Here is a 57,486-nt window from a genome sequence, read left to right as displayed (position 1 = left end):
TTTTGTAAAAGATGTTTCCGGAATCACAAGCAGAAGCCAAGGATTTCAAAATCAATATCAGTTTGTAAATGAAATAGGTAGCTACCAAACTAAAGGTATCGATTTACTGGTGAATAAACAGTTTGATAGTTTCAGTGCGTGGTTGAGCTACTCCTTTAGCACTAATGACTATAAATTTGAAAATCTCAACAATGGAAATTCTTTTCCGAACAATGTAGATGTTAGGCACGCAGCAACTTTAGCTGCAACTTATAATTACAAAGCTTTCAAAATGGCACTCGGACTCAATTATCGTTCTGGAAGACCGACGACATTGCCTTTGGAAAATCAATCATCAGGTTCGTCATTTATAGAATATGACACGCCAAACGATCAACGAATTTCGGAATATATTAGAACAGATTTTTCGGCTATTTATCAATTTCAGATTGGTAAAAAGACGAAAGCTACCGTAGGCGCATCTGTTTGGAACATTCTCAATCGGAAAAACATTCTAAATAGTTATTTCATTTTGAATGATGATGACACTATTTCCAAAATTGAAAATAGGTCCTTGGGAATTACCCCAAATATCAGTTTTCGGTTGTGGTTTTAACTTTTATGAATGATTATATTTTTTAATTTTAGAATACCTAAAAAAACGCCAAATGAAAATTCCCGAAAACCATCAAACGGTTATGCCTTATTTGATCTTGAAAAATGCTTCCAAATTTATCGATTTTGCTCAAACTGTGTTTGGCGCAACCATTACCCATAAAACCTATCGTGTCGAAGAGAACTCCATTTTGGCTCATTGCGAATTACAAATTGGTGATTCTACTATTATGTTTGCTGATGCTACTGATAATTTTGAACCTCAAAATGCCAATCTATTCATTTATGTAGATGATGCAGATAAGCGATTCAAAATGGCGCTTGATAATGGCGCAACAATCTTGATGGAATTGAGTAATCAAGATTATGGCAGAACTTGTGGCGTCACTGATCCATTTGGGAATGTTTGGTGGATTACATCATTGCCTAAATAGCTTTAAGAAATGGATTTAGAAACATTGAAATATCCAATTGGTAAGTTTCATTTTCAAGAAGCTATCGATGAATCAAAAATTAAAGAATGGATTTCTGATATTGAGCAGATGCCAAAAGCCATAGAAGATTTGGTCAGGAATTTATCTGTAGAAGAATTGAACTTACCCTATCGTCCTGATGGATGGAAAATCAAGCAAGTGGTGCATCATTTAGCTGATAGCCATATGAATGCTTTCATCAGGTTTAAATTAACCTTAACTGAAGATTCACCAATCATAAAACCTTACCAAGAGGCAAAATGGGCTGAACTTGAAGATGGCACTTCTAATGAGGTCAGTGATTCGCTTCAATTATTAAAAGCTTTACATTCAAAATGGGCAACGCTATTGAAAACAATGAATGAAGATGATTTCAAACGAGTTTACGTTCATCCTGAACACAACAAACGCTTTCAACTGACAGAAGCACTCGCAATGTACTCTTGGCATTGCAACCATCATTTAGAGCACATTAAGCAAGCATTACATTTTAGAGGCAATTTTTAAAAAGAAAAGACCATCGAGCGATGGCCTTTTCAGAATTAATTTGGGTTAAAGCTATTAATCCAATATCAATTTATGGGAAGATGACCCGTTTTCTGTATTGATATTTACGATGTACAATCCTGATGCCATTCCGCTAATATCCATATTATTGACACCATTGCCAATTGATAATTTCTGTACCAGTTTTCCTGTCATAGAAACTATCTGAACATCTACATTTCCAACAACATTGTCGTTTATCACAATATTAAATTGTCCTCTTGTTGGATTTGGATATATTTTCAATACCGAAGCAGTTTGATTGAATTCATCAATTGATAATGCCACTTGAGATTCGTAAGCTCCAATATCGCGAGATGCTCCAAAAACAGGTTGCCCTATTTGGTCATCGAAGTTATCTCCTGGGTCTCCAGCGTCAAAAGCAGGTGAACCATCAAGCAATTGATGTGTCAAGGTTGTTCCACCATTATCCTGCAACGGCCCAACTACTGGGTCCACGCCCTCTAAATCATTCGCTTGCGGTGCAAACACATTCAAATCATCTGAACCAATTAAATTGTAGTCGTTTGAAGTCAAATTTCCTGAAACGTCAGTTCCTGAACCAGCAGTATTTAATGCTACAATCGAATTTTTAAGCGATACATTATTAACCGCATCAATTCCACCTCCAGTTGCTGCTGTATTTTGCGCAACAGTAACAGCATTTAAATCTAAACTTGCACCATTGTTCGTCAAACCTCCACCTGAAACAGTAGCTGTATTTCCAGAAATGGTACTTGTCATTACAGTCGTAATAGAACCTGTATTATTGTAAACTCCACCACCTTCTGCTGCAGAATTATTATCTATAGTGGAATTAGAAACCATCATAGTCGTACCATTTTGATTCCAAAGACCACCGCCTTCATTTCCAGCCGAATTTCCAGTGATTGTGCTTCCAACAAAATTAATTGTCCCAGACATTCCAGTAACGTGGAATCCACCACCATTACCCGGTGCTGGCGTTCCAGCTGTTCCATTCACATCGTTATTCGACATAACAGAATTCATAAAATCAAGTGTACCGTCAATCAATTCAATTGCTCCACCAGCTCTGTTTGCTGAATTGGAATCGAATGTTGAATTCGATACAGTTACCGCACCAGCAGTACTCAACAATCCTCCTCCAGAAGCGGATGCACCAGAAGCTACATTATTGGATACCACAGTTCCATTAGTGACATTCAAAGTTCCACCATTATTAAATATACCAGCACCACCATCATCTGCCGCAGCTCCAGTTGCAGTGTTTGCATCTACAGTAACAGCATCCAATGTCATAATTCCAGAACCATTCCAAAGTCCACCACCTTCTCGAGCAGCATCATTCATAGTTACTAGACCTCCTGTAATATTAGAATCGCCAGGGCCCGTAATATGCAAGCCTCCACCATTCCCTGGTGCAGCGCCAGTACTGTTTCCTGATAATGTCACATTGGTCAAGGTCAAAAGACCACCCATTGCTGAATTATCTTCAATACCACCACCAGCTCTTACTGCGGTGTTTCCAATTAATTCAGAATCCATTACAGTCAAACTTCCTAAATCATTCAATATACCACCACCAGAACCAGCAGCTCCAGTAGCATCATTATTCGTAATTACCGTTCCGTTTTGAACAACTAATGTTCCACCAGCGTTGAAAATTCCGCCACCGCCTTCGTTGGCCATTGCACCATTTGCTGTATTTCCATTAATGGTAACACCATCAACGGTCATAGTACCTGTACCATTCCAGAGACCACCGCCTTCTAATGAAGCAGTGTTTCCGTTAACGGTTCCACCACTAATCATAGAGTCATCACTACCTGTAATGTGCAAACCACCACCATTTCCTGGTGAAGCTGCTGTACTGTTACCATTCAAAGTGACATTAGTTAAGGTGTTCATTCCGCCACCAGAGGCAACTTCTATACCACCACCTGCTCTGATTGAAGTATTGTTGCTGATTTCAGAATCTGAAACAGTTAAACTTCCCATATCGTTTAGAATTCCACCACCAGAACCAGCAGCTCCAGTAGCATCATTATTCGTGATTACCGTTCCGTTTTGAACTATCACTGCTCCACCAGCGTTGAAAATTCCGCCACCACCTTCATTGGCCGCAGCTCCATTTGCTGTGTTGTCATCAATAGTAGTCGCATCAACAGTCATAGTTCCTGTACCATTCCATAATCCTCCTCCTTCAGAAGCTGCAGTATTCATACTAACTGTGCCTCCAATGACATCGACGGTTCCACTGCCACTTACGTGAAGTCCACCACCATTACCTGGAGCTCCTGCACCAGTCACAACACCAGTATCATTCGAATTAAGCATTACATTGGTCAAAGTGACCGAACCTGTTCCATTGGTTTCAATACCACCACCTGCTCTATTCGATTGGTTATCCATAATCGTAGTTCCATTTGCCATCAGCACACCAGATGCATTCAAGATGCCTCCACCAGTAGATTGAGCGCCATCAGCAATGTTGTTTATTACTGAAGTAGTTCCAGAAATGTTGACAGTACCACCTTCATTATAAATTCCGCCACCACCAGCAGCTCCTGGAACCATTGTATCATTACCTGAAGCAGTATTACCATCGACTGTATGATTCATAATTGTCATTACACCAGAACCATTCCAAAGACCACCACCTTCGTTGGCGGCAATATTATCGTTTGTAGTACCTCCAGTAATATTTGTCGTTGCTGAACCCGTCACGTGCAGACCACCACCAGAACCCGGAGAGGCTACTGCTGGTGCAACTCCTGCATTGTTAGAATCCAATGTTGCATCAACCAAATTTAAAGTACCTCCAGCCAATTCAATACCTCCACCAGCTCTATTGGCGCGGTTATCAACTATAGAAGCGCCTGTAACTGTCACAGTACCCCCAATACTTAAGATACCTCCACCAGAACCAGCTGAGCCATCAGCAATATTATTACTTACGGTTGTACCAGCTTCAACATCTAACGTTCCGCCATTGTTGAAGATACCCCCACCACCATCATCTGCACCGGCGCCACTTGCAATATTTCCGTCAATTGTTGTACCAGTTACTGTCATTGTTCCCAATCCGTTCCATAGTCCACCACCTTCACGTGATGCTGTATTTCCGCTAACCGTACCTCCAAATATTGTAGAATTGGCAGCTCCTGTAATATGCAAACCGCCACCATTTCCTGGAGAAGAGCTGGTAATGTTAAAATCTAATGTAACATTAGAAAGACTCAAAGAACCTTCTATAAGCTCAATGCCACCTCCTGCTCGCATAGAATTGTTGTAAGCTACCCAAGTATCATCTACGGTTACGTTTCCACTTGTACTAAATATACCACCTCCAGAACCAGCGGTGCCATCTGCGATATTATAAATTATTGCGCTATTTTGAATCATTAATGTTCCTCCATTATTGAAAACACCCCCTCCGCCATCATCTGCTGCAGAACCACTTGAAATATTTTCGCCTACTGTCATAAAATCCAATGTCATCGTTCCTAAATTGTTCCATAGACCACCCCCTTCTTGGGCTGCATAATTTTCTGAAACATTACTATTGGAAATATTTAAATTGGTAGTACCCGACAAATGTATACCCCCTCCGTTGCCAGGATTTGCCATGGAACCCAATCCAATATCAACCCCTGCTGAATTCTCAGTCAAGGTAATTCCTGATAAAGTTAATGTGCCATTTGAAGCATCTTCAATTGCTCCACCAGCTCTACTTGCATAGTTACCAGAAATTGTTAAACCTGAAGCAACATTCAATGTACCTCCTGTACTGTTGAAAATTGCACCTCCACGACCACCAGGTGTGGCAGCCATTGCTATATTTCCTGTTAACATAGTAGTTGCATCAACATTCAGAATTCCTCCGTTATTGAACAATCCACCACCACCAGTGATGTCTCCATTGGCTGTGTTACCAGTAATTGTTGTTCCATTTATAGACATTGTTCCAACGCTATTCCAAAGTCCGCCACCTTCAAAAGCAACATTGTTTGAAACCGTTCCTCCATTATAGACTACATTTCCAGCTCCTGTAATATGTAATCCACCACCATTTCCAGGTGCTGGGCCAAATACAGTATTTCCATCCAAAGTAAGGTTATTGAAAGTGTATGTTTCGCCTGATGCAGAAGCAATTTCTATTCCTCCACCAGCTCTCATAGCAGTATTTCCAGAAATAGTCAACCCATCAACATTTAGAGTTCCTGGTGACAGGTTAAAAATACCTCCACCAGAACCCAATGTTCCAGTTGCTGTATTATTCGTGATTGATGTTCCGTTTTGAACTATCAGCGTTCCCCCATTGTTGAAAATGCCGCCTCCACCATCATCAGCTGCAGGACCTTGCGCATCATTATTATCAATCATCATATTATTCACAGTCATTGTGCCACTTCCGTTCCAAAGTCCTCCTCCTTCTCGTGCTGCCAAATTTCCATTGGCAGAGCCTCCGGTAATCAAAGCATCTCCTGCACCAGTAATATGAAGCCCTCCACCATTCCCTGGAGCAGCAGTTGCCGGCGAAACACCAGTATTATTATTGTCAAGATTGACATTATTTAATGTGATGCCTAAACCTACGCCAGAATTATCCTCAATTCCGCCACCTGCGCGATTCGAAATATTTGATGTTATGGCACTGTTGTTTACAATCAACACACCTCCAACATCATTATAAATTCCACCACCAGAACCTGAAGCTCCATTGGCCACATTATTATTGATAGATGAATTGTTGATGGTAACAGCAGCATTCGCAATATAAATAGCACCTCCATTGGCCTCAAGACCATTGGTCAAAGTCAAATTATTGAGAATTACTGGTCCAGAGGAAATATTAAAAATTCTGCCGCTAGCATTTCCATTGATTGTGACAGCACCAGTAACCGTTAATTGTTTATTTATAAGTAGTTCACCCATCGTTAAGGTGATTGAAGTGACAGAACCATCAAAAGTTATGGTCCCACCTGCCGGAGTATCGGCAATTTCTTGTCTTAAAGTTCCATCGGAACCATCATCAGCAGAACTTGTAACCAGTTGAGCAAATGAATTTGTAGAGGTAAAAATTGCAAGATGTAATGCAATTAATAGAGTAATTTGTTTTTTCATAAAAAGTGTTTTTAGTTAAACAATATGTCCGAATGGGGAAAGACATCGACACTTACGAAAAACCTTCAATAGCGGTTTTATGAAAAAATTAACTTTAACAAAGTATTAACAATTTTAATTGATTATTTTTTAAAAACCAGCAACTGTTTTTAAACATATGTAATTATATAAAGCAATGAGGTAATGATAACGAAATTGACACTTACATCCTATCAGGAACATCAATACCCATAAGTCTAAATGCGTTCTTAATGATATTGGCAACTGTGGCTGAAAGACGAACTCTAAACTTCTTCTCGCTTTCAGTGTCTGCACCGAGAATCGATACATTCTGATAAAATGAATTAAATTCTTTCACCAAATCATATGTATAGTTAGCAATCAAAGCAGGACTGTAACTATCAGCTGCATTCTGAACAATCTCTGGAAATTGTAGAATCATTTTTAATAATTCCTTTTCCTTTTCGTGCAATGAAAAATTGTTTGCAATTGAATTTTCAGAAAAATTGATATCTGCCTTACGAAGAATGGATTGAATACGTGCATACGTATATTGAATGAATGGACCTGTATTGCCTTGAAAATCTATTGATTCTTTTGGGTCGAACAAAATTCTCTTTCTTGGGTCAACTTTTAAGATGTAATATTTTAAGGCGCCAAGACCGATGGTTTTGTACAAGTCTTGTTTTTCAGCTTCAGAATATCCTTCCAATTTCCCTAATTCTTGAGAAATTTGACCAGCCGTCTTTGCCATTTCATCAATCAAATCATCGGCATCCACGACTGTTCCTTCTCGACTTTTCATTTTTCCGGAAGGTAAATCCACCATACCGTAACTTAAATGGTATAAATTTTTTGCCCACTCAAAACCTAACTTCTGAATAATGAGAAACAAGACCTTGAAATGGTATTCTTGTTCGTTACCAACTGTGTAAACCATACCTCCGACATCAGGAAAATCCTTGGCTCGTTGTATCGCTGTTCCTATATCTTGAGTCATATAAACTGCTGTTCCGTCTGAACGAAGTACAATTTTTTCATCCAATCCATCTTCGGTCAAATCGCACCACACCGAACCATCTTCTTTTTTGTAAAATACACCCTTTTTTAAACCTTCAGCTACAAATTCTTTACCCAAAAGGTATGTTTCACTTTCATAATAAAGTTTGTCAAAATCAACTCCAAGATTTTTGTAAGTTTCATCAAAACCTTCGTAAACCCAACCATTCATTTGCTCCCACAAGGCAACAGTTTCTTTATCGCCTGCCTCCCATTTTTGAAGCATTTGTTGAGCTTCCTGCATCAAATTAGTTTCCTTTTTCAATTTTGACTTCAACTCTGAAAACGATTTTTCAAAATCACTAATCTTAACAAGCTCGTGAATTGATTTTTTAGCTTTTACATTTTTCATCGAAGTATATTCGTCAAATTGAGCTTTCAAATCATTAACTTCAGTGCTCATACGAGTCTGAAGGTGTTTATATATAAGAAAGTCATTATCAAATATATCTTCTAAAATTACTGTCACTTCTTCATTATTCTTTCTCTCAAAGATCACATAATAATTCCCAACCAATTTATCGCCTTTAATGCCAGCTGATTGAGGAGTTTCACCATTACCAAATCGCTCATAAGCCAACATACTTTTACAAATATGGATGCCTCTGTCATTAATGATTTGTGTTTTGTAAACCTTTTTACCAGAGGCTTTCAAGATTTCAGCCACACTGTAACCCAATAAGTTATTTCGAATATGACCTAGGTGAAGTGGTTTATTGGTATTGGGAGACGAATATTCAACCATTACTGCTTTTTCATTAGCAGTCGGAGTTTTCAAGCCATAGGAACTATCATTTTTTAAGGATTCAAATTGCTTTAGATAATATGAATCTGCAATTTCAATATTCAAAAATCCTTTGATGACATTGAAACTTTTGACCTCATCAACATTTTCTATCAAGTAGTTACCAATTTGCTCACCAATAGTAACCGGATTTCCTTTGAGAACCTTCAGCAATGGAAACACCACCAAGGTCAAATCACCAGTAAATTCCCTACGTGTAGCTTGAAACTCGAAAGATTCAACATCTACATTAAATATAGATTTTACAGCTTTTTTGAAATGCTTTGATAACGCGTTCTCTAGGTTCATTTTAAGAAATTTATTAAGGTTGCAAAGATAAGTTTTTTATCATAAGTTTGAGACAGCATTTTTATTGAAATTCCTCTTGAAATATGAAAAATTTAGTCCTTATATTTTCACTTTTAACATTAATTTTTAGCTGTAGCAATTCTGATAATTCTTCAGATGACACCCAACCACAACCAGATCCTCAACCAGATGCTACCTTCTATAAAGGGATGGATCTATCATTTCAATCTGAATTGGAAGACTATGGCGTGGTTTATAAAGACAGTAACGGAAATCAAGTTGAGTTGTTGGATTACGTGGCGAACAATGGCACTAATTTAGTAAGGTTAAAGTTGTGGCATACGCCTCAAAACGGACAAAATGGTCTTGCCGATGTAAAAGCTTATGCGCAACGTATCAAGGCAAAAAATATGGATTTTCTCCTTGATTTTCACTACAGCGATTATTGGGCCGATCCAGGGACTCAAACACCACCATTTGCTTGGCAAGGAATGACCCTCGAACAGATACAGGTTGCAATCTATACCTATACAAAAGATGTAGTGCAACAAATGAAAAACCAAAATACCTTGCCGAAAATTATTCAGATTGGCAATGAGACGGACAGTGGGTTTTTATGGGATTATGGTCGTGTTTGGGACGCTTTTGATAATAATTGGCCAAATTATGCTGAATTGGTTAGTGAAGCAAGCAGAGCAATTAGAGAAGTAGATACTGATGATAGCATAAAAATTATGCTGCACCATTCCAGTGTTGAGAATGCTGTTTACTTCTTTACGGAGCTTCAGCCATTCAATATTGACTTTGATGTGATTGGACTTTCTTATTATCCTCAATTTCAAACTCATAATCTGAACTTGGTTAAATCAAAAATCAACACTTTGGCCTCAACCTTCAATAAAGAAATATTGATGGTTGAAGTGGCCTATCCATTTACGCTTCAGTGGGATGACAATAGCACTAACTACATAGGAGATAGCAGTCAAATTCTTTCAGAATTCCCTGCCACACCACAGGGACAAAAAGATTATTTTGAATGGCTCGTTGATGCCATCAAAGATATTCCAAATGATAAGGGAATTGGTTTTTGCTATTGGGCACCAGATTGGGTGGCTTTTTCTGGAAACGAAGCAACTTCAACAAACGGCAGTGCGTGGGAAAACCAATGTATGTTTGATTTTGAGCACAAGGCGTTGCCAGTTTTTGATGTTTTCAGGGCCGACTGATGTTAACTTGATTTTCTTCCACCCAGAAACCCTAATACCAATGCCGCCAAACCAAGACCAATGGTAATATAGGCATCATTGTTGTCTTGTGCCTCAAATTCGGCTACGCCGATATCCACCGAAGCTTCAGGAACTATCACTTTGTAAACTCCGTAAGCAATCAACACAACTCCCACAACCATCAAAATAGTTTTAATTGTTTTGTTCATATATTTTAAATTTAGTTAGTATCTAATATGAATATAATGAAATATTCTTCAAGATTTTAGAATAAATCACAATACGCTGATTATTAATATTTTAACCCAGAACTTACTACTGAATTGCATTTCATCGACAAAAGCGTCGTTTTTCTATGATTTAGGTCATTCATCGAGAGTTTTTTTAACCATTAAAAACGGTTGTTCACTTCGTCTAAAATATTGGCATTAAAACCCAAAAATTAGATTAATAAAGGACTTTTAACCATTTTTGAAAAGCTATTAATCAAAGTCCCAAATGTTGATGATACCTATTGAATTTACATTCACTGTAGTGTTATTGTATTTTGTGTATTCATTTTTCCTCTCCCTCAAGGCAAGATTTCGTCACATTGGCATTGCAATTTTTAAAACGAATTTCCTCGGATGAAACAGTTAATTGTTTTAGCTGCTTTTTTTTCTGTGCTTATTGGTTATACTCAAACCAATGAGATAGATAGTCTCATCCTAAATTTAGCCTACCAAAAACAAGATTCAACCAAAGTAGACACGTCGCTATATCTGATTCAGGCTCTCTACGAAGCTAATGAGCCGAAAAAGGCAATGCAGTTTATTGAAGAAACGGAACGTCTTGCCAAATCTCTTAATTACACCAAAGGATTGGCCGAAGTTAATTATTACAAAGCGCGAATATATTCTGATAAAAACGACTATTATAACGCCATCGACAACTACACAAAATCAAAACAGTTTTATCAGAAAATCAATGATACTTTAGGCATTGCCAAAATCAACAATAGTATCGGGTTGATGGAAATAAGTCGCGGTAACTACACTGCAGGTTTGGAACATTCTTTATCAGCCATAAAAATATTTGAAGAGAAAAACTTGCGAAAAGATTTGAGCCTTGCTTATAATAATTTGGCAGAGGCATATTACAATACGCAACAAGTTGATAAGGCTCTCGAATTCAACTTTAAAGCATTGAATGTTAGAGAACAGTTGCGTGATAGTTCTGGAATGAAAACTTCCAATAAAAATATTGCAATGCTATATGCTATGCGTAAAGAGCACAGAAAAGCGATCGAGTATTATGAAACAGTTTTAAGTTTATTGAATCCGGAGAAAGACAAGGCGTTAAGAGGAGAGATTTTGCCAAAAATTGGCGATCAATATTTGAATTTTAAAGAATACGATAAGGCTGCAGAATACCTGATTGAAGGACTTACTTATAATCGATCCATTAAAAACAACGAAGGCATCTTAAGAGCATTGAATTCTGTAGGAAACCTTAATCTTCAACAGAACAAAACCAAAATAGCAGAATCGCAAATTCTTGAAGCGAGGGAGTTGGCAACATCATCTTCAGATAAATATGAAGTTTTGAAAAATCTGAAGTTGTTAGTAAGTCTTGATTCTACAAGAAATAAATATCAAAGTGCCTTTAAATGGCAGCGAGAATATTATTCATTAAAAGATGAGCTTGAGAAGCAAAACCAACCGAAACTGCCTGTAAATACTGACGCTATTTCGACTAGCGAAATTTTCAATGATGGAGTAAATAATGACCTAAATAACTCGAATGTTGCAAATTCCGAAGGTGGGATTGAATTAAAGAGACTTAAAGTCATTTCGTATATTCTGATTGCTGCCTTTCTGATAGTTTCAACCATTTTACTACTTATTTATTTGAAGCGTAAAAACACAATCAAATATACTGAAGAGCTCGAGGCCAAGAATGAACAGATTCAGAAACAAAATGAAGCTATTTTGGCGCAAACACAACATCTTGAAGAAATCAACAAATCGAAAGATCGACTGTTTTCAATTGTGTCGCACGATTTGAAAGATTCTATTTCTTCGATCAAAGGTTTTCTGGATTTGTTGAAGGAAGATAGCATCTCAAAGGAAGAATTCAACGAATTGATTCCTGAATTGAGTGAGAATGCCAATAACGCATCACTGCTCCTTTACAATCTCTTGAATTGGTCTAAATCTCAAATGCAGAATTTGGAGCCAAATCCTGAACTTTTCAATATTCAAGAGGTTTTCAGCAATAAATTATCCTTGGTGGAACCTAAAATTGAGCAAAAACGGATTGTTTTGATTGACGAGTCGCAACGTGATTTTGTCTTTGCTGATAAAAGTATGATAGAAATCGTAATTCAAAACTTGATTACCAATGCGGTAAAATTTAGTAGAGTTGGTGATATCATTACGATTTCAAACAAAGATCAAAATGGAAAATCCTTGATTTGTGTTGAAGATACTGGTGTTGGGATGTCTAAAGATGTACTCAACAAATTGTTTAAGGGCAACAACTTTACCACAGTAGGAACCAAAAATGAAAAAGGTACTGGTTTAGGCCTTACCATTTGTAAAGAATTGGTAGAACTAAATAAAGGTAGAATTTGGGTAGAAAGCACACAAAACGTAGGCAGTAAATTCTATGTGGAATTACCCAAAGCCGAACCAGCGACGTAACTATTTTTTTGGCAAAAATACTTCTGCCATCATACAACGTGCACTTCCACCTCCACAGGTTTCAATAGTTTCCAATGAACTTGATAATATCCAACAGTGCTTTTCTATTTGAGCAATTTGAGTTTTAGTCAAACTGTCGTGAGCAGCTTTGCTCATTACTAAAAAACGCTCGTCATTTTTTCCTCTAACCTGAAGCATATTCCCAGCAAATTGATGCATTTGCGATTCAGTAATCGAAATGATTTCTTTGCCATCTTTTTTCAAATGTTCAGTAACATTTTTTCGCTCCTTTTTGTCATCAATCGTATCTAGACAAATAACCGCAAAGTTCTCGGCAAGGCACATCATTACATTGGTGTGGTATATTGGCAATCGTTCTCCATCTACAGTTTGATTTGCCGTAAATACTATTGGAAAATAATCAAAATCCTCACAGAATTCTATAAATAACTCCTCATCCGCTCTAGGAGATAACGCGCAATAAGCCTTTCGATTTACACGGTCTAGCAACAAGCTACCAGTGCCTTCAAGAAAAAAACCTTCGTCTTCTGCACTAGTATAATCTACGATGTTTTCGATCAAAAACCCCTCTCTCTCAAGTCTTTCGAGTAGTTCTTCCCTTCTTTCCTTTCTTCTGTTTTCGGCGAACATTGGATAAAGTGCAACATCGCCATTCTCGTGAAAACTCACCCAATTGTTAGGGAAAATAGAATCTGGAGTATCCATCAATTTATCATCATTTTCAACAATAACGTTCACTCCAACCGCTTGTAATTTTTCTACAAAAGCGTCAAATTCAGCTTGAGCTTTCGCATTGATTTCAGTGTTTTTGATATCCAAATCCTCCTGAAAATAATTGTTTACAGCTGTTTGTTCGTTCATACGGAAAGCCACAGGACGAATCATTAAAATGGTATTTGTTGTTTGATGCATATGACTAGGGATTATTGACTGCAAAATTAGTTTAAATTGATTAAGTTTATATGCAAATATTTCAAAATGCAAAAACTTGTACTTTTCCTGTTGATTCCTTCATTCTATCTTGTTCAAGGTCAAAAAGCCAAGAACGATTTTTTGACAGTTTTTGAAAAAAGCAACGGACTCGAAACTGCTACGTACGAGCAAACAATCAGCTATTATCAAACCTTGGCTGACAATTTTCCGGAAGTTTCCATACAATCCATTGGTGAAACCGATTCGGGCGAACCATTACATATCATCACCTTAAATTCAGACAAGATTTTTGATTTTGAGATGATAAAAAAGGAGAAGCGCATTTTACTCATCAATAATGGTATTCATCCAGGAGAATCTGATGGTATAGACGCTACAATGATGCTTTACCGAGATATTGTTCAAGGCAAAATTGTAACACCAAAAAACGTTGTGTTGGTGACTATTCCTATTTATAATATTGGTGGAAGTTTAAATAGAAACTCAACAACCAGAACCAATCAAAATGGACCTAAAGAATATGGTTTTAGAGGTAATGCCAGAAATTATGACCTCAACAGAGATTTCATAAAATGTGACACTAAAAATGCACAGACCTTCGCAAAGATTTTTCATATGGTTCAGCCAGATGTTTTTATCGACAATCACGTGAGCAATGGTGCCGATTATCAATATGTTTTGACACATTTATTTACGCAACATAATAAACTTGGTGGAGATTTGGGCAATTACCTACACACTGAAATGATGCCAAATCTGGAACAAAAATTGGCTTCAAAACAATGGGACATCACTCCATATGTCAATGTATTTAATCAAGTTCCTGACAATGGTTTTAGTCAGTTTTTTGATACGCCTCGTTACTCAACAGGTTATACAGCGCTTTGGAATGTTTTGGGAATGATGATAGAAACCCATATGCTAAAGCCCTATAAACAGCGTGTTGAAGGCACTTATGAATTGATGAAAAGTATGGTTGAAATAGTTGAAAGAGATTCTGAAAAAATCAGAAAGTTAAGGGAATCGTCATTTAAAAACTTCAAAGGCAAAAAAACATACACAATCGACTGGGAACTGGACACAACCAAAACATCAACCTTGACTTTCAACGGCTTTGAAGGAACTATGATAAGGAGCGAGGTTACGGGACAAAACCGTTTAAAATACGATCGCAACAAACCATTTTCAAAAGATGTCATTTATCAAAATCATTTCAAACCTAAAGTAGAAGTTGTAATTCCCAAGGCTTACGTCATTCCAAAAGAATGGTGGAATGTCATCGAATTATTAAAAATAAATAATGTTGAAATGATACAATTCCAGAAAGACACAACACTAGAAGTTGAAACCTATCGAATTGCATCCTATCAAACGAGAAATCAAGCTTACGAAGGTCATTATCAACATTACAACACTCAAATCACTGCTTCAACAGGTAAATTGACATTTCAACAAGGAGATTACTACATTAAAACAGATCAAAAAGCCATAAGGTATTTACTTGAGACTTTAGAACCACAAGCACCTGATTCGTTTTTCAATTGGAATTTTTTTGATACGATTTTACAGCAAAAAGAAGGTTTCTCTCCTTATGTTTGGGAAGATATGGCTGAACAACTTCTCGTAGAAAATCAATCGTTGAAAAATGAGTTTGAACGGAAGAAAAAGGATGAACCAGGGTTTGCCAATAATTGGTATGCTCAACTAGACTGGTTGCATAAACAGAGTCCAAATTATGAATTGGCACATATGCTCTATCCTATATATAAATTGAATGATTGAAAAGTATAACATTAAAGTAATGTTTAGCCTGAAGTTCAATAAAACAAAATATATTATATATTTAGACCTATTTCTATAAACAAAAAACTCTATGAAAGCTGTTTTATATCTCATATGCCTCTGTAGTTTGATTTTCTCTTGCGATTCCAGTAATTCAACGGACGACACTCCAACCCCTACGGCACCAATGATTGTCACAACACAAGTTAGTTCAATAACCCACAATAGTGCAAATTCTGGTGGAAATACACTAATGGATAATGGAAGTCAAATAACGGCAAAAGGAGTTTGCTGGAGCATAGAGCCAAATATACCAACTATTGATGATGATCATACAACAGATGGCTCTGGGACACCTCCATTTATGAGTGTAATTACTGGCCTAGAGTCTAATACAAGTTATTTTGTAAGAGCATATGCCATTAATGATGTAGGCATCAGCTATGGAGAAAAGTTACTTTTTACTACATCCAATGAACCTGGCACACCATCTTGTAATCCAACACCAAACAGTATCATTTTTGAAGGAGCGGAACAAAATTTTACAACTGTGGCTGGTTCAACAGATATTTTATATGGTGAATACAGTATAATAGGCACAAATACCGAGTCTACCCTTAGAATTGAGTTTAAAGAATCACCGATGACAGGTGTTTATACCAGTGTAGAGGTCGGCTCGCTTATTTTCAACGGAAACTGCGTAATTTTAGGTACATTCGGAGATGCTGGCGGTCAGGATTATGTATCGTTTGCCAATGAAACAGTATATGTGACAAAAAATGGAGAGAATCAATATTCCGTTACCTTCTGCGATGTAGTTTTGCACTCTCAGGATTCAGATTTGACATTCTCATCTGATGCTAATTTGACTTCGCAATAATATTAATAAGTTTACACTAGGATTTTAATGTTTGCATAGGAATTTTCCATGGCTTTCAATGTTTGTTTTGGATTGAGCCATTCAACTTTGGTAATTCCTTCGTTTTCTTGAGGTTCCAATTTGCCTTCATAATTGGATGTCATTTCAAACCAATGAGTAATTTTTATTTTATGCCGTCCATTGCGCTTGAAAATATGATATGTAGTATCCAATGGTCTTACAATTTTTAATCCTTTTACTTTTGTTTCCTCTTCTACCTCTCTAATTGAGGTTTCCTCGATACTTTCCTTTCCTTCTACCTTACCCTTCGGTAAATCCCATTTATCGTTTCGATATATAAAAAGTATCTCTCCTTTTGTATTAAGTACTTTACCTCCACCGGCAACAACATTTGGCAATTTTTTCAAAAATTTCTTTAGAAGTTTAGATTCATTTTTGCCTATGAGTCTAACACCTGCAACCGAAGAGGTATTCAGTTCTTTAATGACTTTTCCGATATGTACCGAATCTAGAAGGTAATTCTTGAAATTAGTCTCAAAACCAATTTCCGAGGTAAGTATGATGGGCTTATCATTGACAAAAATTGTAGTCATCTCGTGGCTAACATTCTTCTTTGATTGGTAAAAATATCAATTTTTGATTTATGACAACGGCTTTGAAAAATAATTTTATGTGAAATTTTAAAAAACAGATTTCTTATTTTTGATTAGTTTTGCAACATGATTTTTGATAAAGCTACCGCTAAACAAACCGCTAAACTTTTATTGCAGATTAATGCGATAAAACTACAACCCAATGATCCTTTTACTTGGGCTTCTGGATGGAAATCGCCAATCTATTGCGACAATCGTATCGTGTTATCCTACCCTCCTATTCGGAACTATATTAGAGAGACTCTCGCCAAACAAATTGAGACTATGTATGGCAAACCAGATGTCATTGCAGGCGTGGCAACAGGTGCAATCGGCATAGGGATTTTAGTAGCCGAGTATCTTGGACTTCCTTTTATCTATGTGCGACCAGAAGCAAAAGGACATGGCCGCCAAAACCAGATAGAAGGATATATAGAAAGTGGACAGAGTGTTGTAGTAGTGGAAGATTTGATAAGCACAGGCAAAAGTAGTTTAAACGCCGTAAGAGCTCTTAAAGACTCGGGTGTAAATGTGAAGGGCATGGTTGCCATATTTTCTTATGGTTTTGATGTTGCAGTCAATAATTTTGACAACAATAAAGTGACCTTAAACACATTAAGCAATTATGAAAGTCTTCTGGAAGAAGCACTGGACACTAATTACATCAATAAAAAAGAACAGGACATTTTAGCAACTTGGAATGCCAATCCTGGTGAATGGAATGCAAATTGATAGTTCTTTTTAAATTTTTAAAATATATTCCTGACATGAAATTAGAATCCCCAAAACAAATTATAGATAAATCACCAAAACAAGTGTATGACTTTCTCAATGACTTAAAAAATTTTGAGAAAATCATGCCCGAAAACATGAGTAAATTTGAATTATTAGGTGAAAATGGGTTTATATTCGCTTTGTCGGGTATGCCAGATGTTGCACTTCAAAAGAAAGAAAGTTCAGTACCTAATAAATTGATTTTGGAGGCAGCAGGCGGAAAACTTGATTTTAACCTTTTTGTCGATATTGTTAAAGAAACTGAAAATTCGAGCCGCGTTCAATTTTTGTTCAATGGCGATTTCAATGCTATGATTGCAATGATGGTTAAAGGACCCATCAGCAAACTGATTGAAACTTGGGCAAAAAATCTTCAGAAAATAATTTAATAAATTAAGGAAATTTCTTTAAGGTCAAATTCTAGTTCCTCATCTTTTTCCGTTTGAAGCTTTAAATTCCCCGAATCGGAAATCCCCAAAATAATGCCTGTAAAAAATTCTCCATGCATATTCATAAAGGTTGAAGGCTTACCTTTTCTAAATAATTGATTTTCATATTCTTGTTTAAGCTTTTTAAGATAACCATTCTCCAATTTCTGAAAATAAATATGTAGCTGTTTTAAGATTTCGTTTAACACTTCATCTAAATCAAGTACTTTTCCAGAAATCAAAAGAAGTGACGAAGCATTTGGCAAACCTTCAAACTCTGTTTGGTTGACATTCAAACCAAGACCTATGACAGATGCCTGTAATTGATTCTGCTTAATGACATTTTCAATCAATATACCGGCAATTTTTTTGTTTTCTGACAAAATGTCGTTAGGCCATTTTATCTTTAATCTTCTTATTTGAAACATCTCTAAAGCCTTAAATACAGCAAGAGAAACAGATATACTAATGTAAAAACTATGTTCTATTTTTAAGAATGAAACATCCTTGAAGACACTAACAGTAAGGTTTTTGCCTTCTTGAGATGCCCAGTTTGTTCCCATCTGACCTCTGCCATCCGTTTGGTGATCTGCCGTGACAATAGTATAATCTTCCAGCATTTCTTCGGTACTCAAACGCCTTAAATACGAATTTGTCGAATCAATGGCATTAAGTTTGATTATACGCATACTGATTATTTTAAGGAAATTATGGTTTTCTTAAGATTAACAAAGCTCAAAAGAACTAAAAAAATAATAACTTTGCACTAAATTGTAAACTAATTTGATGGCGAAAAGCAATAATAACGCAGACCAGTTGATAACAGTAATATTAGGTGGTATTGAAGATGTAAAAGGAAAAGATATTAAAATTCTTGACTTAAGGGAGTTAGAAAACACGGTTTGTGATTATTTCATTATTTGTGAGGGTACTTCAAACACACAGGTTAACGCCATTGTTAATTCCGTACAAAAGAAAGTCAGTAAAGAACTTAAAGACCATCCTTGGCATATAGAAGGTAGTGACAATGCCGAATGGGTTTTGATGGACTATGTAAACGTTGTAGTGCATGTGTTTCAAAAACACACAAGACAGTATTACGACATTGAAAGTCTATGGGGAGATGCAAAAACTACCATTATAGAAACAAGTTACTAAAACGTATATGGCAAACGACAATAAAAATCTAAATAAAAAACCAAAATTAAATCCATATTGGATTTACGGTATCATCATCGCAATATTTTTTGGGATTCAAATTTTTTCTGGCGGATTTGGAGGACAAGATGCTGTGACAACTACACCTTCAAAGTTTTTTGATTATTTGAAAAATGGCGAAGTGTCTAAAGTTGTAATTGTTAACAACCGAGAAGCTAAAGTTTATCTCACCAAAGAAGCCCAGGAGACTGAAACTCATAAAAAGACAAAACCCAATTCCATTTTACCAACATTAACCCCACCTCCAAATTATAAATTTGAGTTTGGTGATTTAGCCCTATTTCAAGAAAAGATCAATCAAACCATTGAAGAAAATGAGTTAAAAAATACATCAGTAACTTTTGAAACCGAACATAATGTTTGGGGTGATTTCCTTTTGACATTATTACCATTTGTATTGATTATAGCTGTTTGGATTTTTATTATGAGACGAATGTCATCTGGAGCTGGTGGTGGTGCTGGTGGTCAGATTTTCAATATCGGAAAATCAAAAGCGAAACTTTTTGATGAAAACACAGATGTCAAAACATCATTCAGAGATGTTGCTGGTTTGGAAGGAGCAAAGGAAGAAGTTCAAGAGATAGTGGACTTCCTCAAAAATCCTGACAAATACACATCTCTTGGCGGAAAAATACCAAAAGGAGCTTTACTTGTAGGACCTCCAGGTACGGGAAAAACACTATTGGCAAAAGCCGTAGCAGGTGAAGCCAAAGTGCCTTTCTTTTCTCTATCTGGTTCGGATTTTGTGGAGATGTTTGTAGGTGTTGGAGCCTCTCGTGTAAGAGATTTATTCAAGCAAGCTAAAGAAAAGTCGCCTGCCATTATATTTATAGATGAAATTGATGCGATAGGTCGAGCCAGAGGTAAGAATAATTTTTCAGGCTCTAATGACGAGCGGGAAAATACACTTAACCAATTATTGACAGAAATGGATGGTTTTGGCACAAATACAAATGTGATTGTGTTGGCGGCTACCAATAGAGCTGACGTCCTAGATAAGGCTTTGATGCGTGCAGGCCGTTTTGATAGACAAATTTTTGTTGATCTGCCAGATATTAGAGAACGTAAAGAAATATTTGAAGTGCATTTAAGACCTATTAAAAAGGCAGATGATTTAGATATCGATTTTCTTGCACGTCAAACTCCTGGATTTTCCGGTGCCGACATTGCCAATGTATGTAACGAGGCTGCTTTGATTGCTGCAAGACAAAACAAAAAGGAGGTTAATAGACAAGATTTCCTGGATGCTGTTGACCGAATTATTGGCGGACTTGAAAAAAAGAACAAAATTGTTACTCCTTCCGAAAAAAGAGCTGTTGCGTTTCACGAGGCAGGTCATGCCACAATAAGTTGGATGTTAGAACATGCTGCACCATTGGTCAAAGTTACAATTGTCCCAAGAGGACGTTCTTTAGGTGCCGCGTGGTATCTACCAGAGGAGCGGTTGATTGTAAGAACCGAACAAATGCTTGACGAAATGTGCGCGGCACTTGGTGGTAGAGCTGCAGAGCAAGTTATCTTCGGAAAAATTTCAACAGGTGCCTTGAGTGACCTGGAAAAAGTTACAAAGCAAGCGAGAGCAATGGTTACTATTTATGGGTTGAGCGATAAAGTGGGAAACCTCACCTATTACGATTCTACAGGTCAAAGTGAAATGGGCTTTACCAAACCATACAGTGAGCAAACTGCTGAATTGATAGACAAGGAGATTTCAAACATCATTGAAGAACAGTATCAAAGAGCAATTAAAATCCTTGAAGACAACAAGGATAAACTGACCGAATTGGCAGAAGTTCTTTTGGAAAAAGAGGTTATTTTCAAGGACAATTTGGAGAAAATATTTGGAAAGCGAGCTTTTGAAAAAGAAGAACTTCTTGAAGATGCTGAAAAAACAGAAGAGAGTGATCTTAAAGGCATCGAATCTTCGGATGTCACTGAAAAAGAAGTTCAGGACGACTTACTAAAGTAATAATTCACAATGAAAATATAAAAAACTTAAATTGACCAAAGATTAGTTTAAGTTTTTTTATATTTGATACAATCATATAATGAATCAGGTTAATAGCAACCCATAGATGAGTCTATTTCGTAAAATCTTCGGTTTAAAAGACAGTGAAGGAGATAACATAAAAAACGAAGAAAGAGGCAAGTATATGCCTGAAATAAAGCTACCTATCGACGAAAAATTTACTATAAATTTTAAGGCAAACGGTGGAAAGTTTTTGTATTGTGAAAACATGCAGGAGATTCAGAATAATCTCCGAGGGATTTTAAAAGAAAACAAATGGGAAGACGAGCAGGTTTATTTAATTGATGACCGTCTTAAGGACTTGTTTAAGAGTTTTGATTTAAAAACAACCAAGAAAATTTCTGAAAGTACTTACTTTTTATCTACTTGTGAATATTTAATTGCAGATGATGGTTCTCTTTTAATTTCCTCCAATCAAATAGCCGAAAAGAAGCTAAAAGATCTTCCTTCAAACTTCATTATTTATGCTACAACAAGCCAATTCGTAGAAAGTATTGGTGAAGGTCTTCGTGGCATCAAGAACAAAAATAAAGACAAAATTCCTACAAATATTACTACCATCAAGCACTTCAAAACAGTTGAAGACAAGGATTTTCTCACTTATGGAAGTAGTTCAAAAAACCTATATTTGCTGCTGTTAGAAGACTTATAAATGAAGGAACTCAGCACAAGAGCGATTTCAGGCGCCTTATACATTTCATTACTCATACTTTGTATTTATTGGCAATATGCATTAGTCGTGTTGTTTTTGGGATTTGGCCTCATATGTATGGCAGAGTTTAAAAAGTTAATCCAACTCGAAAGTAAATCACCATATATTGTTTTTGCCTTAATGTATCTTGGTTTTAGCTTCTGGTGTCTTTCATTTTCAGAAGATTCTGGATTTAATGAAGCTATTCAAATTCTGCAAGTGATCACCATCTTTGTTCAGTTACTCCTAATCAAAGACTTATTTTCAGAAAAAACCATTCCGCTCTTTAATACAAAACGATACATTTTAACCACATTTTATCTGACGAGTTCTTTTATATTTTTGATCTTAATTGCTAACAATAATTATGAATTTACACCTTTGCTTCTGTTGGGTGCCTTCATTTTGGTGTGGGTTAACGATACAGGAGCCTATTTGATTGGAAAGAATTTTGGCAAACAAAAGTTGTTTCCTAGCATTTCACCAAAAAAAACCGTCGAAGGATTTTTGGGAGGCTTGTTTTTCGCATGTTTGACAAGTTATTTTATAGCTAAATTTACCGGAACCTTGAATTTTACGTTTTGGCTTATTTTAAGTATCACAGTGAGCGTTTTTGGTACCATTGGCGATTTGATTGAGTCCAAATTCAAAAGACAAGCCAATGTCAAAGATAGTGGCGTCATTATGCCAGGTCATGGAGGTTTGTTGGATAGGTTGGATAGTATTATTTTTGTAGCACCATTTTTCTATTTATTGTTAAGATTGTTTCCACATGTTTCATAAAGAAGGTCATAAAATTATATTTATAAGTTTAGTCTTATTGGTTGCATCAATTTTTTTAATTGATTATTTCGTAACTTTAGAATGGCTTCGCAAAGGCTTAATGTTGGTTTTGCTAGGTTTTTTTCTCATGATCCTTCAGTTCTTCAGAAACCCTAAACGAATAGGGCAACTCAATGAAAACCATGTATTATCTCCTGTTGACGGAAAAGTTGTAGTTATTGAAGAAGTTTTTGAAAAGGAATTTTTTAATGAAAAGCGCCTACAAATATCAATTTTTATGTCACCTATAAATGTGCATGTGACAAGATACCCTGTGGGTGGAAATGTGGTTTTCAGCAAATATCATCCTGGCAAATTTTTAGTGGCTTGGCATCCTAAAGCCAGTGAAGAAAATGAAAGAACCACAGTGGTAGTGAAGAACTCTGTATTTGGAAATGTTCTGCATAGACAAATAGCAGGAGCTTTGGCAAAACGTATCGTTAACTATGCTAAAGAAACTGAAAACGTTATCCAAGGTGCCGATTCAGGATTTATTAAGTTTGGCTCAAGGGTAGATGTTTTTCTACCATTGGATACAAAAGTAAATGTCTCTCTTAATCAAAAAGTCAAAGGAGGTATAAGCATCCTTGCAGAAAAATAATGGACCAAAATGAATTGGATATAGAATTTGAGGATGCGGTGGAACGCATCAACAATTTTACTGAACCATTTCCAGCAGATTTTCTTTTGAGACTTTACGCATACTACAAAAGAGCCACAAATAATTACGAGCGTCCAAGTAGTAGAAAACCGATCATTAATGCTTTTAAGACAAATGCTTTATTTCAGGTTAGAGATGTAACACCAGATGAGGCCAAACGAATTTATATCGATTTGGTAAATAACTATTTTCTCTATCGTGAATAACAACTTATAGAACTATGAAATCTATCGTTTTATCAATTTTTGCATCATTTCTGTATCTAAATATTTCAGCACAAACCTACAATTCATTCTACGGTACTATTGTGTCAAATACGTCTTATAATAATGTTCTTAATGATTTAACCACTTTTGAAAGTTTTGGCATCAAACAATTAGGGACAACCGCTTTAAGCAATACTCAAAACTGGATTGCAACACGATATCAGAATTTAGGCTACACAGATGTTGTGTTGCAACCCTTTACTTATAATAACAAGACTTCAAATAACATCATTGTAACCAAAACAGGCACTTTGTATCCCAATACTTTTTTGATAATTGATGCTCATTATGACACCATTAATGGTCCTGGCACTAACGATAATGGCACAGGTACAGTACTTCTTTTAGAATTGGCCAGATTATTAAAAGACGTTGAAACAGAGTACTCCATCAAATTTATTCATTTCAGTGGAGAAGAAAATGGTTTAATCGGGAGCAATTACTATGTCAACAATACTGTGATTCCTCAAAACATGGATATTAAACTGGTTTTGAATATTGATGAAGTTGGTGGTGTTGCTGGAATGACAAATAACACTATAGTTTGTGAAAGAGACCAAAGTAGCCCTCAATCCAATAATGCGGCTTCAAACGACGCTACCATCATATTGGCCAATTGCATGGAATTGTATTCAAATCTCAATACAGAAATTTCATATGCTTATGCGTCAGATTATATTCCGTTTGAAAACAATGGAGAGATCATCACGGGTTTGTATGAGAAAAACGTTTCACCTGTTAATCATACTGCCAACGACAATCTTGCGAATATGGATCCGAATTATGCTTTTGAGGTTGTAAAAGGAGCTTTGGGTGCATCGATGGAATTTGCAGTGGCATATGATAGTGCACTCTCTATCTCCGAGCACGCTTTAGATTCAAATATTACATTATTTCCAAATCCCGCAAGTAAAACCCTGAATATTACTTTAAAATTGAATCCAATTTCTCTTGTAGATTTTCGACTCATAGATATTCAAGGGAAAGAAATTTTAAATAAGCTTCTATCAGAACAGAAAGAAGTCATCAAAATCGATTCTTTGAGTAGAGGAACTTATTTGGCTGTCTTCAAGTTAGATAATCAACGTTTGATCAAGAAAGTTATTTTCGATTAATCTCTAATTAAAGGCATCGTTGAACAGCGAAGCAATCCTTCTTGTTTGGAAATTTCAGCGTATGGCACTTCTTCTACGGTAAAGCCATTATTACGTAGCCATGAATTTAGACGAGTAAAATTTCGTTCGGAAATCACTACATCATCATCAATAGAAAAAATGTTACTGTTCATGTGGTACATTTCCTCTCGATTGATGTGGAATAGGTTTTCCCTACCAAATAATTTCAACAAGTAAACATAATCGCTTTCTTCCCTAAAACCACTTTTGTATATAATTCCTTTGTTCTTTCCGACAGGTTGAAAGCAGCAGTCTAAATGTAAAGCGTTATCTCGAGGCTCAATTTTAGATTTTACTAAATCAAATTCTTTGACTATTTTATTCGGAAATAAGTTTTTAATAAATTCCACACCTTCCACGTTGGTGCGTGCAGTGATATATCTGCTATAGTCACTTCCTTTATAGGTACCAACAAAAATGTGGTCATTCCATAACATTACGTCGCCACCTTCTATATGCACTTCTTCAGGCGGCTGAATCACTTTATTAGGATCAATCCTATCAATCACATATTGTAGGGCATCCAATTCTTCATCCCGTTCTGGTAAAATATTGGCTTTAATGAATAAATCATCAATAACAAATGCTATGTCTCTTGCGAAAATTTGATTATAATCTTCTATCAATTCAGGACGAAATACTTGAACGTTATATTTGTCGAATACGGCCGCAACCGCTTCCATCTCCTTGATCATATCTGTTTCAACAGGATACGTTCCAGCCTTAATATGCTCTAGTGATTTTGGGTCGTAAGCTTCCTCTATAGTTGGTGTGGGTCCATTACTTTGTGCAGTTCCCAAGACAACAGCGCGCAATCGCGAGGTCTCATTTTTGATATTGAGTTTTAAATAGTCCATCACTGCAAATATAAAAAAAGCCCCATTCATAAAAAATGGAGCTTTTCTTAAAAATTATATGTTTTAATTATCGTTGGTCTATCGATTTGAAAGGTCTTAAAGTTTCACCAACATAAATTTGTCTTGGACGACCTATCGGTTCTTTCTTCAAGCGCATTTCTCTCCATTGTGCAATCCAACCAGGCAAACGGCCCAATGCAAACATCACTGTAAACATATCTGTGGGAATTCCCATGGCTCTATAAATAATACCAGAATAAAAATCCACATTTGGATACAATTTACGATCTACAAAATAGGAGTCTTTTAAAGCTTCTTTTTCCAAACCTTTGGCAATTTCCAAGATAGGATCTTCCACACCTAAATCACCCAATACTTCATCAGCAGCTTTTTTAATAATCTTTGCTCTTGGATCAAAATTCTTGTAAACTCTGTGACCAAAGCCCATCAAACGGAAAGGATCTTCCTTATCTTTTGCTTTCGCCATGTATTTGGCAGTATCGCCTCCATCAGTATTGATGGCCTCGAGCATTTCTAAAACAGCTTGGTTAGCACCTCCATGAAGTGGTCCCCAAAGTGCAGAAATACCTGTAGACAAAGAAGCAAATAGACCAACATGCGACGAACCAGCGATTCTTACCGTTGAAGTAGAACAGTTTTGTTCATGGTCAGCATGTAAAATCAATAACTTGTCCAATGCATTGACAACAATGGGATTGAGCACATATTCTTCATTAGGTTGTTTGAACATCATCTTTAAAATATTCTCAACATACCCTAAATTCTTATCTCCATAATCTAATGGCAAACCATGTTTCTTACGGAAGGTCCAAGCCACCAAAACAGGAAATTTACCCAAAATCTTTACAATGGCTTTATACATATCTTCTTCTGAATTTACATTAACAGAAGAAGGATTAAAAGCTGTCAAGGCACTTGTCAGAGACGCTATAACTCCCATGGGATGAGCCGATTTTGGAAATGCATCTACAATTTTACGCACATCTTCATCAACAACCGAATGCGATTTGATATCCGCATGAAATTTATTCAATTGCTCTTGAGTGGGCAATTCTCCAAAAATCAAAAGGAATGCCACTTCAAGAAAATCGGCCTTTTCAGCCAACTCTTCGATTGAATATCCTCTATATCTTAAAATTCCTTTTTCACCGTCCAAAAATGTAATAGCACTTTCACAAGAACCTGTGTTTTTGTAACCCGGATCGAGCGTAATAACACTATCGGTAGTGCTTCTTAAATTGCTAATATCTATCGCAACTTCATTCTCTGTACCAACAACTAATGGGAATTCGTATTTTTTACCGCTTATTTCTAACGTAGCTTTATCTGACATATTTATTTGTAAATTTTATTCTGAAATCTGTATCTGAAAAGATGTCACGAATTTACAAAATATATAGCGATATATAAAGGAACTTTAGAAGCATTTTAACAATTATATTATTAATAAAATCAATGTATATGAGAGTAAATATTCACTATTTTATATAAGTTTTTTAAATTTGAATCTCTCATATAATTTCTTCTGATGCGATTTTTATTCAGTCTTATTGCTACAACATTTTTACTAACAAAAGGTCATGGACAAGTAATCAACGTTGAATCACTTCGAAAAGTAACGGATTCCGCAAAATGGATGGGCTCCATAAGTTTAAACATCAGTATCATTAAAAACAAAAACAATATATTCAAAATTGCCAATAAAGCACATATTCAGTACAACAACAAAATTGAATTGTGGTTGTTTGTGAATGATTTGAAATTTGAAAAACTGGCAGGAAGCTCGTTTGTGAACAAAGGTACACAGCACTTAAGGTATAATAGAAGAGTGACGGAAAAAATAAAATTTGAAGCTTTTTTGCAAGCTCAATATGATGCCATTTCAGAGATTGATTTCAGAGGCTTGGCAGGTGTTGGCCCAAGATTCAAACTCTATGCAAATGATGATTATCGTTTTTATTTAGGCACATTGATGATGTATGAGTATGAAAAAGCATCTGATGTCGTCGATGATAGAATTCAAAAAGATTTAAGAGGAAGTGTATATTTTTCTTGCAGTCTCTACCCAACTGAATATTTAACAATCATCAGTACCAGTTATTACCAACCAAAACTGAAAGAGTTTAGCGATTATAGATTGTCTTCTGACACTTCGGTGCTTTTTAAAATTTTAGAGAGATTAGCTTTTAAAACCACTTTCACTTATAATTTTGATGCAGAGCCAGTGGCTACAATACCAAAAACCCAATTCGAATTAACGAATGGGCTTTTGTATGTATTTTAAACTAATGTTATTTTACCTTAAACGCTTTCAGTCCCGGAAAGTATGCAACCTCATCCAATTCTTCTTCAATGCGTAGTAATTGATTGTATTTTGCCATACGGTCACTTCTTGAAGCAGAACCAGTTTTAATCTGTCCTGTATTTAATGCCACTGCCAAATCTGCAATGGTGTTATCTTCAGTTTCACCTGAACGATGAGACATCACCGAAGTATAACCAGCATTGTGCGCCATATTTACAGCAGCAATGGTTTCCGTTAATGTACCGATTTGATTCACTTTTACAAGTATAGAATTGGCAATTCCTTCCTTGATACCTCTAGATAATCTTTCAACATTGGTCACAAACAAATCATCACCAACCAATTGCACTTTCTCGCCAATTTTTTCGGTCAAATATTTCCAGCCTTCCCAATCATTTTCGTCCATACCATCTTCAATGGAAATGATAGGATATTTTGATGTCAAATCCGCCAAATAATCTGCTTGTTCTTTGCTGGTTCTAACTTTTCCTTTGTCTCCTTCAAATTTGGTGTAATCATATTTACCGTTTACGTAAAATTCAGCAGAAGCACAATCTAAAGCAATCATGATATCATCTCCCAAACTATAGCCAGCCTTCTCAACTGCGGTTTTGATAGTATCCAATGCGTCTTCAGTTCCTCCTGCTAGATTAGGAGCAAAACCTCCTTCATCACCCACTGCTGTACTCAAGCCTCTATCATGCAAAACTTTTTTCAAATTGTGAAAAATTTCAGTACCCATTTGCATGGCGTGCGTAAAATTCTTTGCTTTTACAGGCATGATCATAAATTCTTGAAATGCAATAGGAGCATCGCTGTGAGAACCTCCATTGATAATATTCATCATAGGAACTGGCAACGTATTTGCAGAAACACCACCTACATAACGATATAATGGCATACCTAATTCATTGGCAGCAGCTTTTGCAACAGCCAAGGAAACACCCAAAATAGCATTTGCACCAAGTTTGGATTTATTTTTAGTTCCATCTAGATCAATCATCATTTGATCGATTTGATTCTGTTCAAAAACAGACGTCCCCATCAATTCTTGAGCAATTATAGAGTTAACATTATCCACTGCTTTCATCACACCTTTTCCCATGTAATCTTTTCCGCCATCACGGAGTTCAACAGCCTCATGTTCGCCAGTTGAAGCACCAGAAGGCACCGCTGCACGACCCATAACTCCATTTTCAGTAACTACATCTACTTCAATAGTAGGATTACCTCGTGAATCTAAAATTTGTCTTGCATGAATATTGATGATAATGCTCATTCTATAAGGGTTTTAAATTGTTATTAATTTGATAGCTAATTTACGAAATTGTTCACCCATTCATTGCAGATGCATTTCAGAATTACAATTAAAATTGACTATAATGTTTTCGTTATGAAAAAACCTCAAGAAAATTGAAATTTTCTTGAGGTTTCTTTATCAATGATTCTTGATATTCTCGATAAATTGATCAAATAAATACGAGGCATCATGTGGTCCAGGACTAGCTTCTGGATGATATTGAACTGAAAATACATTTTTGCTTATCATTCTCATACCAGCCACAGTGTTATCGTTTAAATGATTATGCGTAATCTCTATACCGGGATGCTTTTCGGTTTCTTCTCTATTAATGGCAAAACCATGATTTTGTGATGTTATTTCTCCTTTTCCGGTAATGAGGTTTTTAACGGGGTGATTGATGCCTCTATGACCATTTTTCATTTTATAGGTAGAAATACCATTCGCCAACCCAATGATTTGATGTCCAAGACAAATTCCGAATAAAGGTAGGTTTCGTTCAATCACTTCTTTAGCCAAAGAAATGGCACCTGTTAAAGGTTCTGGGTCTCCAGGACCATTCGAAATAAAAAAGCCATGAGGTTTAAACTCATTCATCTCCGCAAATGTAGCATCGTAAGGAAATACTTTGATGTACACATTGCGCTTGGCAAAGTTGCGAAGGATATTTTTTTTGATTCCTAAATCTAATGCCGAAATCCGGTAAGTAGCATTTTCGTTTCCGACAAAATAAGGCTCTTTCGTGCTCACTTTAGAAGCCAATTCCAAACCATTCATTTCAGGAACTTCAGCTAATTGACTTTTTAATTTTTCAATATTTTCCACTTCCGTAGAAATAACAGCATTCATAGCTCCATTCTCTCTTATATAACTCACCAAAGCTCTTGTATCTACATCAGATATGGCCAACAAATTATTTTTTTCAAAAAACTCCTTCAAAGAAGCGTCTGCAGCAGGCCTAGAATAATTAAAACTGAAATTTTTACAAATTAAACCAGCAATTTTGATGGAATCGGATTCCACTTCTTCCCTCAAGGTCCCATAATTACCTATGTGAGCATTTGTAGCGACCATTAACTGACCATAATATGATGGATCCGTAAAAATTTCCTGATAACCTGTAGTACCAGTATTGAAACATACTTCCCCAAAGGCAGAGCCTTCTTTTCCTATTGATTTACCGTGAAAAATAGTTCCATCTGCTAGAAGAATGATGGCTTTTTGTCTTTTATTGTATTTCATTTTCAAGAAAGGTTTTGCAAAATTGCATAAAAAAAAGGATAAACTAAAATGTTTATCCTTTTTATATTTATAAATGATGCTTCATTTATTCTTCTTCTCCGCTCTTATCTTCAGATTTAGCTGGAGCTTCTGGAGCTTTTTCAGCTTTAGTCTCAACTTCTGGAGTTGTAACCGCTGTGTCATCAGATTTTTTTGAACGACTTCTACGAGTAGATTTCTTTTTAGGTTGCTTATCAGCATTGTATAGATCGTTGAAATCAACTAGTTCTATCATTGCCATATCAGCATTATCACCCAATCGGTTACCCAATTTGATAATACGAGTATAACCACCTGGACGGTCACCAACTTTCGGTGCCACATCTCTGAACAATTCTGCTACAGCTTGTTTTTGTCTCAAGCGAGAGAAAACAATACGTCTGTTGTGAGTAGTATCCTCTTTTGATTTTGTAATCATAGGCTCCACAAATTGTTTCAAAGCTTTTGCTTTTGCAACGGTTGTGTTGATGCGTTTGTGCTCAATCAATGAACAAGCCATATTAGCCAACATTGATTTTCTGTGAGCAGTTTTACGACCTAAATGGTTAATTTTTTTTCCGTGTCTCATGACGTTTTGTTTTAATCATCATCTTGCATCAACCCACTTTGGGGAGCAAAATATGATGTATTATTAATCTTTATCTAATTTATATTTGCTTAAATCCATTCCGAAGTTCAATCCTTTAACGTTTACAAGCTCTTCAAGCTCTGTCAAAGATTTTTTACCAAAGTTTCTGAATTTCATTAAATCATTTTTGTTAAATGACACCAAATCTCCAAGGGTATCAACTTCCGCAGCTTTCAAGCAGTTCAATGCACGTACAGACAAGTCCATATCAACCAATTTGGTTTTTAATAATTGTCTCATGTGAAGTGATTCTTCATCATAAGTTTCTGTCTGTGCAATTTCATCAGCCTCTAAAGTGATGCGCTCATCAGAAAACAACATAAAGTGGTGAATCAAAATTTTTGCTGCTTCAGTTAAAGCTTCTTTTGGATGTATTGATCCATCAGTGATAATTTCAAAAACCAATTTTTCGTAGTCAGTTTTTTGCTCCACACGGAAGTTTTCAATACTATATTTTACATTCTTTATTGGAGTGTAAATAGAGTCAGTAAAGATAGTTCCCATTGGTGCCGAAGCTTTTTTATTTTCTTCAGCTGGAACGTAACCTCTACCTTTTTCAATAGTAAGCTCCATATTGATGCTTACTTTAGAATCCAAATTACAGATTACCAAGTCTTTATTCAATACTTGGAAACCAGAGATGAATTTTTGGAAATCACCTGCAGTAATTTGATTTTGTCCTGAAATTGACATTGTAACTGTTTCATTATCAATCTCATCTATTTGACGTTTGAAGTTAACTTGCTTCAAATTCAAAATGATTTCAGTAACATCTTCCACAACACCAGCAATCGTTGAGAATTCGTGGTCTACACCTTCGATTCTAACTGATGTGATTGCGAAACCTTCCAAAGAAGATAACAAAACTCTTCTTAAAGCATTTCCTACTGTTAATCCATAACCTGGCTCAAGTGGTCTAAATTCAAACTTCCCTTCAAAAGGAGTTGAATCGATCATAATTACTTTGTCAGGTTTCTGAAAATTTAATATTGCCATATTTTTCTTCGTTTTGATTGTTATTTAGTTGCGCGATTTACCGCTTGAAGAAGTGCGATATCTCCTTTGGCCAAATACCAATATAATTAAATTATTATTTAGAGTATAACTCGACGATAAACTGTTCGTTGATGTTTTCTGGAATCTGAACTCTAGCAGGAACAGAAACATAAGTCCCCTCTTTAGTATCGTTATTCCAAGTCATCCATTCGTACACATTGTTTGAATTTGCCAATGCATTTTGGATGGTTTCAAGAGATTTAGACTTTTCTCTTACAGCTACTTTGTCTCCAGCTTTTAATTGGTAAGATGGAATGTTAACGATTTCACCATTTACAGTAATGTGTCTGTGAGAAACCAATTGACGAGCACCACTTCTTGAAGTTGATAATCCCAATCTGTAAACCACGTTATCTAAACGAGATTCACACAATTGCAACAACACCTCACCGGTAATACCTTGCGCAGCAGTTGCTTTTTTAAACATATTTCTGAATTGACGCTCTAAAATACCATAAGTGTATTTTGCTTTCTGCTTTTCCATCAACTGGATAGCATATTCAGATTGTTTTCCACGACGCTTGTTAGCACCGTGTTGACCTGGAGGATAGTTTCTTTTTTCGAAAGCTTTGTCATCTCCATAGATAGCTTCGCCAAATTTTCGAGCTATTTTAGTTTTAGGACCAGTATATCTTGCCATTTTAAATTTTTGTTTTGGGAGTGGTTATGAATTAAGGTCTTAATCTTATCCTTCGATACCCGTTGATCTCCCGTTAATACTTGTTTATTTTTTCGGTTTGCAAATTTACAATAAAAAAAGTTAATACCAACTATCTTAAATAGCTGATATTAACCTTTTAAAAAATAAATTATACTCTTCTACGTTTTGGAGGACGACATCCATTGTGTGGCAATGGAGTAACATCGATAATTTCTGTTACTTCAATACCTGAATTGTGGATAGAACGAATAGCAGATTCTCTACCATTTCCTGGTCCTTTAACGAATACTTTTACTTTTTTAAGTCCTGCTTCTCTTGCTACAGCAGATGCATCTTCTGCAGCTAATTGAGCAGCATAAGGAGTGTTCTTTTTAGAACCTCTGAAGCCCATTTTACCAGCAGATGACCATGCTACAACATCTCCCTTTTTATTGGTTAAAGAAATGATGATGTTATTGAATGAAGCTGCAATATGTGCCTCACCAACAGAGTCAACAACGACTTTACGTTTTTTAACTTTAGTACTTGCCTTTGCCATAATTTTAGTTTGTTGTTAGTTTTTAGTTGTTAGAATCCTAGACTTTTACATTTCAGGCAGATTCATCTAACATCCAATTACTAATGACTTATGTCTTGTTATTATTTAGTTACTTTTTTCTTGTTAGCAACTGTTTTTCTTCTACCTTTTCTGGTTCTAGAGTTGTTTTTGGTACGTTGACCTCTCAAAGGAAGTCCAGCTCTATGACGAATACCTCTGTAACATCCGATGTCCATCAAACGCTTGATGTTTAATTGGATTTCTGAACGCAATTCACCTTCAATTGTAAAAGAACTTACAGCCTCACGAATATTACTGATTTCGTCGTCTGTCCAGTCTTGAACTTTAGTGTTTTCATCAACTTTAGCTGTTGCTAAAATTTCTTGAGCTCTACTCTTACCTATACCGTAAATATAGGTCAATGCGATAACGCCTCTTTTCTGTTTTGGTATATCTACACCTGCAATTCTTGCCATAATTAACCTTGTCTTTGTTTGAATCTAGGATTCTTTTTGTTAATGACGTAAAGTCTTCCTTTTCGACGTACCAATTTGCAATCGGCACTTCTTTTTTTCACTGATGCTCTTACTTTCATTGTAATTAGTATCTATAAGTTATGCGAGCCTTTGTTAAATCATAAGGACTCATTTCCAATTTTACTTTGTCTCCTGGTAATAATTTGATATAGTGCATACGCATTTTACCAGAGATATGCGCAGTCACGATGTGACCATTTTCGAGTTCAACACGAAACATTGCATTTGACAATGCCTCGATAATTGTTCCGTCTTGTTCTATTGCTGATTGTTTTGCCATAATATTAAGCTACTGCTTTTCTATTTTTACCGGTTTTCATCAATCCATCATAGTGTTTGTTCAACAAGTAAGAATTCACTTGTTGCATAGTGTCTATCGCAACTCCAACCATAATTAATAGAGAAGTTCCTCCAAAGAACAATGCCCAACCTTGTTGTGTACCCATAATCTGAACTACAATTGCAGGGAACACAGCAATCAATGCCAAGAATATAGAACCTGGTAAGGTGATTTGAGACATTATCTTATCCAGATATTCAGACGTTTCGGTTCCTGGCCTGATACCTGGAATAAATCCTCCACTACGTTTTAGATCATCTGCCATTTTATTGGTAGGAACCGTAATAGCTGTATAAAAGTATGTGAATATTATGATTAATAAAGCAAACACAACGTTATACCAAAATCCGAAAATATTTGAGAATTCAGCCTGCATCCATTGCCCTGCATCACTTGTTCCAAATGATTTTCCAATCAAGCTTGGCACGAACATTATTGCTTGAGCGAAGATAATTGGCATTACACCCGAAGCATTCAATTTCAACGGTAAAAACTGACGTGAACCAAATACATTCTTCTCGTATCCACCAGATGCAGTACGGCGTGCGTACTGAACAGCAATTTTACGTACTGCCATAACAAGCATAACTGAACCAAGAATGATTAGCATCCATACTACAAGTTCAATTAAGATCATCATCAAACCACCATTACCACCACCACTAATTCTAGATGCATAATTTTGAACAAAAGCTGCTGGCATACGCGCAATTATACCAACCATAATCAATAATGAGATACCATTACCAATTCCTTTGTCTGTGATTTTTTCACCAAGCCACATTGCAAAAATAGTTCCAGTTACCAATATAATCACTGATGACACATAGAACATAGTTCCTGTACCAAGCAAGAATGCACTTGTTGGAATTCCTAATGCTGGTAAACTAGCCAAATACCCAGGTGCCTGAACCAAGCAGATAGCAATGGTTAACCAACGCGTAATCTGATTGATTTTTTTACGGCCACTCTCTCCATCCTTTTGTAGTTTTTGAAGATATGGAATTGCTATTCCCATCAATTGAACTACGATGGATGCAGAAATGTATGGCATAATACCTAATGCAAATACTGAAGCATTCGCGAAAGCACCACCAGTAAAAGCATTCAGTAAGCCCAAAATACCCTGGTCAGTACTATCCTGCAATCCTCCAAGTTGAGTTGCATCAATACCTGGCAAAACCACTTGGGCTCCGAAACGGTAAACCAAAAGCAAACCAAGCGTAAGCACGATTCTGTCTTTCAGTTCCGTAATTTTCCAAACATTTTTTAAAGTCTCTATAAATTTCATCCTATAAAGTCTTATAAAGTTACAGCTTCTCCTCCTGCAGCCTCAATGGCAGCTTTTGCAGAAGCAGTAAATTTATGAGCAGTTACTTTTAATTTTGATTTCAACTCACCACGGCCCAAAATCTTAACCAAATCATTTTTGGTTGCCAATCGTAAATCCACAAGTGTAGCAAAATCAACTGAATCCTTAATTTGTTTATCATCCACCAATTTTTGCAATGTATCAAGATTAACACCTTGGTACTCCACTCTATTGATGTTTTTGAATCCAAATTTAGGCACACGTCTTTGAAGCGGCATCTGACCACCTTCAAATCCAACTTTTTTAGAGTACCCAGAACGAGATTTTGCTCCTTTGTGACCACGTGTAGCAGTACCACCTTTACCAGAACCTTGTCCTCTACCTACTCTTTTGCCTTGATTTTTTACTGACCCTTCAGCCGGTTTTAAATTACTTAAATCCATTACTTATGCTGTATTATTTTGTCTCTTCAACAGAAACTAAATGTTGAACTTTATTGATCATTCCAAGAATACTTGGAGTGTTATCGTGCACAACTGTTTGGTTCATTTTACGCAAACCTAAAGACTCCAAAGTTCTTTTTTGGGTTGCTGTACGCTTGATATCACTTTTTACTTTTGTTACTTTAATCTTTCCCATTGTCGTATAGATTAACCGTTAAATACTTTTTGAAGTGAAATTCCTCTGTCTTTAGCAACAGTATTGGCATCTCTCAACTGCAACAAAGCATCAAAAGTAGCTTTTACCACGTTGTGAGGATTTGAAGAACCTTGAGATTTCGACAATACGTCGTGCACTCCTACAGCTTCCAAAACTGTTCTTACTGCTCCACCAGCAATAACACCTGTACCAGCCGCTGCAGGAATGATGTTAACTCTTGCTCCACCAAATTTTCCTTTTTGCTCGTGCGGCAAGGTTTTCTTGATGATAGGAATTCTTACCAAATTTTTCTTGGCATCTTCAATAGCTTTAGCGATAGCTGTAGCAACGTCTTTAGATTTTCCAAGACCATGACCAACAACACCTGCTTCGTCTCCAACCACTACAATAGCAGAAAAACCGAATGCTCTACCACCTTTTGTAACTTTAGTAACTCTTTGAACACCAACTAAACGATCTTTAAGATCTAATCCACTTGGTTTTACTAATTCTGCGTTTTTATATTTTTGATACATAATGTCTTAAAATTTAAGTCCGCCTTCTCTAGCGCCTTCTGCTAATGATTTAACTCTACCGTGATACTGATAACCACCTCTATCGAAAGCGATAGTTTCCACACCTGCTTTTAAAGCTTTTTCAGCGATTGATTTACCAACCATCGTTGCAATCTCTGATTTTGTTCCTTTTGCAGAACTGATGTCTTTGTCTCTTGAAGATGCAGCAATAAGAGTTTTACCAGTTACATCATCTATAATTTGAGCATAGATTTCCTTGTTACTTCTGAAGACAGCTAAACGTGGTCTAGATTCTGTACCAGAAACAACTTTACGGATTCTGCTTTTTATTCTTAATCTCTTTTGATTTTTTGTCAATGCCATAACTAATACTATTAAGCTGATTTACCTGCTTTTCTTCTTAATTCTTCACCTACAAACTTGATACCTTTTCCTTTGTAAGGCTCTGGTTTTCTGAAACCGCGAATTTTCGCTGCAACTTGACCAACCAATTGTTTGTCGTGAGATGTTAACTTTACTATTGGATTTTTACCTTTTTCAGTAATCGTTTCAACTTTTACTTCTGGTGCAATATCCATCACAATATTATGTGAAAAACCTAATGCTAAATCCAATTTTTGACCTTGGTTAGTAGCTCTATAACCTACACCAACCAATTCCAATTCTTTGGTCCAACCACTTGAAACACCATCGATCATATTCTTAATCAAAGCTCTGTACAGACCGTGTTTAGCTTTATCTTCTTTATTGTCAGATGGACGAGTAACCAATACATTACCATCTTCAACTGTAATATCAACGTTAGAAAAATCTTGGCTCAATTCACCAAGTTTTCCTTTTACAGTGATTACATTATCTTTAACGTCTATTGTAACTCCTTGAGGGACAGCTACGGGATTTTTTCCTATTCTTGACATATCTTCCTCCTTTTAGTAAACGTAACACAATAATTCGCCACCAACATTCTCTTTGTGAGCTTGCTTTCCTGTCATAACACCGTGAGATGTAGACACGATTGCAATACCAAGTCCATTAAGGATTCTTGGCATTTCGCTAGCGCTTGCATATTTACGCAAACCTGGTTTACTTAATCTTTGAATTTTTCTGATGACAGGCTCTTTTGTTTCCTTATTGTACTTAAGAGCTATTTTGATAGTTCCTTGTACTGTTGAATCATCAAATTTGTAACTTAAAATATATCCTTGATCGAATAATATTTTAGTGATTTCTTTTTTTAGATTAGATGCAGGAATTTCAACCACTCTGTGGTTTGCCTTTACTGCATTTCTAACTCTCGTTAGATAATCTGCAATTGGATCTGTATTCATTTATAAAAATTTGCGGACGTGGTTTTTGGTTCTTTCCCAAACCTTCATCCAGTTAAACTCGATTTAAATTTTTACCAAGAAGCTTTTCTTACTCCTGGTATCAATCCTTGATTTGCCATTTCACGCAACAAAACACGAGAGATTCCGAAGGTACGTACGTAACCTCTAGGTCTTCCTGTTAATTTGCAACGATTGTGTAAACGTACAGGTGATGCATTTCTCGGTAATTTTTGTAATGCTTCATAATCACCAGCTTCTTTCAAAGCTTTGCGTTTTGCAGCATACTTATCTACCATTTTTTGTCTTTTCACCTCACGGGCTTTCATTGATTCTTTAGCCATATCTTAATTCTTTTGAAAAGGTAATCCTAATTCTGTTAATAACGATTTTGCTTCTTTATCTGTTTCAGCAGATGTTACAAATGAAATATCCATTCCGGAAATGCTATTAACTTTATCGATATCAATTTCTGGGAAAATGATTTGCTCGGTAACACCTAAAGTGTAGTTACCTCTACCATCAAAACCAGTTGCTTTGATTCCGTTAAAATCTCTTACTCGCGGCAATGCAGATGTAACCAAACGGTCCAAAAATTCATACATTCTCTCACCTCTTAAGGTTACACGAGCTCCAATAGGCATACCTTTACGTAATTTGAACGTTGCGATATCTTTTTTGGAAACTGTAGCAACTGCTTTTTGACCAGAAATTTTGGTCAATTCTTCAACTGCGTGGTCTACCAATTTTTTATCAGCAACTGCAGCACCTACACCTTTAGAAATTACTATTTTCTTAAGTTTAGGAACTTGCATTACGTTATTGTACCCGAATTCTTCTGTAAGAGCAGACACTACTTTGTCTTTGTACTCTTGTTTTAATCTTGGAGTGTAAGCCATAACTAAATTACTTCATTTGATTTTTTGGAAAATCTCACTTTTTTATCGCCTTCCATTCTGTAACCAACTCTTGTTGTTTCACCTTTTTTTGTCAAAAGTGAAAGGTTAGAAACATGAATAGCTGCTTCTTTTTCTACAATACCTCCTTGAGGGTTTTGTGCACTGGGTTTTGTATGTTTCTTAACCATGTTCACACCTTCAACGATTGCTTTGTTCTTATCTTTCAAGATCTTTACAACTTTGCCTTCAGAACCTTTGTGGTCACCAGCAATAACTTGTACAGTATCTCCTGATTTAATTTTAAACTTTGTCATCTTATTAGTCATTAAAGCACTTCAGGTGCCAATGATACAATTTTCATGAATTGTTTATCACGAAGTTCTCTTGCAACAGGTCCGAAAACACGAGTACCTCTCATTTCACCTTGTGGGTTTAAAAGGACACAAGCGTTATCATCAAAACGGATATAAGAACCGTCTGGACGTCTAACCTCTTTTACAGTACGTACAACAACAGCTGTAGAAACAGCTCCTTTTTTAACGTTACCGTTAGGTGTTGCATCTTTTACTGACACAACGATCTTGTCACCTACAGAAGCATATCTTCTGTTGGTTCCGCCTAACACACGGATGGTCAAAACTTCTTTTGCTCCTGTGTTATCAGCTACCTTTAATCTTGATTCTTGTTGTAACATAATTACTTCGCTCTTTCAATTATTTCTACTAATCTCCAACATTTGGACTTACTCAAAGGTCTTGTTTCCATGATCTTTACAGTATCACCAATATTACAGTCGTTTGTTTCGTCGTGTGCAACGTATTTCTTCGTTTTTAACACGAATTTTCCATACATAGGGTGTTTTACTTTCTTAACTTCAGAAACCACGATTGATTTCATCATTTTGTTACTTGTAACAACTCCTATACGTTCTTTTCTTAAATTTCTTTTTTCCATCTTTCAGCGGAATACAAATTATTGTACTTCTCTTTTGGTTAATTCGGTTGCCAATCTAGCTACGTTACGTCTTACTGTGCGTAATTGGATTGGGTTTTCTAAAGGAGAAATTGCATGAGCCAATTTAAGGTCAGCATAATTCTTTTTAGTCTCTCCCAATTTTTCTTGCAATTCAGCTGTAGAAAGCTGTGTAATTTCTGCTTGCTTCATAATATCTAAATATTAAGCTTCGTAGTCTCTTGCTACGAGGAATTTTGTTTTAACTGGTAATTTTTGTGCTGCTAGACGCAATGCTTCTTTAGCAACTTCTAAAGGCACACCACCAACTTCAAACATAACTCTACCAGGTTTAACTACCGCTACCCAATACTCCACTGCACCTTTTCCTTTACCCATACGTACTTCAAGAGGTTTCTTTGTGATAGGCTTGTCTGGAAATATTTTGATCCATAACTGACCTTCTCTTTTCATATAACGGGTTGCGGCGATACGTGCTGCTTCGATTTGACGAGATGTTATAAACATTCCTGTTTCGTGTACCGATTTGATACCGAACATTCCATTAGAAAGGGTGTGGCCTCTTTCGGCATTTCCTTTCATGCGGCCTTTCTGCTGCTTGCGGAATTTTGTCTTTTTAGGTTGTAACATTTTTCTTTGTCTTTAAAAATTACTTTCTGCGACGAGCTTTGTTGTTGCCACCGCGTTTTGGTGAATCAGAATTTTTACCTCCTTGTTTTTTGGACAAGCCAACCAAAGGAGACAATTCTCTTTTACCATAAACCTCGCCTTTCATGATCCATACTTTGACACCCAATCTACCGTAAGTAGTGTGTGCCTCAACCAAAGCATAGTCAATGTCGGCTCTAAATGTTGATAATGGAATACGTCCTTCTTTGTAGTGCTCGTTACGTGCCATCTCTGCACCATTTAAACGACCACTGATTTGAACCTTGATACCTTCAGCATTCATACGCATTGTTGCAGCAATTGCCATTTTTATGGCTCTTCTGTAAGAAATACGATTCTCAATTTGACGAGCAATGCTAGACGCAACTAAAAATGCATCTAATTCTGGTCTCTTGATTTCGAAGATATTCAATTGAACTTCCTTATCAGTAATTTTCTTAAGCTCTTCTTTCAACTTGTCTACCTCTTGACCACCTTTCCCGATAATGATACCAGGTCTAGCAGTAGTGATAGTAACGGTTACAAGTTTAAGCGTACGCTCAATAATTACTCTAGACACACTAGCTTTTGATAGACGAGCGTGAACGTATTTTCTAATCTTGTCGTCTTCGGCAAGTTTATCACCATAATCATTTCCGCCATACCAGTTAGATTCCCATCCTCTGATAATTCCTAAACGATTTCCGATTGGATTTGTCTTTTGTCCCATATCTCTATTTAAGCTTGTGTGTTATTTTTAGCACCAATCACAACTGTTACGTGATTGGAACGTTTTCTAATTCTGTGTGCACGACCTTGTGGTGCTGGACGCAATCTTTTCAACATTGCTCCACCATCAACTCTGATCTCTTGAACGAATAAACCTGCATCCTCTACGTTTGCGCCTTCGTTTTTAGCTTCCCAGTTTGCAATGGCTGACAACACTAATTTCTCTAAACGACGAGATGCTTCCTTTTGGCTAAACTTAAGTATGTTAAGAGCCATTTCAGCTTCTTGACCTCTTACCAAGTCAGCTACCAAACGCATCTTTCTTGGTGAGGTAGGACAATTATTAAGTTTTGCAAAAGCGATGTGCTTTTTCTCTTCCTTAATAGCGTCTGCCATTTGTTTTTTACGACTTCCCATAGCTCTACTTATTTTTTACCTTTGTTTTTAGCACCAGCGTGACCTCTAAAAGATCGTGTCGGTGAAAATTCTCCTAACTTATGACCTACCATGTTTTCAGTCACATAAACTGGAACAAATTGACGACCATTGTGTACTGCAATTGTTTGTCCAACAAAATCTGGAGAAATCATTGAGGCTCTAGACCACGTTTTGATAACTGTTTTCTTGTTAGAAGCTACATTTTCAGCAACTTTTTTGTCTAATTTATAATGGATGTAAGGTCCTTTTTTTAATGAACGTGCCATATTATCTCAATTATTTCTTTCTACGTTCTACAATATACTTATTACTAGCTTTGGTTTTAGTACGTGTTCTATAACCTTTAGCTGGAATACCTTTTCTAGATCTTGGATGACCACCAGAAGCACGTCCTTCACCACCACCCATTGGGTGATCGACAGGGTTCATAACTACTGGTCTAGTGCGAGGTCTTCTACCTAACCATCTTGTTCTACCTGCTTTACCAGATACTATCAATTGGTGGTCAGAGTTAGAAACAACTCCTATAGTAGCCATACAATCTACCAAAATCAAACGTGTTTCACCTGATGGTAATTTTACAGTAGCAAACTTACCATCTCTTGCCATCAATTGCGCAAATGCACCAGCACTTCTAGCCATGATTGCTCCTTGACCAGGACGCAACTCGATACAAGAAATAATTGTACCTAATGGAACTTGACTCAAAGGCATAGCATTACCAATTTCTGGTGTTGCTCCTTCTCCAGAAACCACATTTTGTCCCACTTGCAATCCGTTTTGGGCAATGATGTAACGCTTCTCACCATCTTGATAGTTTAGTAAAGCGATAAATGCTGTTCTGTTTGGATCGTATTCGATTGAAGCAACTTCCGCTGGAATTCCAGTTTTGTTACGTTTGAAATCGATAATACGATATTTTCTCTTGTGACCACCACCAATGTAGCGCATGGTCATTTTTCCTTGACTGTTTCTACCACCAGACTTTTTGTTCGGAGCTAATAAACTTTTCTCCGGCTTATCAGTAGTAATGGCGTCAAACCCATTTACTACTCTAAAACGCTGTGCTGATGTGATCGGCTTTAATTTTCTTACTGACATTTTTGTCTAATTACATGTTAGTGTATAAATCAATAGATTCACCTTCCGCCAGTTGTACCATCGCCTTTTTAACAGCATTGGTTTTACCATGTTGAATACCCGTTTTTGTGTAACGAGATTTTCTATCTGGACGGACATTTATAGTACGAACTTTTTCAACAGAAACACCATAAGCAGCTTCAACTGCTTTTTTGATTTCTACCTTGTTCGCCTTTGTGTTCACTTCGAAGCTATAACAGTTGTTCAACTCGCTATTAGCTGTCGCTTTTTCAGTGATGATAGGTTTAATTAAGATACTCATGGTTTCCTTATTTACTTAAATTCGATTCAATTCCTTCTAAAGAACTCTCTAAAAGAACTAATTTGTTTGCATTTAAAATTTTGTAAGTATTTAATTCTGAATTTGTTACGACTTCAGAACCCACAAAATTACGGGAAGACAAATATACATTTTTATTTGAAGCACCCAACACAAACAAAGATTTTTTATCCTCTATACCCAATGCCTTCAATACATTAGTAAAGTTTTTTGTCTTTGGAGTGTCAAAATTGAAGTCTTCCATAACTACGATAGACTCGTCATTGGCCTTCATTGTCAACGCTGACTTACGAGCCAAACGCTTCAAGTTTTTGTTCAATTTGAAACTGTAATCTTTAGGTCTTGGTCCGAACATGCGTCCTCCACCTTTGAAAACACCAGACTTGATACTACCAGCACGGGCTGTACCAGTACCTTTTTGCTTTTTGATCTTACGAGTACTACCAGCAATCTCACTTCTTTCTTTAGACTTGTGAGTTCCCTGTCTTTGGTTTGCCAAATATTGTTTAACATCCAAATAGACAGCATGGTTGTTAGGCTCTATAGCGAACACATCTTTAGAAAGTTCAACCTTTCTACCTGTGTCTTTTCCGTTTATATCTACAACTGCTACTTTCATTATTTCTCAATGATTACATAAGAGTTTTTGTGACCAGGAACACATCCTTTAACCACTAGCAAGTTCTTTTCAGGAACCACTTTGTAAACTCTTAAATTTTCAACTTTCACTCTTTCGCCACCCATTCTTCCGGCCATTTTCATTCCTTTGAATACTCTCGCAGGATATGAAGCTGCACCGACAGAACCAGGAGCTCTTAAACGATTGTGTTGACCATGTGTTGATTGACCAACTCCACCAAAACCATGACGTTTTACAACACCTTGGAATCCTTTACCTTTAGAAATACCAGCAATATCAACAAATTCACCTTCGATGAAATGTTCTACTGTGATGGCATCACCTAATTTGTAATTTGCTTCAAATCCTTGGAATTCTGCGACTTTAGTTTTGACAGTCGTACCAGCTTTCTTTGCATGACCTGCTTCAGCTTTGTTGGTGCTTTTGTCTCTCTTGTCATCGAAACCAAGTTGAAGAGCACTATACCCGTCAACCTCTTCGGTTCTGACTTGGGTAACGATACATGGACCTGCTTCAATAACGGTACAAGGAATGTTTTTTCCGTTCTCGTCATAAATGCTGGTCATACCGATTTTTTTTCCAATTAACCCAGACATATTTATTAATTATTAATTATTACTATTCTATTTATTAAAATTCAAGGCTGAAAAATACGTTTCAGCCTCGAATTGTATTTTTACCGTTTTTCCTTCGCTCGCAGCTCGGGACATGTAATTTCCTTTTTACAGGAATAAGTGATTACACTTTAATCTCTACTTCTACACCACTTGGCAATTCAAGCTTCATCAAAGCATCAATAGTTTTTGATGAAGAGCTGTAGATGTCAAGAAGTCTTTTGTAAGAACTTAATTGAAACTGCTCTCTAGCTTTCTTGTTTACGTGTGGAGAACGTAGTACAGTGAAAATCTTTTTATTGGTAGGTAAAGGAATTGGGCCAGTCACAACTGCTCCAGTACTTTTTACCGTTTTAACAATCTTATCAGCAGATTTATCTACCAAATTGTGATCGTATGATTTTAATTTTATTCTGATTTTTTGACTCATTTTCTTAAAATTTAAGCTTCAACGCCTTTAGCAGCCTTAATAACTTCTTCAGATATGTTAGAAGGAGTTTCTGCGTAATGTGAAAATTCCATAGTTGATGTTGCTCTACCTGAAGAAAGTGTACGTAACGAAGTTACATATCCAAACATTTCAGATAATGGCACATGTGCCTTTACAACTTTTGAACCTGCTCTGTCACCCATGTCATTTACTTGACCACGACGACGGTTAAGGTCACCTACAATATCTCCCATGTTTTCTTCAGGAGTTAACACTTCTAATTTCATGATTGGCTCCATGATTACAGCTTTTGCAGCTTTTGCAGCAGCTTTAAATCCAAGCTTTGCAGCCAATTCGAATGATAATTGATCAGAATCCACATCGTGGTAAGACCCATCAGTCAAAGTTACTTTCATGGCATCAACCTCATATCCTGCTAAAGGACCGTTAACCATTGCCATTTTGAAACCTTTCTCGATTGAAGGGATAAATTCTTTTGGAACGTTACCACCTTTTATTTCAGAAACAAACTCTAAACCAGTCTTTCCTTCTTCAGCAGGCTCCAAAGTAAATACAATGTCAGCAAATTTACCACGACCACCAGATTGTTTCTTGTAAACTTCTCTGTGTTGAGCCGATCTTGTAATAGCTTCTTTGTACTCCACTTGTGGCTGACCTTGGTTTACTTCAACTTTGAACTCACGACGCAAACGGTCAACGATAATGTCCAAGTGAAGTTCACCCATACCAGAAATAATCGTTTGTCCAGAAGCCTCATCAGTTCTAACTGTGAATGTAGGATCTTCTTCAGCCAATTTAGCCAAAGACATACCCAATTTATCAACGTCAGCTTTTGTTTTAGGCTCTACAGCAATACCAATTACTGGATCTGGGAAGTTCATACTTTCCAATACGATAGGGCTTTTTTCAGCCGACAATGTATCACCAGTTTTAATATCTTTAAATCCAACCGCAGCTCCAATATCACCAGCCTCGATAAAATCAATAGCATTTTGCTTGTTAGCGTGCATTTGGTAGATACGAGAGATACGCTCTTTGTTACCTGAACGATTGTTCAACACATAAGAACCAGCATCTAAACGACCAGAATATGCACGGAAGAAAGCCAAACGACCAACATAAGGGTCTGTAGCAATCTTAAATGCCAATGCTGAAAATGGCTCGCTTACTGAAGGTTTTCTCTTCTCTTCTAATTCAGTATCAGGATTGATACCTACAATCGCCTCTTTATCCAAAGGTGAAGGCAAGTAACGACATACTGCATCTAACAAGAACTGCACACCTTTATTTTTGAAAGAAGAACCACATATCATAGGAATGATAGCCATATCCATAACAGCCGCTCTTAATGCAGCATGAATTTCCTCTTCCGTAATTGAATCTTCATCTTCCATGAATTTTTCAAGAAGACTTTCATCGTATGTTGCAACTTCTTCAATTAACTTGGCTCTATATTCTTTAGCCTCAGCCTTCAAATCATCTGGAATCTCAATGACATCAAATGTAGCTCCTAATGTATCTTCGTGCCAAACAATAGCTCTATTTTTAACCAAATCAACAACGCCTTTAAAATCAGCTTCATCTCCGATAGGCAAAACAATAGGCACTGCGTTAGAGCCTAACATTTCTTTTACCTGCTTGTTAACCTCCATGAAGTTAGCACCTTGACGGTCCATTTTGTTAACAAAACCAATTCTCGGTACTTTATAGTTATCAGCTAATCTCCAGTTTGTTTCAGATTGAGGTTCAACACCATCCACAGCACTAAACAAGAAAACCAATCCATCCAATACACGAAGAGAGCGGTTTACTTCAACCGTAAAGTCAACGTGACCAGGAGTATCGATAATGTTAAAGTGATATGATTGTGAATCTGGAGTTGGTTCGCCGTTCAAACGAGGGAAAACCCAAGTACAAGTAGTAGCAGCCGATGTAATGGTGATACCTCTTTCTTGTTCTTGCTCCATCCAGTCCATAGTTGCTGCACCATCATGAACCTCACCAATTTTGTGAGATACACCAGTGTAGAACAATATACGCTCTGTAGTGGTTGTTTTTCCTGCATCAATATGAGCAGCAATACCTATATTTCTTGTAAATTTTAAATCTCTTGCCATCTTAAATTAAAATCTAAAGTGTGAGAATGCTTTATTAGCTTCTGCCATTTTGTGAGTATCCATACGCTTTTTAACTGCCGCACCTTCTTCTTTAGCCGCAGCCAAGATTTCAGCAGCAAGTTTTGCCGGCATAGATTTTTCATTTCTTTTACGCGAGTAGCTAATCAGCCATTTCATAGCTGTAGATACTTTACGGTCTGGACGAATTTGCATAGGGATTTGAAAAGTTGCCCCACCTACTCTACGGCTACGTACTTCTACGTGAGGCATAACATTAGACAATGCATCTTTCCATGTTTCCAAAGCTGTTTTTTCGTCATCAGTTTTCTTTGCTTCTACAATATCAATTGCATCATAGAATACTTTGAACGCTACTGACTTTTTACCATCCCACATCATCATGTTAACGAAACGAGTCACTAACTGATCGTTAAAACGTGGATCTGGCAAAAGCGGTCTTTTTTTCGCTGCTCTTTTTCTCATGTCTTCTTCTTAAAGTTTTTTAATTACTTTTTAGGGCGTTTTGCACCATATTTAGATCTACGTTGTGTTCTACCTGCAACACCTGCTGTGTCCAAAGCACCACGAACGATGTGATATCTAACTCCTGGCAAATCTTTTACCCTTCCACCTCTAACCAATACTATCGAGTGCTCTTGTAGATTGTGGCCCTCACCTGGGATGTAAGCGTTAACCTCGTTACCATTTGTTAACCTTACCCTTGCAACTTTACGCATTGCAGAGTTAGGTTTTTTAGGTGTAGTGGTGTAAACACGCGTACAAACCCCACGTCTTTGAGGACAAGAATCTAAAGCAGCCGATTTACTCTTCTTGGTTATTTTGGCTCTTCCTGTTCTTACTAATTGTGAAATTGTTGGCATATATTACTATATAAATTTATTTAATCCTCTATTTAGAGGGCTGCAAAGGTAGAAATTAATTTCAGTTTTTCAAATGGAAAATGATTAATTTTCAAAAGTTTATTTATTTATTTAACATTGGACATATTTTTGGCATCTAATTTCCGTTAGATTTGAAACTTCAACTGGCTTTATGCTTTTAAAAAGAATCATGTTGTTTGCGTTTTTAGGATTGACATCATTTTTGAAGAGTCAATCACAAACCTTGTATCTCAAAGCTCAAGGTGCAGATGAGAAACAAACACAAACTATAGATTCCCTCTATTACAAAAAATCCTTTTCTGACTTTTCTTCTTTAAATGAAGAAATTCAACTCATAAAAAAAAGACTGATCAATATCGGATACATTGAAACGGATATAGCCGAAGTAAATAAATTGAATGATTCTTCTTATCTAGCACAATTCGACCTTAAACAGCTATACAAGAAAATCCGATTGAATTTAAATGGACATGTAGACAAAAATGTTTTGAGGCTTCTTCAGATAGATACTAATAGAAATTATTTAGAGATTGAAGTAGCCGAATTGGAAAGCACGCTTGAAAAATTAAATTCAGAAATATCAAATCAAGTGGACCCTTTCTCTAGTTTACAATTAACAAACATCAAAAAGCTTGCAGACGGTTCATTACTAGCAGATGTATCGATATCTGAAAAGAAAGCGGCACGCACGATAGATTCTATCATAGTAAAAGGTTATGAAAAATTCCCAAAGGCATTTGTCATAAGATACCTAAAAATCCGTCGCAAGCAACCATTTAACCTTAAAACCATCAAGGACAAGACATCTGATCTAGAAAACCTCCAATTTTCCAATCAAATCAAAGAACCCGAAGTATTATTTACCAAAGATTCTACCTTATTATATATATATATTGAAAAACAAAGAAGCAATTCATTCGATGGCTTTTTAGGTTTTGGAACGAACACTGAAACCAACAAAATTGAATTCAATGGCTATTTGAACCTGAATCTCATCAACAATCTCAATTATGGCGAATCCTTGAGATTGATATATAAAAGTGATGAAAACGAGCAAAAAACATTCGACCTTAAAGCGAATTTACCCTATTTATTTGGCTCGCCCCTTGGTACAGAGTTCGGTTTAAATATTTTTAAAAGGGATTCTTCGTTCGTCACCGTATTTCAAAGTGCAAAGGTTCAATATCAAATAAACCCGAGAAATCTGATTTCTGTGGGAATCGATGCCACCACCTCGACAAGTTTACTTGACAACTCAACAAATTTTGTACAAGATTATAAATCTGTTTTTTACAACACAAACTATCAATATACCAAACGACAAAAATACGACAAGCTTTTTCCAATAAATCTGCAACTAGATATTTCATTTGGTTTTGGTAAAAGGACGGTAGCCGACTTAAATGAGGATCAAACAAAATTTGGATTAGACACCTACAAAATATTCAACTTAAATAATAAAAACAGCATCTATATGAGGCTTGCGGGAGCAATAATAAATTCCGACAGCTATTTTGAAAATGAATTATACAGATTTGGTGGAATCAACTCAATTCGAGGGTTCGAAGAAAATAGTCTTGCAGCAAACCTTTTCTCTGTATTAAATACCGAATATAGGTATAGGGTTAATAATTCTTTGTATGTCCACTCTATTTTGGATGCATCGTATTTTGAAAATCAAACTTTTGATGTCAAGGAAAAATTATTTGGATTTGGATTTGGATTTGGTCTCATTAACAAAGCAGGGCTTTTTAGATTTAACTATTCTAATGGAAAGACACAAAATCAATCTTTTAAACTTTCAGATTCAAAGATACATTTAAGTCTTACAGCCACCTTTTAGAATAAAAAATCACAAGTTTTTGAAATTTTAAGCAAATATTATTGTTTTATTAACTTTTTATTATGAATTTTGAAGCAGGCTAATTCAAATTAATTTAAATATGAAAACAAAGTTTAGTGGAATTTTAACGCTATTGCTAGCGTTTGTTGTGCAATTAACTTTTGCACAAGAAAAAATGATTTCAGGAACAGTGTCGGATGAATCCGGCTTACCTCTCCCTGGAGTCAACATTTTAGTTAAAGGAACAACAACAGGAACACAGACTGATTTTGATGGTAAATATTCCATCAGTGCGAAGTCTGGTGATGTATTATCTTTTAGCTATTTAGGTCTAAAATCCAAGGAAGTAACAGTCGGAGCTTCCAACACTGTCAATGTGACTATGGAAGAAGACACTGCGGTACTGGATGAGGTTGTAGTAACAGCTTTCGGTATTAAAAGAGAAAAAAGAGAAACAACCTATCAAACCCAACAAGTTGATGAAGAACTCCTGAATCAAGCGCAATCAACTAGAGCTGCAAGTGCTCTTGCAGGAAAGGTTGCTGGTTTGCAAATTAACGTCCAAAGCAATGGTGTCAATCCAAATACGCAAATAATCTTACGTGGTTTAAGATCCATTGGCCAGTCAAATGAGGCTTTAGTCGTAATTGATGGTTCTATCGCAAACATTGGCGCTTTTGATGATTTAAATCCAAATGACATTGAAAGCTTAAACGTTCTTAAGGGTGCAACTGCCGCTGCCATTTATGGTTCCGATGCGGCTAATGGTGCATTAATCGTTACAACTAAAAAAGGTAAATATGGTGAAGCCATCACAGTAGGTGTGAACACAACACTTACTTTTGAGGATGTTGCTTACATGCCAGATTTTCAAACTGAATATGGAACTGGTTGGCAAGGTGCTTATGACCCAATCGAAAACACCAACTGGGGTCCTCGATTTGATGGAACTATTAGACAGGTTGGTCCAACTTTTGCCGATGGCACTTTCCAAACTTTACCATATTCTCCTGTCAAAGATAATGCTCGTGATTTCTTCGAAAAAGGTTTGACTACTCAAAACACAGTTTATTTTAGTGGTGGTAACGATACAGGAAGTCTATACCTGTCATTTGGTAACCAAGATACAGATGGTATCATACCAAGTGATAAATATAAGCGTACTACCTTAAAAGCGAATGCGACTCAAAAATTAGGTAAGGTGGAACTTGCTTTGAATTCTTCTTTCTTTAGAGACGAAACTAATACCGTGGGGAACACTTTAGGTTCTCAAGACAGGACTTTATATTGGTTTATCCTTAACCAATCAGCCAATATTCCAATCTCAAGATATAAAGATTGGAGAAATGACTTATACTCTTCTCCTGATGGATATTACAATGGATACTATCAAAATCCATATTATATGGTAGATACAAGTAGAGATACTGATAAGACAAACCGTTTGACAGGAAACTTTAGTGCATCATGGGATGTATTGGATTGGTTGAATCTTACCGGAAGAATTGGGGGTAACTTTTTCGCAGGAACTGGTAAAGAATGGCGTGATGCCCAAACCTTTACAGATGAATACACTAGACCTTCCCCTAATACATCTTTTGTTAGAGATAGTGAATTTCAACGAACTGATTACACGTTTGACTTTTTAGCAAATGCAAACTTTAACATACTTCAGGATTTAACATTAAAGACAGTATTGGGTGCAAGTTCAAGAACTTTCCAATATCATGAAAGTAGAGTACAAGGGGATAACTTGTCTGTACCTGGATTATATGACCTTTCTAACGCACAATCAATTCAAGGTGGATTTGCTAGTGGAGCTTATGCAAATGATTTAGAGGAAAGACAATATGGTTATTTTGCAGATTTGACATTTGGCTATAAAAATTGGTTATTCTTGAATGCTTCTGGACGCTACGACTTTACATCTACTTTAAGACCAGAAGACAATAGCTACTTCTATCCTGCAATTGGTTTATCGGCGGTTTTAACAGATGCGTTTCCAGGCATAAAAAATAATGTTCTTAATTACGCAAAAGTTACCGTTAGTAACTCAACAGTTTATAATGATTTAGGAGCTGAAGACATTATAGAATCATTTACCGCGCCTTTAGGATTTCCTTTTGAAAATACCAGCGGTTTTGGATTGCAAAATGGATTCATTGATGCTAACATTAAAAAGGAAAAGATTAACACTACAGAGTTTGGTTTGAATTTAAGTTTCTTCAGTAACCGTTTAACTTTAGATGCTGCATATTATAAAACCATAACAACAGATAACATTGTAGCAACAACCACTCCGAATTCTTCTGGCGGTAATAGTTATTTAACAAACATTGGTGAACTAGAAGGTGATGGTCTAGAGTTGAGTTTAGGTGCTACAATTCTTAAATCTGAAGATTTCTCTTGGGATATGACCATCAACTACTCTTCAAGCAAAACTGTTGTAAACAAAATCACAGATGATTTAACAGAAGTTGCATTATCTACGTCTGGAGAATTTGGTGTTTACGCAGTTGTTGGACAAGAATTTCCAACTGTGCAAGCATCTGCATATTATAGAGACCCTAACGGTAATGTTGTTATAAATCCTACCACTGGGAATCCTATCAGTACAACTGAACTTTCAGGAGATAATCCTCAAAGTGGTCTGAAAAACCTTGGAACCACTACTCCAGATTATATCATTGGTTTAAGTTCTTCTATAAATTATAAGAACTTCAGATTATCGACTACATTTGATTACAGAACGGGTCATGTTTACTATGCTCAAGGATCTGATGCAATGGAATTTACTGGTCGTTCTCAAGAAAGTGTATCGGCTAACAGACAAGACTTCGTTTGGCCAAACTCTGTTATTGAAACAAGCCCAGGAGTGTTTGAACCAAATACAAATATTCCTGTTACGGACGGTAGACAAGATTTTTGGACAGATGTTTACAATGAAATCAAAGAAAACTACGTAAGAGATGCAACAGCTGTGAAATTAAGAGAGGTAGCTTTGAGCTATAATCTTCCAGCTAAATATTTAGAGCGTACCCCAATTAAAAAATTATCTTTGGGAGTAGTTGGACGTAATCTATTGACTTGGTTACCAAAAGAAAATAGATTTTCAGATCCAGAGTTTAGTAACAATGCTGGACCTGCTGGGAATGCAATTGGTATTGGTGGATATTTTCAAGGACCTCCAACTAGAACCTATGGTCTAAATGTCAATATTGAATTTTAAAAAAAAAAGAAATGAAAAAATACTTAAAATATATTAGTATAGCTTGTACAGCGCTTTTTTTGGCGTCGTGCAGTGATAGCTATTTAGATGTGAATGAAGACACAAATAGCCCGACAATTGCCGTCTTGGGGCCTGAATTAGTGTTACCAGTAGGACAATATTGGTCAGCTGAAATTCACAATAGAGATAGATACACCAACACATTAGGAAATATGTTCATGGTGAACTGGAGCCAGGCAGATGGCTACTCTTGGTATAATGATGAGTTCCTTTACAATGTTACCACTTCATTCTATTCTCAAATCTGGGATAGAACTTATCGTGATGCTTTGAAAAATTACAGAGTATTGCAGGCATACCAAGGTGATACTTACTCAAACTACCGAGCAATTGGGAAAATTATGGAGTCTTATCACTTTCAAATACTAGTAGATATTTATGGAGATATTCCTTATTTTGAAGCATTGGGAAGGGGTGTTAATCCAACACCATCATATGATGACGCCCAAGCCATTTACGAAGATTTAGTAGTTCAATTGGATGCTGCGATGGAAATGATTGACAATGCGACAGAAAGCGCCATAGTTCCTAGTGATGATGATACAATGTTTCATGGAGATATGGAAACATGGAAAAAATTTGCAAATACAATCAAATTAAGAGTTCTAGTTCGTCAATCAGGCGAAGGATCATTAAACTCAAGTTTTGCAGGGATGTCTACTATTGGATTTATTACAGATGACGTTACCGTAGATCCTGGCTATGCTATGGCTGAAAACCAGCAAAGCCCTTTCTGGAATGCGTATGGAAGAGATTCAGGAGGTAATATCATTAATAATAACAACGCTACATGTGCAACTCCTTTCGCTCTCGATTTTCTAGAAGGAAACAACGACCCAAGGGTCGACTATATCTATGAGCACCCTGCTACGGGTCATCTTGGTGTACCTCAAGGAATAGCAGATTATGATATTCCAGTTGTAGACCAGTACGACCCAATTAGAGTCTCGAACATTGGTCCGGGATTATTAAAATCAGCTACTCAACCTGCTGTTATTTTTACTGCGGCTGACTCATATTTTTTACAAGCTGAAGCGATATTTAAAGGCTACTTACCTGGTGATGCCCAAGTTGCTTACGAAAATGGAATAACTGCATCTTTTGATTATTTAGGTGCTCCTGGAGCTACGGATTATTATACTCAAGCGCTTCCAAATGTTGGATGGAATGCTTCATCTAACAAAATGAGAGCTATTATAACTCAAAAGTGGGTCGCTTTAAATGGAGTGGACGCCATTCAGTCTTGGTTTGACTATAACAGAACAGGATTTCCTGCTAATCTACCAGTCTCTTTGAGAGCTTCAACTCCGGATAGACCAGTAAGATTATTTTACCCTTCGAGTGAGTTAACAGCAAACGCTGCTAATGTACCTTCTCAACCAAATGCTTTTACAGTTAAAATATTTTGGGCTAATTAAAAAAAATTGAAAAAATGAAAAATTATATTAAATATTTTGGAATTCTATGTCTATCGTTCATGATGACGTCTTGTTTAGTCGATGATTCTGCACCGAGCGATAATAATGATGAAGGACCTAATCTTGTTGGATTTACAAGTTCAACAGTTAATGCGTCTGTGGTGGCAGATGGAAGCACATCTCAAGTAATGTTGCCAGTGACATTTTCGGGACCAACAGCAGCATCATTCCCTAGTGAATTTACCGCCACTATTGCTGTAGATCCATCATCAACTGCGATTGAAGGTGTGCACTATACACTATCTAGTACTTCTGTGACAATGTCACCAGATAGTAACTTTATAGCTACTTTCCCTATTACAATCATAACCGATGGAATTGATCCACCTTTAGATCCTGCACCAGTTTTAAAGTTAAATATAGTTGACATCTCTAATTCATCTATTGTACCAAATGGTCGTACTTCTTCAATATCTGTCAGAATTGAATATCTGTGCTATTCTGATATTACAGGTAAATATGAAGCTCTAGAAGGTGAATATTGGAGAATTGGTGTTTTAAATGCTACTACGTCAAGCTGGCCTGCAGAAACTGAAATAATTTACATCTGTAACAATACTTACAGAGTTGTGGAATATTTCGGAATATTTGAAGGAAATGAGTTTTATTTTGAAGTTAGTGAATCAGGCACTATAACTTATCCGGCAACAACTCCTGATGGCGATCCTCAAACCGGAAATGGACAGCCTTTCATTACTTGCCAGTCGAATCCAGGCGATATGTCAAATGTACCTTGTGGTGCAGGTGCCACAAATTATGTTGAACAAAATGGAGACGAGGTAATTCTACATATGTCTTATGGTTATTTAACACCAGGTTCTGGACCAAGAGAATTTTATCAAGTATTGAAAAAATTGTAATTGAATTTTAACTTAAAAAGAAGATAAAATGAACAAATTAAAATATATTTTTAGTGCAGCTATGCTTTCAGCTCTAATATTTGGTTGCGACGCTGAAAAGGCTAGTCAAGACCCTGAAGCTTTGGGAAGCACCGAAAACTACCCAACTCCAACTTTCACACTTTCAGAAGGTGAATTAACAACCAATGAAAGGAATGAAACAGTTATTGTTTATGACGTTGTATTAGATAGACCTATCGATAGACCTATTGATTTTAGCTGGGTAATTTTAGATAGCAGTACTGCTACCGAACATGACGATTTTGACGTTGTAAATGGAACGGTACCTGCATATCAAACAACTGGTCAACTTATGATCATGATTTATAATGATATTGAAGTTGAAGGCGCTGAATCATTGAATCTTACCATTGAAAGTGGTCCATCTTTAGCAAACAGATATTTGGTCAATCCAGACACTAGCTATCCTGAAGTCAACATCACAATTAATGATTACAGATTCTGTCTTTGGATTTTAGATGCCACGGATGTATATGGTGATGGTTGGAACGGAGGGTATATTGAATTAGTTACTGAAGGCGAAACCACAACCTACATGGCAAGTGACGAAAATGATGTTTTCGAAATACCAATTACCGTAGGTGCCGATTACTCTTTTACATATGTTTCTGGAGGGGGAACTGGAGGTGCTCCTGGATGGGAAAGTGAAAACTACTACGAGCTAACTGCTCCAGATGGAACAGTATATTCCGATGGCAGTTTAGACTATTCTGGTATTCCAACTCCTGGTTTAATTACTAGTGGTACCAGTTCTTGTGAATAATCATAATTTTATATCCAAAAAGCCACCAATTGGTGGCTTTTTTTATAACTAGATTTTAAAAAATGAAATATTTCTACTTTTTTATATCAATACTTTTTTTTAACAATTTGATTAGTCAAAATACAGTTGGCACTATAACTTCAAGCACCGCAATGTATGATGGTTTAACCCTTTTCACCCCTAATGCCTCCACTGAAACTTATCTGATCGATAATTGCGGTAGAGTTGTTAACCAATGGTCTAGTACATATCAACCAGCCAACTCTGTTTATTTACTTGAAAATGGTAATCTTTTGAGAACAGGTAAAATAATCAATTCTCAGATAACCTTTGGAGGTGTTGGTGGTCATATACAATTATATGATTGGGACAATAATTTACTATGGGAATATACATATTCATCTCCCGTCTTGTCACAACATCATGATATATATCCATTACCTAATGGAAATATACTTATGCTTGCCGTTAATACAATGACACAGGCTCAAGCAATACAGGCTGGAAGAAATCCAAGTTTACTGTTAAATAATAAAATCTATAATGAACATATTTTGGAGCTAGAACCAGTCGGTACAAATTCAGTAAATATCGTTTGGGAGTGGAATATAAAAGATCATCTTATCCAAGATTTTGACAGCTCAAAAGATAATTTCGGTGTTGTTGGTGATCATCCGGAGTTATTGGATTTCAACTATTTAAACGGTAATAATGGTAACGCCAACTGGTTACATATTAACTCTATCCAATACAACAACGATTTAGACCAAATAATTTTGAGCTCTAGGTTAATGGACGAAATATACATTATTGATCATTCCACTACAACTGCAGAAGCTAGTTCTCATTCAGGAGGCTTATATGGAAAAGGTGGAGATTTTCTTTATAGATGGGGCAATCCTGAAGCCTACGATAAAGGAGATTCTACAGAT

65 protein-coding genes (2 of these 65 only partly in view) are annotated in these 57,486 nt (G+C 36.4%); 23 read left to right on the top strand and 42 right to left on the bottom strand.

The features are described 5' to 3' along the window. The 3 genes in view from M0G43_RS15570 to M0G43_RS15560 are tightly spaced (at most 52 nt apart) and all read left to right on the top strand, a layout consistent with a single transcriptional unit that may run on beyond the window. Positions 1-595, top strand: partial view of a TonB-dependent receptor gene (locus M0G43_RS15570; protein ID WP_248028064.1) — the 3' end only. The gene continues 1,637 nt to the left of window position 1, outside the view; the window shows 595 of its 2,232 coding nt (coding positions 1,638-2,232); the start codon falls outside the window, past its left edge; it ends in the stop codon at positions 593-595. Between the two features lie 52 nt (positions 596-647). Beyond that, on the top strand, positions 648-1,028 hold the full coding sequence (locus M0G43_RS15565; RefSeq protein ID WP_248028062.1) for a VOC family protein: 381 nt from the start codon (positions 648-650) through the stop codon (positions 1,026-1,028). Between the two features lie 9 nt (positions 1,029-1,037). Then, a complete protein-coding gene (locus M0G43_RS15560) occupies positions 1,038-1,574 on the top strand; it encodes a YfiT family bacillithiol transferase (RefSeq protein ID WP_248028060.1) in 537 nt (178 codons plus the stop codon). 54 nt (positions 1,575-1,628) lie between these two features. On the opposite strand, the gene M0G43_RS15555 is transcribed toward M0G43_RS15560, so the two are convergent. Beyond that, the gene (locus M0G43_RS15555; RefSeq protein ID WP_248028058.1) at positions 1,629-6,722 is read right to left on the bottom strand and encodes a beta strand repeat-containing protein; all 5,094 of its coding nucleotides are present in this window, start codon (positions 6,720-6,722) and stop codon (positions 1,629-1,631) included. A 202-nt stretch (positions 6,723-6,924) separates the two neighbouring features. Then, positions 6,925-8,874 carry an arginine--tRNA ligase gene (gene argS, locus M0G43_RS15550; protein WP_248028056.1) on the bottom strand — a complete coding sequence of 650 codons (1,950 nt, stop codon included), beginning with the start codon at positions 8,872-8,874 and terminating at the stop codon, positions 6,925-6,927. Between the two features lie 83 nt (positions 8,875-8,957). Between argS and M0G43_RS15545 the strand changes: the two genes are divergently transcribed. Beyond that, positions 8,958-10,100, top strand: a complete 1,143-nt coding sequence (locus M0G43_RS15545) for an arabinogalactan endo-beta-1,4-galactanase (protein ID WP_248028053.1) — start codon at positions 8,958-8,960, stop codon at positions 10,098-10,100. A gap of 2 nt (positions 10,101-10,102) precedes the next feature. On the opposite strand, the gene M0G43_RS15540 is transcribed toward M0G43_RS15545, so the two are convergent. Continuing rightward, positions 10,103-10,309 carry a hypothetical protein gene (locus M0G43_RS15540; RefSeq protein WP_248028051.1) on the bottom strand — a complete coding sequence of 69 codons (207 nt, stop codon included), beginning with the start codon at positions 10,307-10,309 and terminating at the stop codon, positions 10,103-10,105. Positions 10,310-10,726: 417 nt separating this feature from the next. Here M0G43_RS15540 and M0G43_RS15535 point away from each other — a divergent pair, with 417 nt between their 5' ends. After that, the gene (locus M0G43_RS15535) at positions 10,727-12,784 is read left to right on the top strand and encodes an ATP-binding protein (RefSeq protein ID WP_248028049.1); all 2,058 of its coding nucleotides are present in this window, start codon (positions 10,727-10,729) and stop codon (positions 12,782-12,784) included. Here M0G43_RS15535 and ctlX read toward each other — a convergent pair whose 3' ends face one another. Then, the gene (gene ctlX / locus M0G43_RS15530) at positions 12,785-13,717 is read right to left on the bottom strand and encodes a citrulline utilization hydrolase CtlX (RefSeq protein ID WP_248028046.1); all 933 of its coding nucleotides are present in this window, start codon (positions 13,715-13,717) and stop codon (positions 12,785-12,787) included. A gap of 66 nt (positions 13,718-13,783) precedes the next feature. Between ctlX and M0G43_RS15525 the strand changes: the two genes are divergently transcribed. After that, a complete protein-coding gene (locus M0G43_RS15525) occupies positions 13,784-15,520 on the top strand; it encodes a M14 family metallopeptidase (RefSeq protein WP_248028044.1) in 1,737 nt (578 codons plus the stop codon). Between the two features lie 91 nt (positions 15,521-15,611). After that, positions 15,612-16,400 (top strand): hypothetical protein, encoded by a 789-nt coding sequence (locus tag M0G43_RS15520; protein ID WP_248028041.1) that lies wholly within the window; start codon positions 15,612-15,614, stop codon positions 16,398-16,400. 11 nt (positions 16,401-16,411) lie between these two features. Here the strand turns inward: M0G43_RS15520 and M0G43_RS15515 are convergent, their stop codons facing one another. After that, entirely contained in the window at positions 16,412-16,993 is a 582-nt protein-coding gene (locus tag M0G43_RS15515) for an NUDIX hydrolase (protein WP_248028040.1), read from the bottom strand. Positions 16,994-17,119: 126 nt separating this feature from the next. On the opposite strand from M0G43_RS15515, the gene pyrE reads away from it, so the two are divergent. Together pyrE and M0G43_RS15505 are read left to right on the top strand one after the other, a co-directional pair. Further along, positions 17,120-17,764: an orotate phosphoribosyltransferase gene (gene pyrE / locus M0G43_RS15510; protein WP_248028037.1), complete on the top strand. Its 645-nt coding sequence runs from the start codon at positions 17,120-17,122 to the stop codon at positions 17,762-17,764. Positions 17,765-17,799: 35 nt separating this feature from the next. Next, positions 17,800-18,195 carry an SRPBCC family protein gene (locus M0G43_RS15505; protein WP_248028035.1) on the top strand — a complete coding sequence of 132 codons (396 nt, stop codon included), beginning with the start codon at positions 17,800-17,802 and terminating at the stop codon, positions 18,193-18,195. Here M0G43_RS15505 and M0G43_RS15500 read toward each other — a convergent pair. After that, on the bottom strand, positions 18,192-18,923 hold the full coding sequence (locus tag M0G43_RS15500; RefSeq protein WP_248028033.1) for a biotin--[acetyl-CoA-carboxylase] ligase: 732 nt from the start codon (positions 18,921-18,923) through the stop codon (positions 18,192-18,194). The genes M0G43_RS15505 and M0G43_RS15500 overlap by 4 nt on opposite strands. A 97-nt stretch (positions 18,924-19,020) precedes the next feature. Between M0G43_RS15500 and rsfS the strand changes: the two genes are divergently transcribed. From rsfS to M0G43_RS15465, 7 genes are all read left to right on the top strand, one after another. After that, positions 19,021-19,392 (top strand): ribosome silencing factor, encoded by a 372-nt coding sequence (rsfS, locus tag M0G43_RS15495; RefSeq protein WP_248028031.1) that lies wholly within the window; start codon positions 19,021-19,023, stop codon positions 19,390-19,392. Between the two features lie 7 nt (positions 19,393-19,399). Further along, positions 19,400-21,421, top strand: coding sequence for an ATP-dependent zinc metalloprotease FtsH (ftsH, locus tag M0G43_RS15490; RefSeq protein ID WP_248028029.1), 2,022 nt, complete (start codon positions 19,400-19,402; stop codon positions 21,419-21,421). Positions 21,422-21,527: 106 nt separating this feature from the next. Beyond that, entirely contained in the window at positions 21,528-22,133 is a 606-nt protein-coding gene (locus M0G43_RS15485; RefSeq protein WP_248028027.1) for an LUD domain-containing protein, read from the top strand. Beyond that, positions 22,134-22,955 carry a phosphatidate cytidylyltransferase gene (locus M0G43_RS15480; RefSeq protein ID WP_248028025.1) on the top strand — a complete coding sequence of 274 codons (822 nt, stop codon included), beginning with the start codon at positions 22,134-22,136 and terminating at the stop codon, positions 22,953-22,955. After that, complete coding sequence (locus tag M0G43_RS15475) at positions 22,945-23,595, top strand: phosphatidylserine decarboxylase family protein (RefSeq protein WP_248028023.1); 651 nt, start codon at positions 22,945-22,947, stop codon at positions 23,593-23,595. The genes M0G43_RS15480 and M0G43_RS15475 overlap by 11 nt, the downstream gene beginning before the upstream one ends. Next, entirely contained in the window at positions 23,595-23,861 is a 267-nt protein-coding gene (locus M0G43_RS15470; RefSeq protein ID WP_248028021.1) for an acyl-CoA-binding protein, read from the top strand. Before M0G43_RS15475 ends, M0G43_RS15470 begins: the two co-directional genes overlap by 1 nt. A 14-nt stretch (positions 23,862-23,875) precedes the next feature. Next, on the top strand, positions 23,876-25,036 hold the full coding sequence (locus M0G43_RS15465; protein WP_248028019.1) for a M28 family peptidase: 1,161 nt from the start codon (positions 23,876-23,878) through the stop codon (positions 25,034-25,036). On the opposite strand, the gene M0G43_RS15460 is transcribed toward M0G43_RS15465, so the two are convergent. Beyond that, positions 25,033-25,953 carry a dimethylarginine dimethylaminohydrolase family protein gene (locus M0G43_RS15460; RefSeq protein WP_248028017.1) on the bottom strand — a complete coding sequence of 307 codons (921 nt, stop codon included), beginning with the start codon at positions 25,951-25,953 and terminating at the stop codon, positions 25,033-25,035. The genes M0G43_RS15465 and M0G43_RS15460 overlap by 4 nt on opposite strands. A gap of 67 nt (positions 25,954-26,020) precedes the next feature. Then, positions 26,021-27,307: a citrate synthase gene (locus M0G43_RS15455; RefSeq protein ID WP_248028015.1), complete on the bottom strand. Its 1,287-nt coding sequence runs from the start codon at positions 27,305-27,307 to the stop codon at positions 26,021-26,023. A gap of 195 nt (positions 27,308-27,502) precedes the next feature. Here M0G43_RS15455 and M0G43_RS15450 point away from each other — a divergent pair, with 195 nt between their 5' ends. Beyond that, complete coding sequence (locus M0G43_RS15450) at positions 27,503-28,258, top strand: DUF481 domain-containing protein (protein WP_248028012.1); 756 nt, start codon at positions 27,503-27,505, stop codon at positions 28,256-28,258. A gap of 7 nt (positions 28,259-28,265) precedes the next feature. On the opposite strand, the gene eno is transcribed toward M0G43_RS15450, so the two are convergent. From eno to rpsL, 34 genes are all read right to left on the bottom strand, one after another. Next, a complete protein-coding gene (eno, locus tag M0G43_RS15445) occupies positions 28,266-29,558 on the bottom strand; it encodes a phosphopyruvate hydratase (RefSeq protein ID WP_248028010.1) in 1,293 nt (430 codons plus the stop codon). 159 nt (positions 29,559-29,717) lie between these two features. Continuing rightward, positions 29,718-30,821 (bottom strand): glutamine-hydrolyzing carbamoyl-phosphate synthase small subunit, encoded by a 1,104-nt coding sequence (carA, locus tag M0G43_RS15440; RefSeq protein ID WP_248028008.1) that lies wholly within the window; start codon positions 30,819-30,821, stop codon positions 29,718-29,720. Positions 30,822-30,906: 85 nt separating this feature from the next. Beyond that, complete coding sequence (gene rplQ, locus M0G43_RS15435) at positions 30,907-31,428, bottom strand: 50S ribosomal protein L17 (RefSeq protein ID WP_248028005.1); 522 nt, start codon at positions 31,426-31,428, stop codon at positions 30,907-30,909. Positions 31,429-31,491: 63 nt separating this feature from the next. Beyond that, complete coding sequence (locus M0G43_RS15430; RefSeq protein WP_248028003.1) at positions 31,492-32,484, bottom strand: DNA-directed RNA polymerase subunit alpha; 993 nt, start codon at positions 32,482-32,484, stop codon at positions 31,492-31,494. 94 nt (positions 32,485-32,578) lie between these two features. Further along, positions 32,579-33,184 carry a 30S ribosomal protein S4 gene (gene rpsD / locus M0G43_RS15425; RefSeq protein WP_248028001.1) on the bottom strand — a complete coding sequence of 202 codons (606 nt, stop codon included), beginning with the start codon at positions 33,182-33,184 and terminating at the stop codon, positions 32,579-32,581. A gap of 169 nt (positions 33,185-33,353) precedes the next feature. Then, positions 33,354-33,743: a 30S ribosomal protein S11 gene (gene rpsK / locus M0G43_RS15420; RefSeq protein WP_248027998.1), complete on the bottom strand. Its 390-nt coding sequence runs from the start codon at positions 33,741-33,743 to the stop codon at positions 33,354-33,356. Positions 33,744-33,844: 101 nt separating this feature from the next. Next, positions 33,845-34,219 (bottom strand): 30S ribosomal protein S13, encoded by a 375-nt coding sequence (gene rpsM, locus M0G43_RS15415; RefSeq protein WP_248027996.1) that lies wholly within the window; start codon positions 34,217-34,219, stop codon positions 33,845-33,847. A gap of 2 nt (positions 34,220-34,221) precedes the next feature. Then, a complete protein-coding gene (gene ykgO / locus M0G43_RS15410) occupies positions 34,222-34,338 on the bottom strand; it encodes a type B 50S ribosomal protein L36 (protein ID WP_008269159.1) in 117 nt (38 codons plus the stop codon). A 5-nt stretch (positions 34,339-34,343) separates the two neighbouring features. Then, on the bottom strand, positions 34,344-34,559 hold the full coding sequence (gene infA, locus M0G43_RS15405) for a translation initiation factor IF-1 (protein ID WP_008636002.1): 216 nt from the start codon (positions 34,557-34,559) through the stop codon (positions 34,344-34,346). Positions 34,560-34,563: 4 nt separating this feature from the next. Then, positions 34,564-35,910, bottom strand: a complete 1,347-nt coding sequence (gene secY / locus M0G43_RS15400; RefSeq protein ID WP_248027994.1) for a preprotein translocase subunit SecY — start codon at positions 35,908-35,910, stop codon at positions 34,564-34,566. A gap of 11 nt (positions 35,911-35,921) precedes the next feature. Then, a complete protein-coding gene (gene rplO / locus M0G43_RS15395) occupies positions 35,922-36,374 on the bottom strand; it encodes a 50S ribosomal protein L15 (RefSeq protein ID WP_248027993.1) in 453 nt (150 codons plus the stop codon). Positions 36,375-36,387: 13 nt separating this feature from the next. Next, positions 36,388-36,570, bottom strand: coding sequence for a 50S ribosomal protein L30 (gene rpmD / locus M0G43_RS15390; RefSeq protein WP_248027991.1), 183 nt, complete (start codon positions 36,568-36,570; stop codon positions 36,388-36,390). A gap of 11 nt (positions 36,571-36,581) precedes the next feature. Next, on the bottom strand, positions 36,582-37,106 hold the full coding sequence (rpsE, locus tag M0G43_RS15385; protein ID WP_248027989.1) for a 30S ribosomal protein S5: 525 nt from the start codon (positions 37,104-37,106) through the stop codon (positions 36,582-36,584). A gap of 6 nt (positions 37,107-37,112) precedes the next feature. After that, a complete protein-coding gene (gene rplR, locus M0G43_RS15380) occupies positions 37,113-37,469 on the bottom strand; it encodes a 50S ribosomal protein L18 (protein WP_248027986.1) in 357 nt (118 codons plus the stop codon). An 11-nt stretch (positions 37,470-37,480) separates the two neighbouring features. Then, positions 37,481-38,023 (bottom strand): 50S ribosomal protein L6, encoded by a 543-nt coding sequence (gene rplF, locus M0G43_RS15375; RefSeq protein WP_248027984.1) that lies wholly within the window; start codon positions 38,021-38,023, stop codon positions 37,481-37,483. Between the two features lie 12 nt (positions 38,024-38,035). Then, a complete protein-coding gene (gene rpsH / locus M0G43_RS15370) occupies positions 38,036-38,434 on the bottom strand; it encodes a 30S ribosomal protein S8 (protein WP_248027982.1) in 399 nt (132 codons plus the stop codon). A 71-nt stretch (positions 38,435-38,505) separates the two neighbouring features. After that, positions 38,506-38,775, bottom strand: coding sequence for a 30S ribosomal protein S14 (rpsN, locus tag M0G43_RS15365; RefSeq protein ID WP_248027980.1), 270 nt, complete (start codon positions 38,773-38,775; stop codon positions 38,506-38,508). A 3-nt stretch (positions 38,776-38,778) separates the two neighbouring features. After that, positions 38,779-39,330: a 50S ribosomal protein L5 gene (rplE, locus tag M0G43_RS15360; protein ID WP_248027978.1), complete on the bottom strand. Its 552-nt coding sequence runs from the start codon at positions 39,328-39,330 to the stop codon at positions 38,779-38,781. Between the two features lie 2 nt (positions 39,331-39,332). Then, positions 39,333-39,644, bottom strand: a complete 312-nt coding sequence (rplX, locus tag M0G43_RS15355) for a 50S ribosomal protein L24 (protein ID WP_248027976.1) — start codon at positions 39,642-39,644, stop codon at positions 39,333-39,335. Between the two features lie 11 nt (positions 39,645-39,655). Then, the gene (gene rplN / locus M0G43_RS15350; protein ID WP_248027974.1) at positions 39,656-40,024 is read right to left on the bottom strand and encodes a 50S ribosomal protein L14; all 369 of its coding nucleotides are present in this window, start codon (positions 40,022-40,024) and stop codon (positions 39,656-39,658) included. A gap of 2 nt (positions 40,025-40,026) precedes the next feature. Beyond that, complete coding sequence (rpsQ, locus tag M0G43_RS15345) at positions 40,027-40,284, bottom strand: 30S ribosomal protein S17 (RefSeq protein ID WP_248027972.1); 258 nt, start codon at positions 40,282-40,284, stop codon at positions 40,027-40,029. Positions 40,285-40,302: 18 nt separating this feature from the next. After that, on the bottom strand, positions 40,303-40,494 hold the full coding sequence (gene rpmC, locus M0G43_RS15340) for a 50S ribosomal protein L29 (RefSeq protein WP_248027970.1): 192 nt from the start codon (positions 40,492-40,494) through the stop codon (positions 40,303-40,305). Positions 40,495-40,506: 12 nt separating this feature from the next. After that, complete coding sequence (gene rplP, locus M0G43_RS15335) at positions 40,507-40,932, bottom strand: 50S ribosomal protein L16 (RefSeq protein ID WP_248027967.1); 426 nt, start codon at positions 40,930-40,932, stop codon at positions 40,507-40,509. Positions 40,933-40,951: 19 nt separating this feature from the next. Next, the gene (rpsC, locus tag M0G43_RS15330; RefSeq protein ID WP_248027965.1) at positions 40,952-41,680 is read right to left on the bottom strand and encodes a 30S ribosomal protein S3; all 729 of its coding nucleotides are present in this window, start codon (positions 41,678-41,680) and stop codon (positions 40,952-40,954) included. 8 nt (positions 41,681-41,688) lie between these two features. Then, positions 41,689-42,096 carry a 50S ribosomal protein L22 gene (rplV, locus tag M0G43_RS15325; protein WP_248027963.1) on the bottom strand — a complete coding sequence of 136 codons (408 nt, stop codon included), beginning with the start codon at positions 42,094-42,096 and terminating at the stop codon, positions 41,689-41,691. Positions 42,097-42,104: 8 nt separating this feature from the next. Continuing rightward, a complete protein-coding gene (gene rpsS, locus M0G43_RS15320) occupies positions 42,105-42,383 on the bottom strand; it encodes a 30S ribosomal protein S19 (RefSeq protein ID WP_248027961.1) in 279 nt (92 codons plus the stop codon). 10 nt (positions 42,384-42,393) lie between these two features. Beyond that, the gene (gene rplB, locus M0G43_RS15315; protein WP_248027958.1) at positions 42,394-43,218 is read right to left on the bottom strand and encodes a 50S ribosomal protein L2; all 825 of its coding nucleotides are present in this window, start codon (positions 43,216-43,218) and stop codon (positions 42,394-42,396) included. Between the two features lie 10 nt (positions 43,219-43,228). Next, entirely contained in the window at positions 43,229-43,519 is a 291-nt protein-coding gene (gene rplW, locus M0G43_RS15310) for a 50S ribosomal protein L23 (protein ID WP_248027956.1), read from the bottom strand. Positions 43,520-43,526: 7 nt separating this feature from the next. Further along, positions 43,527-44,156, bottom strand: a complete 630-nt coding sequence (gene rplD, locus M0G43_RS15305; protein ID WP_248027954.1) for a 50S ribosomal protein L4 — start codon at positions 44,154-44,156, stop codon at positions 43,527-43,529. Further along, positions 44,156-44,773: a 50S ribosomal protein L3 gene (gene rplC / locus M0G43_RS15300; protein ID WP_248027952.1), complete on the bottom strand. Its 618-nt coding sequence runs from the start codon at positions 44,771-44,773 to the stop codon at positions 44,156-44,158. The genes rplD and rplC overlap by 1 nt, the downstream gene beginning before the upstream one ends. A gap of 142 nt (positions 44,774-44,915) precedes the next feature. Next, a complete protein-coding gene (gene rpsJ, locus M0G43_RS15295; protein ID WP_111309258.1) occupies positions 44,916-45,221 on the bottom strand; it encodes a 30S ribosomal protein S10 in 306 nt (101 codons plus the stop codon). Positions 45,222-45,232: 11 nt separating this feature from the next. Next, positions 45,233-47,359, bottom strand: a complete 2,127-nt coding sequence (fusA, locus tag M0G43_RS15290; RefSeq protein WP_248027950.1) for an elongation factor G — start codon at positions 47,357-47,359, stop codon at positions 45,233-45,235. A 6-nt stretch (positions 47,360-47,365) separates the two neighbouring features. Beyond that, the gene (gene rpsG / locus M0G43_RS15285; protein WP_248027948.1) at positions 47,366-47,842 is read right to left on the bottom strand and encodes a 30S ribosomal protein S7; all 477 of its coding nucleotides are present in this window, start codon (positions 47,840-47,842) and stop codon (positions 47,366-47,368) included. Between the two features lie 23 nt (positions 47,843-47,865). Next, positions 47,866-48,240 carry a 30S ribosomal protein S12 gene (gene rpsL, locus M0G43_RS15280; protein WP_166967703.1) on the bottom strand — a complete coding sequence of 125 codons (375 nt, stop codon included), beginning with the start codon at positions 48,238-48,240 and terminating at the stop codon, positions 47,866-47,868. 172 nt (positions 48,241-48,412) lie between these two features. On the opposite strand from rpsL, the gene M0G43_RS15275 reads away from it, so the two are divergent. From M0G43_RS15275 to M0G43_RS15250, 6 genes are all read left to right on the top strand, one after another. Then, positions 48,413-50,104: an outer membrane protein assembly factor gene (locus tag M0G43_RS15275; protein ID WP_248027946.1), complete on the top strand. Its 1,692-nt coding sequence runs from the start codon at positions 48,413-48,415 to the stop codon at positions 50,102-50,104. A gap of 100 nt (positions 50,105-50,204) precedes the next feature. Further along, positions 50,205-53,333 (top strand): SusC/RagA family TonB-linked outer membrane protein, encoded by a 3,129-nt coding sequence (locus tag M0G43_RS15270; RefSeq protein ID WP_248027944.1) that lies wholly within the window; start codon positions 50,205-50,207, stop codon positions 53,331-53,333. Between the two features lie 11 nt (positions 53,334-53,344). Beyond that, positions 53,345-54,811: a SusD/RagB family nutrient-binding outer membrane lipoprotein gene (locus tag M0G43_RS15265; RefSeq protein WP_248027942.1), complete on the top strand. Its 1,467-nt coding sequence runs from the start codon at positions 53,345-53,347 to the stop codon at positions 54,809-54,811. A 14-nt stretch (positions 54,812-54,825) separates the two neighbouring features. Then, complete coding sequence (locus tag M0G43_RS15260; protein ID WP_248027940.1) at positions 54,826-55,731, top strand: hypothetical protein; 906 nt, start codon at positions 54,826-54,828, stop codon at positions 55,729-55,731. Between the two features lie 28 nt (positions 55,732-55,759). Further along, on the top strand, positions 55,760-56,554 hold the full coding sequence (locus tag M0G43_RS15255) for a hypothetical protein (protein WP_248027939.1): 795 nt from the start codon (positions 55,760-55,762) through the stop codon (positions 56,552-56,554). 107 nt (positions 56,555-56,661) lie between these two features. Continuing rightward, positions 56,662-57,486, top strand: partial view of an aryl-sulfate sulfotransferase gene (locus M0G43_RS15250; protein ID WP_248027937.1) — the 5' portion only. It continues 753 nt past the right edge of the window; only the first 825 of its 1,578 coding nucleotides appear in the window; the start codon lies at positions 56,662-56,664; its stop codon lies beyond the right edge, outside the window.

The sequence above is a fragment of the Subsaxibacter sp. CAU 1640 genome, from assembly GCF_023156585.1.
Classification (GTDB): domain Bacteria; phylum Bacteroidota; class Bacteroidia; order Flavobacteriales; family Flavobacteriaceae; genus JBPOFM01.
This window is presented reverse-complemented; position numbering and strand designations above follow the sequence as displayed.

Bases quoted from the DNA above. Each gene is read 5' to 3' on its own strand.
- M0G43_RS15505 (WP_248028035.1), top strand. From the start codon at position 17,800: ATGAAATTAGAATCCCCAAAACAAATTATAGATAAATCACCAAAACAA.
- M0G43_RS15545 (WP_248028053.1), top strand. From the start codon at position 8,958: ATGAAAAATTTAGTCCTTATATTTTCACTTTTAACATTAATTTTTAGC.
- M0G43_RS15465 (WP_248028019.1), top strand. From the start codon at position 23,876: ATGAAATCTATCGTTTTATCAATTTTTGCATCATTTCTGTATCTAAAT.
- rplX (WP_248027976.1), bottom strand. From the start codon at position 39,644: ATGACAAAGTTTAAAATTAAATCAGGAGATACTGTACAAGTTATTGCT.
- M0G43_RS15255 (WP_248027939.1), top strand. From the start codon at position 55,760: ATGAACAAATTAAAATATATTTTTAGTGCAGCTATGCTTTCAGCTCTA.
- rplC (WP_248027952.1), bottom strand. From the start codon at position 44,773: ATGTCTGGGTTAATTGGAAAAAAAATCGGTATGACCAGCATTTATGAC.
- ctlX (WP_248028046.1), bottom strand. From the start codon at position 13,717: ATGCATCAAACAACAAATACCATTTTAATGATTCGTCCTGTGGCTTTC.
- rplN (WP_248027974.1), bottom strand. From the start codon at position 40,024: ATGTTACAACAAGAATCAAGATTAAAGGTAGCTGATAACACAGGAGCA.
- M0G43_RS15265 (WP_248027942.1), top strand. From the start codon at position 53,345: ATGAAAAAATACTTAAAATATATTAGTATAGCTTGTACAGCGCTTTTT.
- argS (WP_248028056.1), bottom strand. From the start codon at position 8,874: ATGAACCTAGAGAACGCGTTATCAAAGCATTTCAAAAAAGCTGTAAAA.
- ftsH (WP_248028029.1), top strand. From the start codon at position 19,400: ATGGCAAACGACAATAAAAATCTAAATAAAAAACCAAAATTAAATCCA.
- rpsJ (WP_111309258.1), bottom strand. From the start codon at position 45,221: ATGAGTCAAAAAATCAGAATAAAATTAAAATCATACGATCACAATTTG.
- M0G43_RS15555 (WP_248028058.1), bottom strand. From the start codon at position 6,722: ATGAAAAAACAAATTACTCTATTAATTGCATTACATCTTGCAATTTTT.
- M0G43_RS15535 (WP_248028049.1), top strand. From the start codon at position 10,727: ATGAAACAGTTAATTGTTTTAGCTGCTTTTTTTTCTGTGCTTATTGGT.
- M0G43_RS15525 (WP_248028044.1), top strand. From the start codon at position 13,784: ATGCAAAAACTTGTACTTTTCCTGTTGATTCCTTCATTCTATCTTGTT.
- M0G43_RS15450 (WP_248028012.1), top strand. From the start codon at position 27,503: ATGCGATTTTTATTCAGTCTTATTGCTACAACATTTTTACTAACAAAA.
- rplW (WP_248027956.1), bottom strand. From the start codon at position 43,519: ATGAGTATCTTAATTAAACCTATCATCACTGAAAAAGCGACAGCTAAT.
- rpsL (WP_166967703.1), bottom strand. From the start codon at position 48,240: ATGCCAACAATTTCACAATTAGTAAGAACAGGAAGAGCCAAAATAACC.
- eno (WP_248028010.1), bottom strand. From the start codon at position 29,558: ATGAGCATTATCATCAATATTCATGCAAGACAAATTTTAGATTCACGA.
- M0G43_RS15475 (WP_248028023.1), top strand. From the start codon at position 22,945: ATGTTTCATAAAGAAGGTCATAAAATTATATTTATAAGTTTAGTCTTA.
- M0G43_RS15430 (WP_248028003.1), bottom strand. From the start codon at position 32,484: ATGGCAATATTAAATTTTCAGAAACCTGACAAAGTAATTATGATCGAT.
- rpsH (WP_248027982.1), bottom strand. From the start codon at position 38,434: ATGAATACAGATCCAATTGCAGATTATCTAACGAGAGTTAGAAATGCA.
- rplE (WP_248027978.1), bottom strand. From the start codon at position 39,330: ATGGCTTACACTCCAAGATTAAAACAAGAGTACAAAGACAAAGTAGTG.
- rpsG (WP_248027948.1), bottom strand. From the start codon at position 47,842: ATGAGAAAAAGAGCAGCGAAAAAAAGACCGCTTTTGCCAGATCCACGT.
- M0G43_RS15275 (WP_248027946.1), top strand. From the start codon at position 48,413: ATGCTTTTAAAAAGAATCATGTTGTTTGCGTTTTTAGGATTGACATCA.
- rpsS (WP_248027961.1), bottom strand. From the start codon at position 42,383: ATGGCACGTTCATTAAAAAAAGGACCTTACATCCATTATAAATTAGAC.
- rpsM (WP_248027996.1), bottom strand. From the start codon at position 34,219: ATGGCAAGAATTGCAGGTGTAGATATACCAAAACAGAAAAGAGGCGTT.
- rpsD (WP_248028001.1), bottom strand. From the start codon at position 33,184: ATGGCAAGATATACTGGTCCTAAAACTAAAATAGCTCGAAAATTTGGC.
- M0G43_RS15540 (WP_248028051.1), bottom strand. From the start codon at position 10,309: ATGAACAAAACAATTAAAACTATTTTGATGGTTGTGGGAGTTGTGTTG.
- rplQ (WP_248028005.1), bottom strand. From the start codon at position 31,428: ATGAGACACGGAAAAAAAATTAACCATTTAGGTCGTAAAACTGCTCAC.
- rplD (WP_248027954.1), bottom strand. From the start codon at position 44,156: ATGAAAGTAGCAGTTGTAGATATAAACGGAAAAGACACAGGTAGAAAG.
- M0G43_RS15270 (WP_248027944.1), top strand. From the start codon at position 50,205: ATGAAAACAAAGTTTAGTGGAATTTTAACGCTATTGCTAGCGTTTGTT.
- M0G43_RS15260 (WP_248027940.1), top strand. From the start codon at position 54,826: ATGAAAAATTATATTAAATATTTTGGAATTCTATGTCTATCGTTCATG.
- carA (WP_248028008.1), bottom strand. From the start codon at position 30,821: ATGAAATACAATAAAAGACAAAAAGCCATCATTCTTCTAGCAGATGGA.
- M0G43_RS15455 (WP_248028015.1), bottom strand. From the start codon at position 27,307: ATGTCAGATAAAGCTACGTTAGAAATAAGCGGTAAAAAATACGAATTC.
- rpmC (WP_248027970.1), bottom strand. From the start codon at position 40,494: ATGAAGCAAGCAGAAATTACACAGCTTTCTACAGCTGAATTGCAAGAA.
- M0G43_RS15515 (WP_248028040.1), bottom strand. From the start codon at position 16,993: ATGACTACAATTTTTGTCAATGATAAGCCCATCATACTTACCTCGGAA.
- M0G43_RS15560 (WP_248028060.1), top strand. From the start codon at position 1,038: ATGGATTTAGAAACATTGAAATATCCAATTGGTAAGTTTCATTTTCAA.
- rsfS (WP_248028031.1), top strand. From the start codon at position 19,021: ATGGCGAAAAGCAATAATAACGCAGACCAGTTGATAACAGTAATATTA.
- rplR (WP_248027986.1), bottom strand. From the start codon at position 37,469: ATGGCATTGACAAAAAATCAAAAGAGATTAAGAATAAAAAGCAGAATC.
- M0G43_RS15470 (WP_248028021.1), top strand. From the start codon at position 23,595: ATGGACCAAAATGAATTGGATATAGAATTTGAGGATGCGGTGGAACGC.
- ykgO (WP_008269159.1), bottom strand. From the start codon at position 34,338: ATGAAAGTAAGAGCATCAGTGAAAAAAAGAAGTGCCGATTGCAAATTG.
- M0G43_RS15565 (WP_248028062.1), top strand. From the start codon at position 648: ATGAAAATTCCCGAAAACCATCAAACGGTTATGCCTTATTTGATCTTG.
- fusA (WP_248027950.1), bottom strand. From the start codon at position 47,359: ATGGCAAGAGATTTAAAATTTACAAGAAATATAGGTATTGCTGCTCAT.
- M0G43_RS15480 (WP_248028025.1), top strand. From the start codon at position 22,134: ATGAAGGAACTCAGCACAAGAGCGATTTCAGGCGCCTTATACATTTCA.
- rplV (WP_248027963.1), bottom strand. From the start codon at position 42,096: ATGGGAAGTCGTAAAAAACAAATGGCAGACGCTATTAAGGAAGAGAAA.
- M0G43_RS15520 (WP_248028041.1), top strand. From the start codon at position 15,612: ATGAAAGCTGTTTTATATCTCATATGCCTCTGTAGTTTGATTTTCTCT.
- rpsN (WP_248027980.1), bottom strand. From the start codon at position 38,775: ATGGCTAAAGAATCAATGAAAGCCCGTGAGGTGAAAAGACAAAAAATG.
- secY (WP_248027994.1), bottom strand. From the start codon at position 35,910: ATGAAATTTATAGAGACTTTAAAAAATGTTTGGAAAATTACGGAACTG.
- rpsK (WP_248027998.1), bottom strand. From the start codon at position 33,743: ATGGCAAAGGCAAGTACTAAAGTTAAAAAACGTAAAGTCGTTGTTGAC.
- rplO (WP_248027993.1), bottom strand. From the start codon at position 36,374: ATGGATTTAAGTAATTTAAAACCGGCTGAAGGGTCAGTAAAAAATCAA.
- rpsC (WP_248027965.1), bottom strand. From the start codon at position 41,680: ATGGGACAAAAGACAAATCCAATCGGAAATCGTTTAGGAATTATCAGA.
- rplB (WP_248027958.1), bottom strand. From the start codon at position 43,218: ATGTCAGTAAGAAAATTAAAGCCGATCACATCAGCACAGCGTTTTAGA.
- rpsQ (WP_248027972.1), bottom strand. From the start codon at position 40,284: ATGGAAAAAAGAAATTTAAGAAAAGAACGTATAGGAGTTGTTACAAGT.
- rplP (WP_248027967.1), bottom strand. From the start codon at position 40,932: ATGTTACAACCTAAAAAGACAAAATTCCGCAAGCAGCAGAAAGGCCGC.
- rpmD (WP_248027991.1), bottom strand. From the start codon at position 36,570: ATGGGAAAGATTAAAGTAACAAAAGTAAAAAGTGATATCAAGCGTACA.
- infA (WP_008636002.1), bottom strand. From the start codon at position 34,559: ATGGCAAAACAATCAGCAATAGAACAAGACGGAACAATTATCGAGGCA.
- M0G43_RS15460 (WP_248028017.1), bottom strand. From the start codon at position 25,953: ATGGACTATTTAAAACTCAATATCAAAAATGAGACCTCGCGATTGCGC.
- M0G43_RS15485 (WP_248028027.1), top strand. From the start codon at position 21,528: ATGAGTCTATTTCGTAAAATCTTCGGTTTAAAAGACAGTGAAGGAGAT.
- pyrE (WP_248028037.1), top strand. From the start codon at position 17,120: ATGATTTTTGATAAAGCTACCGCTAAACAAACCGCTAAACTTTTATTG.
- rpsE (WP_248027989.1), bottom strand. From the start codon at position 37,106: ATGTATCAAAAATATAAAAACGCAGAATTAGTAAAACCAAGTGGATTA.
- rplF (WP_248027984.1), bottom strand. From the start codon at position 38,023: ATGTCAAGAATAGGAAAAAATCCCGTAGCTGTCCCTCAAGGAGTTACA.
- M0G43_RS15500 (WP_248028033.1), bottom strand. From the start codon at position 18,923: ATGCGTATAATCAAACTTAATGCCATTGATTCGACAAATTCGTATTTA.